We start from the raw sequence: 55,503 nt of genomic DNA on the forward strand, positions 1-55,503 counted from the left end.
TGCGCAGCGCTCACTAGCTTTTGGGCCTGCTTCGCAGCCCAGCGGGAGCAAGCTTGCACCGGTAATCCTGCGCTGACACTTTCCTGTGGCGAGGGAGCTTGCTCCCGCTTGAGTGCGCAGCGCTCACTAGCTTTTGGGCCTGCTTCGCAGCCCAGCGGGAGCAAGCTTGCACCGGTAATCCTGCGCTGACACTTTCCTGTGGCGAGGGAGCTTGCTCCCGCTTGAGTGCGCAGCGCTCACTAGCTTTTGGGCCTGCTTCGCAGCCCAGCGGGAGCAAGCTCCCTCGCCACAGTTTATTGCCTAAGCGGCTTACACCGCCGCTTTGCGCAACGTCGCCATAAACGCCGCCGCACCGATGAACAGCCCGGCAAACGTGCGGTTCATGCGCTTCTGTTGTTTCGGTGTGCGCAGCAGGCGCAGCACCTTCGACGCCAGCCCGGTGTAGCCGGCCATGACGATCAGATCGACGCAAATCATCGTCACGCCAATCACCAGATACTGAATCAGCAGCGGTTCATGCGGGTTGATGAATTGCGGCAGCACCGCGAGCATGAATATCAGAGCCTTGGGGTTGCTGATGTTCACCAGGAAACCACGGAATACCAGCGCCAGCGGCTTGCCGATCGGTCGCACCGCTGCGTCATCGCTCATGTCCATGGGCAACGCGCGCCATTGCTTGATCGCCAGATAAACGAGATAGGCCACGCCGAACCATTTGATCGCATAAAACGCCGTGGCCGAGGCGGTGAGGATCGCACCGACACCGGCGCCGACAATCGCAATCTGCACGGCGAGGCCGACTTGCAGACCCAGGGCGTTCCAGTAACCGCGCCAGAAGCCGTATTGCAATCCGCTGGACATCGACGCAATGGCGCCGGCGCCCGGGGACAGACTGATCACCCAGCAGGCGGCAAAAAACGCCAGCCATGTTTGAAGCTCCATCGCACACCTCGACTGATGCTTGTGGCAAATGCCTAAGCTAATGCGGCTTCGCGTGGATGACTACCGATTTCTTGCTGAAGGTTGCAGGTGCGGCTAATGGCCCCTTCGCAAGCAGGCTCGCTCCCACAGGAAAACGCATTTCAAATGTGGGAGCGAGCCTGCTCCGGGCGGCGTTCCGACGAAGGCGTCGGAACTGACGCCACGAAATTACTTCTCGAAGCCACTCGACGGAAACACATCCGTCCCGCGCCAGCGCCGCACCGAACGCTGGAAGAACAAGCTGTTCGGCACCTGCACCATCGCGCTACCCGTGCCCAGCTCTTCCGCCTCGATCAACGTGGTGTAGAGCAGATTGATCGCCACCACTCGCCCTTTCACGCCCGGCTTGTCCGTGGTGTCCACCAGTTCGACCACGTCGCCCAGGCGAAACGGCCCGACGGTGAAGATCAGAACCGCACAGAGCAGGTTCGACAGCACGCTCCACATCGCGAAGAACGCCACCGCCGCCACCGCGACGAACCCCGACAAGGCAGTCCACAGCACCGTCGCCGACACCCCGAGACGTTCCAGCACGAAGATCAGCGCGCTGCCCATGATCAACCAGCGCAGCACGCCACGCAGCGGCATCAGCAGCTGCGGCGGGAACGAATAGCGCTGGCCCAGGCCGGTCAGGACTCTGGCGACGAAGCGCTGGGCGAGGTAGCCCGCCAGCAGGATCAACAAAATCTGCACACCGAGCCAGATCGGCTCGACCCACATCGCTGGCAGCGGCAGTTTGAAGGCTTCCATCAGGACAACGCCTCCAGCTCCGCCTGCATGCTTTCCAGCGTTTCCAGCGCTTGCATCCACGCCTCTTCCAGCTCGGCTTCACGAATCTTCAGCCTGGCCTGCTCGGCCAGCAGATCACGCAATTCGTTCTTGCGCGCCGGTTCGTAGATATCGCTGTCGCCAAGGCTGGCATCGACCTTGGCGAGTTTTTCGTGGAGCTTGCCCAGTTCGGCTTCAAGCTTGTCGGCCTCGCGTTTGTGCGGGGCCAGTTGTTGGCGCAACGCTGCTGCTGCCTGACGCTGAGCTTTCTTGTCGGTCTTGTCCGGGTTGACCGGTGTGTTGCTGACCGGCGCATTGCGCTGACGGTATTCCACCAGCCAGCGTGCGTAGTCTTCGAGATCGCCGTCGAATTCTTCGACCTTGCCATCGGCGACCAGATAGAAGTTATCGGTGGTGCTCTTGAGCAAATGCCGATCGTGGGACACCACCAGCACCGCGCCGCTGAATTCCTGCAACGCCATGGTCAGCGCCAGGCGCATTTCCAGGTCAAGGTGGTTGGTCGGTTCGTCGAGCAGCAGCAGATTCGGCCGTTCCCAGGCGATCAACGCGAGGGCCAGACGCGCCTTCTCGCCACCGGAAAAATTCAGCACCGGCTCATCGATGCGCGCGCCACGGAAGTCAAAGCCACCGAGGAAATCGCGCAGGGTCTGCTCACGCTCGCCCGGCGCCAGACGCTGCAAGTGCAGCAACGGGCTGGCCTTGGAATCGAGCGAGTCGAGTTGATGCTGGGCGAAATAGCCGACCACGGTGTTCTCGCCACGGGTCAGGCGCCCGGCCAGCGGTTCCAGCTCGCCGGCGAGGTTCTTGATCAGCGTCGACTTACCCGCACCGTTCGGCCCGAGCAGGCCAATCCGTGCACCCGGGGTCAGTTGCAGCTTGACCTTCTCCAGGATGGTTTTGTCGCCGTAGCCCAGGCGCGCATCGGACAAATCGATCAGCGGACTGGAGATTTTCGTCGACTCGCGGAAGACGAAATCGAACGGCGAATCGACGTGGGCCGCCGACAGCTCTTCCATGCGCTCAAGTGCCTTGATCCGGCTCTGCGCCTGACGGGCCTTGGTCGCCTGAGCCTTGAAGCGGGCGATGTAACTTTCCATGTGCGCACGTTGCGCCTGCTGCTTCTCGTAGGCCTGTTGCTGCTGGGCCAGACGCTCGGCACGGGCGCGTTCGAACGCGGTGTAGCCGCCACGGTAGAGCGTCAGTTTGCGTTGATCGACATGCGCCACGTGGTCGACGACTTCGTCGAGGAAGTCGCGGTCGTGGGAAATCAGCAGCAAGGTGCCCGGATAGTTTTTCAGCCAGTCTTCGAGCCAGATGATCGCATCGAGGTCGAGGTGGTTGGTCGGTTCGTCGAGCAGCAACAGGTCCGAGGGGCACATCAAGGCTTGCGCCAGGTTCAGACGCATCCGCCAGCCACCGGAGAAATCGCCGACCTGACGATCCATCTGCTCGTTGGTGAACCCAAGCCCGGCGAGCAGCTTGCGCGCTCGCGCGTCGGCGGTGTAGCCGTCGGCGCTGTCGAGTTCGGCGTGCAGACGGGCCAGTGCGGTGCCGTCGTGGGCCTGCTCGGCGACAGCGAGGTCGCGTTGCACCTCGCGCAGTCGCAGGTCGCCATCGAGCACATAGTCGACTGCCAGGCGCTCGAGGGTGTCGACCTCTTGGCGCATGTGCGCGATGCGCCAGTCGGCCGGCAGCAGGCAGTCGCCCGAGTCCGGATGCAACTCGCCGCGCAGCAAGGCGAACAGGCTGGATTTGCCGGCACCGTTGGCGCCGATGAGGCCGGCTTTGTGGCCGGCGTGCAGGGTCAGCTCGGCGTCTTCTAGCAGACGTTGCGGGCCACGCTGTAAAGTCAGGTTCTGAAGTCGGATCATAATGGCGGCGGAGTCTACCAGCTTCGCTCACAACTGGCGCGAGTAGCACGATGTCCTCTGACCTGTGGAGCTTTGCCCTTAATGTCTACGCCCGACCGGGCGTCGAAAATGCCTGCCTGCAACTGCAAACGGCGGGGGCCAACGTCTGCCTGCTGTTGTGCGGCTTGTGGCTGGAACACCGTGGGGTCGCTTGCGATGAACAACGCGTGCGCCAGCTTCAGGCGCTGACCGAGCCCTGGGATCGCGACGTCGTGCAGCCACTGCGTGCAGTGCGCCTGCAATGGAAAGCCGCAGCCTTGGAAGATGCGCTGTTGCAAGGCATGCGCGAGCAAATCAAATCACTCGAACTTGAGGCAGAACGCGCGTTGCTGTCGCGGCTTGAGGGGATAGCGCAGGGGTGGGCGCGAAACGCCAGTGGTTCACTGACCTGGCTTGAAGGCCTGGCCGGCGCTGCCGCCAGCCCGAACCGCGACGCGCAGCACTTGCAGCGCGTCGCGGCGACCGGCACTTAGGAAGCGCTGGACGGGGTGCTGCTGACGCTCGACACAGCGGCTGGCGTTGGCGCCGGGGCAGTGGTCGAGTTGGCGGCGGGGGCCGGTGCGGCGGTCGAAGCCGACGGCGCCGCAGTGGCTGGCTTCGCGGCTGGAGCCGGTTTGGCGGCTGCTGGCTTGGCAACCGCCGGCTTTTTCACGGCAGGCTTCGCGGCGGGTTTGGCTGCTGGCTTGGCGGCAGGTTTTGCCGCAACAGGCTTGGCGGCAGTCGCTGGTTTAGCCGCGGCGGCCGGTTTCGCGGCGGGCTTGGTTGCCGGTTTCGCGGCTGCTTTCACGGCGGGTTTTGCGGCTGGCTTGGCAGCGGGTTTTGCCGCTGCTTTTGCGGCCGGTTTGGCGGCAGCAGGTTTCGCAGCGGGCTTGGCCGCAGCGGTTTTCGCAGCAGGTTTTGCGGCGGGTTTGGCGACCGCTTTGGCGGCGGGTTTGGCGGCTGCGGCTTTCGCCGGGGCTGCTTTGGTAGCAGCGGGTTTAGCCGCTGGCTTGGCCGCGACAGTTTTGCTGGCCGGCTTGGCGGCAGCGGGTTTTGCAGCGCTTGTAGCAGCCGGTTTTTTCGCCGCCGGTTTGGCCACGGTTTTAGCCGTCGGTTTTGCCGCCACTTTCACCGGTGCCTTGGCAGCAGGCTTGGCCGCAGCCGTCTTCGCTACAGGTTTGGCAGCAGCCGGTTTGGCCACGGCTTTCTTCGCCGGTGCCGCCGCCGGTTTGGCCGAACGGGCGGACAATACTTTGCCCACGGCTTCTTGCACGCGGCCAACACCTTGGGCCAGTTTCAGGCTTTCCTGGGCATCGCGCTTGAGTTGCAGAATGTAGCTGCGCGTGTCGGACTGACGATCCTTCAGGGCATCGAGCAGCTCTTCCAGTTCCTGCACGGCGGCCTTGGCTTTGTTCTGTGCCTTGGCTTTACCGGCGGTGGCTGCATCCTGCAATTTGGTGCGCGACTTGTGCAGTTTTTCTTGCGCCTTGCCGCGTTGCTTTTCCAGTTTGGCGAGCAGTTTTTCAGCATCAGCCAAGGCTTGGGAGCAAGCGTTTTCCAAATGCTCGAGCAGGCTGCCCGAGAGTTGTTGGAGTAAGTGCAACGGAGTATTTACAGGCTTCTTGGTGGCCGACATGGTTTACCTCCTGGCTGACGTGGGTGCGGCTCATACTAGACCTCTGCTGATACCGCCGCTAGGGCATCTTGACAGTATCGAAACCGTTGCGTTGCACCGAAGCGAAAATGTCATGCGCGAAAACAAAAGCAGTTCACCGTTGCAGCCGTTCGCGCTGGCATAATCCAGCGCATCTCAGGACGGAGAGTGCCGATGTCGCGCTACTTTTTTTTAACCCTCTGCCTGGTTTTTTCGGCGGCCCACGCCACTGAAAAAACCACGGCCAACGATGCTCACGACCTGGCTTACAGCCTCGGGGCCAGCCTCGGTGAGCGCCTGCGCCAAGAGGTGCCGCAGCTGCAGATCCAGGCGCTGATCGAAGGCCTGCAACAGGCTTATCAGGGTAAGCCACTGGCATTGAGTGAAGCGCGCATCGAACAGATTCTGGCCGAACATGAATCGCAAAATGCCGAACAGTCATCGCGCTCTTCAAGCGATGCGGCGATGGCAAACGAGCAACGTTTTCTCAGCGCGGAAAAAGCCAGACCCGGCGTGAAGGAACTGGCCGATGGCATCCTGCTGACTGAGCTCGCTCCGGGCACCGGCGCCAAGGCCGGCCCCGACGGAAAAGTGCAGGTGCTGTATATCGGCAGGCTGCCGGACGGCACTGTCTTCGATCAGAACACTCAGCCACAGTGGTTCAATCTAGACAGTGTGATCGCCGGCTGGCGCACCGCATTGCAGAACATGCCGGTGGGCGCCAAATGGCGACTGGTGATTCCTTCGGATCAGGCGTATGGCGCCGACGGTGCCGGCGACTTGATCGCGCCGTTCACGCCTTTGGTGTTCGAAGTGGAATTGCGCGGCGCGACCCATTGAGCAGGCAATAAAAAACGGTGCGCCTGGGGCGCACCGTTTTTTTGATCAGGGTTCGGATCAGGCCTGAACCGCCGCTTCTTCCTTGTGCGCGTTATGCAGCACTTCAATCAGGCAGTCTTCGAGCTCGAAGCGCTCGTGCAGCAGTCCGCCCAGCTCCTTGAACTTCTCGGCAACGCATTTGCCTTCTTCGCACAGATCGTTGAAGGCGAGCAGCTTCTCGGTAATCACATCGATACGTGGATAAATCGTATCGGCGAGTTCCAGGCCGCGCTTGTCATTGAACGCCTTGGCTTCGCCGGTGAGCTGTTCGTAGATTTCGAAGTGGCCGGCCGAGACGTAATCGACCAGCACACCGCAGAATTCCAGCAAAGGCTTGCGGCTCTCCGACAGTGCCTCAGGCTTGTCACCGAGCAGGTCATAGACCCTGATCAGTTCTTCACGCTCCTGTAACCAGCGGTCGATCAGCAGATGAACTCCACCCCAACGTTCCTGAGCATTCTGACAACTTTCGAGCATGGCGATCTCTCTTCCCTTGTGGGTCATGCTGCTCTACACCCGCGTCCCGCTTCTGATTTTGGCTTGTGGGGATGGTCGGGCAGAGCGTCATCGAGCAACATAATTCCAATGACACGTGCCGGCCAGATTATGCCCGCACGCCTATGGCTTCAAGGTACGCAGGAGATAAAGTTCATACAAGTGTTTAATCCCTCAGCAGCACCGGGTGCGACGCTTCGCCGCTGAACGGGCGTTGTAGAGCATTCCAGGCCAGCCGCAACAATTGGTACACCGCGAGTATCGAGACCGCGACAAAGAACAACAGGCTCCACTCCGGAATGCTCAGGTCAAACAATGTCCAGGAAATTTCCGCGCAGTCGGCACCGCCATTAAACATCCGTTGCAAGGCGCACACCCACGGCAGGGCACTGAACAGCGGCTCGGCGGCGGGTGTGCATTTGACCATCTGCAACAGCGGATCACTCTGAATCAACACTTGCCGCCAGGCTGCCGTGGTCCCGCCAAGGCTGGCGCCCAGCGCACACAGCCAGTAGAGCCCAAGACCGGCACGCCGGGGGCCGTGCACCGCCGCCACACCACAGCAAATGCACAGCAGCGTAAGGAACAGGCGCTGCACCAGGCACAGGCTGCACGGCGTCAGACCGACCGTGTATTCAAGGTAATAAGAAGCTCCCAGAGCAAAGGCTCCTGCAATGAAAGCCATGAAGAACAAGGAGCGTGAGCAGGCCAACGACATGGCTTTTCCGTAACAGTAGAGACAGAGGGTTACGGTAGAGGAAAGCGTGTCAGCCTTTCAAGGCGAGGCCCTGCCGACAGTTCACCAGAGGTGTAGGGAAAACCCGACAGGTTCAAGAGGAATATGGGTAACGCGCCGTAGGACTTTTTACCGAGCGCGCGACGAAGTTAAAAAGAATGTACGAGGGAGCCGCCTCCCTCGTCACTTCAGATGCGCGCGGAAACCGGCAGTGGCGCGGCCAGCAGGCGCTCATCCAGCAGGCCCAGACCTTCCTGGAACAACTGATTGCTGCGTTCGGTATCGCCCAGCTGCGCCAGCAAGCGCGCCAGCTCCGCACAGGTCTCGGGATTGCGCTGCAACTGCAGGCTGCTCTCCAGATAGTCTCTCGCCTTGCCCCACAGACTGGCTTGCAGACACAGGCGTCCCAGGGTCAGCAGCAGGCTCGGATCGGCCGGGTGTTCCTTGAGCCAGCCTTCGGCGGTTTGCAGTTGGCGTACCGGGTCGCTGCCACGGACCAAGCCGTAGAGACGCGCCAAATGGCTGTCGTACTTGCGTTTGAGGGCCGTACGCAGCACTTCTTGCGCCTCGACCTGAGCACCCAGCTGACGCAATTGTTCGGCATAGGCCAACACCAGCGGCGGCTCTTGACGCTGCGCCGCGGTGAGCTGCTCCCAGGCGCGTTTCAGCGATTGCAGACCCACCGTGCCATCGTCTTCACGCTGCGCCGCCAACGACAGGTTTTCACCCCAGGCGCGACGCTCCAGCTCGGCCAGTTCAGCCGGTGGCAGCACTTTGTCCTTGCGCAGTTCCGGCAGCAAGCGAATCACCGCCGACCACTCACCCCGCTGCTGATACAGCCGCTGCAACTGGCGCAAGGTCTGTGCGCTGCGCGGGTGCCGCTCATGCATGGCTTGCAGCGTCACCAGTGCGCCATCGGTATCGCCGCGATCGGTCTGCAATTGTGCATGGCTCAAGGCAATCGCCAGTTCAGCCTGAGGCTGACGCTCCAGTGCGCGTTCGAGCAGGCGGTCGCATTCTTCGTAATGACCTTGCTCGTTGGCCGCACGGGCCGCACCCAGATAAAACAACAGCGGCTGCCGCTCGGCTTCCGCTGCGCGGGTCAGATGCCGCTGCGCACTGGCCCAGCGCCCTTCCGCCAGATCCAGTTGACCGTGCTCGATTGCCACCTGCACGCGACGACTGCGGTTGCGCCGCGACCATGGATTGACCACGCCAGTGGAAGTCATGATCAGCTCGACCAGCGCCTTGATCCCCCAGAACAGCAGCCACAGCACCGCGACCACTGCCAGTGTCGCCCACAGGCTCGACTCATAGCGGAAACTCTTATAGGCAACCAGCACATATCCGGAGTGTTCAGCAATCGCCAGGCCCAGCGCCGCCGTCGCCGCGATCACCAGAAACACGATCACATACAGGCGTTTCATGGCGTCGCCTCCTGCGCGGCATTGCCGGCAGGTCTGGCAAACGGTTTCACCGATTCTTCAGCGTTGACGTTGCGCCGCTGCAGATACGCCTGCACCGCGCTCAGGGTGCCAGCCAGATCGGGGGTGACGACCGTGACCGGCTCCTTGCTCAACTCGCCGACCTGCTCAAGCATCACTTTGCTTTGCGGATTGTCCGGATTGAAGTTGCCCTTGAGCACATCACGCGCCTCGGCCAGCGCCTGGGTGTAGACCGCCGCCTGACCGTTGAGCGCCGCCCACTGCGCCTGCTCCAGCGCCAGGCTCAGGGCCAGGCGGACCTGGCTCAGGCTCTGCCCGGCCAGCAGCGGCCGTACATTCTTGTCCGCGTTGAAGTCGATACGGAGGTAGCGCGAAACCTGATCCCACCACTGCGCCCAGCGACTGGCGCCATCACCGTCAGCGGTCAAGCCCAGCAGCGACTCACCGCGGTCCTTGTACTCCGGAGCCAGTTCGGTGAGGTCGATAACCTGATCGCGCAGCGCACCGAGGCGCAGGAATAATCCGGTCCGGTCCGGCTGCTCAGTGCTGCGCAACGCGACAAGGGTTTTCGCCACTTGCTCACGAGCGGCGAAGGCGCCCGGATCGTTCTGTTCGCGGAGAATTTCGTCGGCGCCCTGCACCAGCGCCTGAGCGCTGCTGATGTCCTGCAACGCCGACAGACGCAGACTGGCGAGGCGCAACAGGTGCTCGGCCTCGGCCAGACGCCAGTCCTTGCGACTGGCCCCCAGGACCGTTTCCAGACGCTGATTGAGGCGCTGCTGATCACCTTGCAGTTGCGTCACCAGACGTTGGCGCTCGGCAAGCTCGTCGGCGCCGGGCAACTGCGCGAGGCGCTCGGTCAGGCGCTGCTCGTTGAGCTTCAGACTCTGCGCCTGATCGTTCAAGGCCTGCACCTGAGCGGACTGCTGTTGGGTATTGGTTTGCAGGTGGCGTACCTGCCAGACACCCCAGCCGCCGATCGCCACGCCAGCGGCGCCGAGCAGCACGGCGACTATGGCCAGTCCATTGCCCCGGCGCGGGTCTTTGGCCGGCGCTGGCGTTTCAACCTGGGCATCGGTCACAGGTTGCACATCATCTTTAGGCAAGGCTGTTTCGCTCACGTATCCATCCTTTGCATCAGAAAACGGGCGCGGGATGTTCCCGCAACGCCGTCAGCAAAGCCGCGGCACTGGCGCCACGACAATCCACAACTGTCTGGGCCCCGGCGGCACATGCCAGCTCGGCCACCCTGGGGCTTGGTACAAACAACGGCAACCGCGCAATCGTCGGCCAGACCTCGCCGGCCATTTCGCGCAGGTGCTCGAAACCCTGTCCACTGCTGACCACCAGCCCGTTCAAGCGTTCCGCTTCGATCCGCCGTGGCAGCTCGTTCGGGGCGTAGGCTGGCAGGTCGCGCCGGTACAACTCCAGATACTCGACACTAGCACCAAGCGCGCGCAGGCGCTCGGCGAGCAGTTCACGCCCGCCCTCGCCGCGCAGGATCAATACCTGCGCACCGGGCTGGCTGATCGCCTCGCGCAGACGCGGCAGTTGCAGCAAGGCTTCGCTGTCGTCGCCGTCCGCCGAGAAGCTCACATCGAGACCGTGCTCGCGAAGAATTTCTGCGGTCGCCGCGCCGACACTGAACCATGGCCTCGCCAATGACGACATGCCTGCGGACTTAAGCAAATCCACTGCGATCCGCGCCGCCGGCTTGCTGACCACAATCACCGCGTCGCAAGCCGGCAGCCGCGCAATCGCCTGACGCATTGTGGCAGAGACCGGCAACGGAGCAATTTCCAAAAGCGGCAGGCAACTGCTGAAAATCCCCTCTGCGGCCAACGTCGCAGCCAGCGCCGCACAGTCGTCCGCAGGGCGCGTCAGCAGCAGGCGCCAGCCCGTCACTCGTGACCTGCCTCGCCGTAAACCGCTTTGAGGATGTCGTCGGCACCCTGGCTGAGCAAGGCTTCGGCAACCTTCACGCCCAACGCTTGGGCATCGACCCGCGGCGCCCTGGCTTCGGCGCTGAGCAGCTTGCCGCCGCTGGGCTCGCCGACCAGACCACGCAACCACAATTGCTCGCCCTCAAGCACGGCGTAGCAGGCGATCGGCACTTGGCAGCCGCCATTCAAATGTTTGTTGAGGGCACGCTCGGCGGTGACGCGCGAGGCGGTATCGGCGTGATGCAGCGGTGCAAGCAAGGCGTGGATGTCTGTATCGGCGCTGCGGCACTCGATGCCGACCGCGCCCTGACCACCGGCCGGCAAGCTGTCATCGACACTGATTGCCGAGGTGATGCGGTCTTCGAACCCCAGACGAATCAGCCCCGCCGCGGCAAGAATGATCGCGTCGTATTCGCCAGCATCGAGTTTGGCCAGGCGGGTGTTGACGTTGCCGCGCAGAAAGCGGATTTGCAGGTCCGGACGGCGCGTCAGCAATTGCGCCTGACGACGCAAACTGGAAGTGCCGACGATGGCGCCGGCCGGCAACGCGTCGAGGCTTTCGTAAGTATTGGAAACGAAGGCATCGCGCGGGTCTTCTCGCTCGCAGATGCAAAAAAGGCCGAGGCCTTCAGGGAAGTCCATCGGCACATCTTTCATCGAGTGCACGGCAATATCCGCTTCATTTTCCAGCAGCGCGGTTTCCAGCTCCTTGACGAACAGCCCCTTGCCACCAATCTTCGACAGCGGTGAGTCGAGCAGCTTGTCGCCGCGACTGACCATGGGCACCAGTGTCACCAGCAAACCCGGATGGGCTGCCTCAAGACGGGCTTTGACGTATTCGGCCTGCCAGAGGGCCAGCGCACTTTTACGGGTGGCGATGCGGATTTCGCGAGAGGACATGGATCAATCCGTACTGAATAGATACGGCGGATAATAACAGCTCAGCCAAATCCACTTTGACTTGAATCAGAAATGGCGTGGCCTCCCTGGCCTGAAATGCCTGATGAACAGTCGCAAGCGCCCCCCGCAATGACCAGGGTTTACAGGCCCTGCATCATTTTGCGCACACCGGCCACATGCCGACGGCTGACGATCAGCGCATCGCCATTGAGGCCTTTGAGGAACAACTGGAAATGACCCAGCGGTGTGCGTTGCAGGCGCTCGATACGGTCGCGGGCGACCAGCGCATTACGATGGATACGCACGAAGCGTTCGCCAAACTCGTCCTCGAGCGCCTTGAGCGGTTCGTCCAGCAGCACTTCACCGGCTTCGTGGCGCAAGGTCACGTATTTGTGGTCGGCGATGAAGTAGACCACCTGATCCAGCGGGATCAGTTCAATACCTTTGCGGGTGCGGGCGCTGATATGGCTGCGCGGACCGTTGCCACTTTCGGCAGCGGGCCGGGTCAGGGCGGAGAGTTGCGCCCGGTTGGGACGGTCGGCCCGTTTCAGGGCGTCCTGCAAGTGTTCGGTTCGCACGGGTTTCACCACATAGCCCACGGCGCTGGCCTGCAGGGCTTCCACGGCAAATTCATCGGGACTGGTGCAAAACACCACGGCGGGCGGCGTTTCTCGTTCGCACAGTCGGGCAGCCACCTGCAGGCCATCGAGGCCCGGCATGCGGATATCGAGCAAGACGATATCCGGCTTGTGGCTGTCAATCAGCGCTAACGCCTCCTCGCCATTCGTGGCGCCGGGCTCCAGGACTGTATAACCCTCAAGTTCGCTCACCATTCGGCTGAGGCGCTCGCGAGCCAGGGGTTCGTCATCAACGATCAGGACATTCATATTGCGCTGGATTCCTGCGTGAGTCTCGCACAAGGATAGCGTAGACAGGTGAAGTGACGTCCGTCACCGCGATCCACGCTAAGACTAGCCCGAGCGCCAAAAAGTGCCGTACGTCGGCCAGCAATATTTGCCAGTGTCCGGGTCGTACTGCTCAGAGCCCGCTGTTTCCTGCGTTTCTCACGGGGTTGACGCAAGGACAACTCACCCGCCCCCTCTTTTTATAGCCAGTGGCCAGACCTTCACATGATCCGCATTCGCACCGACCCTTCTGTCCACTGTAGACGTTCGTCGGAACGATATTGCTCAATCGAAAAATATCCTTTCGTAAATTCTTCGCAGGCAAGGCCGGACATGCCTGACACATCGCGAAAAAACCTGTCGACCGGTGTCAGCGACAGGATTGGCAACCCTGTTATTATCCGCGCCAGCGTTTCACGCCTTCTTTCTTCAAGCCGATACGAGCGAATTCATGAGCACTGACAAGACCAATCAGTCCTGGGGCGGCCGCTTCAGTGAACCCGTCGACGCCTTCGTCGCCCGCTTCACCGCCTCCGTCACTTTCGACCAGCGCCTGTATCGCCACGACATCATGGGTTCGATCGCCCACGCCTCCATGCTGGCCAAGGTCGGCGTGCTGACCGATGCCGAGCGCGACAGCATCATCGATGGCCTGAACACGATTCAGGGCGAAATCGAGGCGGGCCAGTTCGACTGGCGTGTCGATCTCGAAGACGTGCACATGAACATCGAAGCGCGCCTGACCGATCGCATCGGCGTCACCGGCAAAAAGCTGCACACCGGGCGCAGCCGCAACGACCAGGTCGCTACCGATATCCGTCTGTGGCTGCGTGACGAAATCGACCTGATCCTCGCGGAAATTACCCGCCTGCAAAAAGGCCTGCTGGAACAGGCCGAGCGTGAAGCGGCGAGCATCATGCCGGGCTTCACTCACCTGCAGACCGCGCAACCGGTGACCTTCGGCCACCACATGCTGGCCTGGTTCGAAATGCTCAGCCGCGATTACGAGCGCCTGGTCGACTGCCGCAAGCGCACCAACCGCATGCCGCTGGGCAGCGCTGCGCTGGCCGGCACCACCTACCCGATCGATCGCGAATACACCGCGCAATTGCTGGGGTTCGACGCCGTTGGCGGCAACTCGCTGGATAACGTCTCCGATCGCGATTTCGCCATTGAATTCTGTTCGGCCGCGAGCATCGCCATGATGCACCTGTCGCGCTTCTCCGAAGAACTGGTGCTGTGGACCAGCGCGCAGTTCCAGTTCATCGACCTGCCCGACCGCTTCTGCACCGGCAGCTCGATCATGCCGCAGAAGAAAAACCCTGACGTGCCCGAGCTGGTGCGCGGCAAGACCGGCCGGGTGTTCGGTGCACTGATGGGCCTGCTGACCCTGATGAAAGGCCAGCCGCTGGCCTACAACAAGGACAATCAGGAAGACAAGGAACCGCTGTTCGACGCCGCCGATACCCTGCGTGACTCGTTGCGCGCCTTTGCCGACATGATCCCGGCGATCAAGCCTAAACACGCGATCATGCGTGAAGCGGCCCTGCGCGGTTTCTCCACCGCGACCGATCTGGCGGACTACCTGGTACGCCGTGGCCTACCGTTCCGCGACTGCCACGAGATCGTAGGTCATGCGGTGAAATACGGCGTCGACACCGGCAAGGACCTGGCGGAGATGAGCCTGGAAGAACTGCGTCAGTTCAGCGATCAGATCGAGCAGGACGTGTTTGCCGTGTTGACCCTGGAAGGCTCGGTGAATGCCCGCGACCATATCGGCGGGACTGCGCCGGCGCAGGTCAAAGCTGCTGTGGCGCGCGGTCAGGCGTTGATCGCCAGCCGCTAAAAGCATCGCGAGCAGGCTCACTCCTACAGGGGAACGCATTCCAATTGTAGGAGTGAGCCTGCTCGCGATAGCTTTTTTCAGTCCACCGCAAATCTCACTTCTTGGCAGCAACCATCGCCAAAAACGCCGGCATCGCCGCATCCTTGTCCGCGGCAATCTTCTGCACATGCGCGTTCTGCTCAAGCCGTTCCAGCAGTGCCTTCGCCCCTGGCATCTCGGCGAGCAAATCAATCCCGAACAGCTTCTGCCCGACCGCACACGCCAGCGGCACGCTGTAGAGGAAATACAAGTCGGCAATGCTCAGGCTATCGCCCGCCACGTACGGGGCAAACTTGCCGTGACGGCCCAGCGCAGCAAAGCCCAGCAGCAACTCGGTTCTGGTCTTTTCCTTGATTGCCTCTGGCAGGGTCATGCCGAAGAATGCCTCGCCGTAACAGGCACGGCCCGGCAGTTCGATGTACAGCTCGATCTCCTTGGCGATCGCCAGCACTTGGGCACGAGCGAACGGATCGCTCGGCAACAATGGCGTGCCTCGCTGGGTCTGTTCCAGGTATTCAAGGATGATCGCCGTCTCGTTGATGAAGCCGGCATCGACGCCCAGCACCGGGACCTTGCCGCGCGGGCTGATGGCCAGTGATTCCAGGGTTTGCGTCGGGTAGAAGGTCACCTCTTCGAAGGGCAGGCCTTTTTCCAGCAGCGCCAGTTTGACCATGTTGTAGTAATTGCTGACAGCGAATCCGTAGAGTTTGAACATCACAGAGCCTCCAGGCCGTGCGGGGTGGGCAGTGCCTGTTTATAGATCGCGACGGCGTTTCCCGCCAGCAGCATCACGCCACTGAATGCAGGTAAACTGGCGCCCTTACCTAAAGGAGCCTGCCATGAGCGAGCCGACAGATATCGTCAATGATGATGACGAAGAAGCATTCACCGAGGCGACCCTGATCGAAGCCATCGAGAACCAGATCGAGAGCGGCAACCCGCCAGCGGCCAAAGCGACTTTTAACAAACTGACGCTGGTGGGCACGGAGCGCGACGAGATCCTTGAACTGATGGCGCATGTGTTGGCTTACGAGATTGACGCGATGCTGGATGAAGACCGTCCGTTCGACACTCAATGGTACGAAGCGGCGCTGCGGGCGCTGCCTGAGCTGCCTGAGCTGCCACCGGAAAAGCAGTAACGCCCCCGATCCTGTAGGAGTGAGCCTGCTCGCGATTACGTTCTTTCAATCACATCACCGTCGACTGGAAGAATGCAATCGCGAGCAGGCTCACTCCTACAAGGTTTGTTACGCATCCCTCCAGCCATCTCCTGCCGCCGGACTACACTGGAATCCGCCTCAAGACAAAATCCCTGAGCTGAGCACTGGACATGCCGCACCAGCGGGTTCACCTTAGGGGCGCTGTCGTCCAATTCCTAGAAAGTCTGGAGTCCTTATGTCGCTTACCCCTGAGTTGGTTGCCGAACTGGAAGTCCTTGCACTCTTTCCCCTGGACAGTTCCCAGGAAGGTCTGAAAATTCATCAGACCGCTGCCCCCAAACACATCGCCGCTGCCCAGCGCCTGTTTGATAAAGACCTCACCGATCAGCCCGATGGCGGCTATCTGACCAGCCTCGGTCGCGATGCCGCGCAAAACGTGCAGACCGTGCTGACGATTCTGAAAGAGCAAGAAACCGCCTGATCCCCCTGACTTTGCCCACGGGAACTCCTGCCACGGGATTTCCGCGGGCCCGCTTGGTCTGTGCGGGAAAAATCTGACAGCAAAAACCAAATTCAGCTTAAACGTCCCGCTGTGCTAAGGCTAAACTGCCTTCCATTCCGAGACCCTCTACGTCCGAGCCTGCGAGCCGGTTTGAGCTGACATGACGCGCACCCACGAAATCCGCCCCGACCTGGACGAGGGAATCGACCGCAAGGTACTCAGCCAGCTGCGCGCGCGTTTTCTCAAACTCAATGAAGGTCGCCTGGGCCGCGCGCTTGAAGGCTTGTCGACGCGCCAGCAAAGCGTGCTGACGCTGCTGCCGCTGTTCTTCCACGTCAATCATCCGCTGCTGCCGGGCTATGTCTCGGGCAGTACGCCGGCCGGCCTGTCGAATTACGAGCCGGACGCCGACACGCTGGCCGAAGCCCAACGCCTGACCCGTTCATTCGCCTACAAACCACGCCATGGCAGTAATCCGCCGCGGCCGATTCACGGCCTGTTCCTGATGGGCAGCCTCGGCACTCTTGCCCAGGCGGATCAGAGCGACATGGACGTGTGGGTGTGCCATGCGCCGGACCTGAGCGACAGCGAACTCGCCGAGCTGAGCAAGAAATGCCAGTTGCTCGAAAGCTGGGCCGCGAGCCAGGGCGCCGAAGCTCACTTCTTCCTGATCGATCCGGCGCGCTTCGTCAAAGGCGAACGCGACACCCAGCTCAGTTCGGAAAACTGCGGCAGCACTCAGCACTATCTGCTGCTGGACGAGTTTTATCGCACGGCAATCTGGCTCGCCGGGCGCACACCGATCTGGTGGCTGGTGCCGGTTTATGAAGAAACCACCTACGACGCCTACACCCATACCCTACTGTCCAAACGCTTTATTCGCGCCGACGAAACCCTCGACCTCGGGCCGATGGCGACTATTCCGCCGGGCGAGTTCATCGGTGCCGGCTTGTGGCAGTTGTTCAAGGGCATCGAGTCGCCTTACAAGTCGGTGCTCAAACTGCTGCTGACCGAGGTCTACGCCAGCGAGCATCCGCACGTGCAATGCCTGAGCCTGCGCTTCAAAAAAGCCGTGTTTGCCAATCAGCTCGATCTCGATGAGCTGGACCCGTACATGGTGGTGTACCGGCGTATCGAGGAATACCTCACCACGCGCAACGAACCGGAACGCTTGGAGCTGGTGCGCCGCGCGCTGTATCTGAAGGTCAACCGCAAGCTCACCGGCAATAGCCGCAGCCAGGGTTGGCAACGCGCGTTGCTCGAGCGTTTAGCCAGCGAATGGCATTGGGATCAGCGGCAACTGGCGCTGCTCGACAGTCGCAGCCAGTGGAAAGTCCGCCAGGTCAGTGCCGAGCGCCGTGCGCTGGTCAACGAACTCAACTACAGCTATCGCTTTTTGACCCAGTTCGCGCGCAGCGAGCAAACCGTCAGCCTGATCAACAAGCGCGACCTCAACGTCCTCGGCCGTCGCCTCTATGCGGCCTTCGAGCGCAAGGCCGACAAGGTCGAGTTCATCAACCCGGGCATTGCCCCGGACCTTGCCGAAGACACCCTGACCCTGGTGCAGTCGCGCAACAAAAAGGAACCGGGGCAAACCCAGTGGGGCCTGTACAACGGCAGCCTCACCGCGCTGGAGTGGGAACACTTCGCGCCGATCAAGCGCAGCCGCGAGTTGCTCGAACTGCTGACCTGGTGTCACCGCAACGGCGTCATCGACAGCAGCACGCGCCTGGCCCTGCACCCCGGCACCAGTGACCTGAGCGAATTCGAACTGTTCAACCTGCTGGGCAGCCTGCAACAGTGCATCGCCCTGCCCTTGCCGACTGTTGCCGAAGAGGCACTGCTGCGGGCGGCCGTGCCCAGCGAGGTGCTGATGCTGATCAATGTTGGCGTAGACCCGCTCAAGCATCACCGCGACCTGAACATTTTGATGACCACCGAGCGCACCGACTCGCTGAGCTATGCCGGCGTGCGCGAGAATCTTGTACTGACGCTGGATCAGGTCACGCTCAACAGCTGGAACGAAGTGCTGGTCAATCGTTTTGACGGCCCGCACGCCTTGCTCGACTGTCTGCGCGACTACCTCAACAACTTGCCGCGCGGGTCGTTGCAACCGTCACTGAAGGTGCGTTGTTTTTGCCACAACCGCGCGCAGTTCATTGCGCGCCGCGTCGAAGAAATCGTCGACACCGCGCAACATCTGCTGCTCAGCGATCTCAATCACCGCTACCTGATCCAGGTACAGCAGCACTATCACGTGCTGGAACTGGTGCCCGGCCAGGTCAACCATGTCGCCCTCGCCACCCTGCCGGCGCTACTCGATTATCTGGGCGAAGAACAGCCGCGCTACAGCCCGCTGCACCTGGACCCGATGGCGCTGGAAGATCAAGACATTGCGCTGATCCTGCCGATGGGCCAGCCCGAATGCATCCAGGTGTTCTACCGAACAACCGAGCAGCAGGCCGAGCTGTACGTGCTGGATGAGTTCAATGCGCTGTGGCAACAGCGACTGCCTTACCACGACGAGCAGAGTCTGCTGGTGCCACTGCAGCGCTTCCTGCAATCGATACAGTTCCGCCGCGAAGCCGTGCTGCCGATGGAGGCCGGCCCGGAGGCGAGGCTGGAGACTTTGTATTACCAGTTATTGCCATCCGGCCCGGGCCGGGCACGGCGGGTCGAAGCGCGACCGGTGCCGCAGACACCGGTGAACAAGCCGTTCTATGACGTGCAGGCAATCATCGGTAAAGCCGCACCGGGAAACGTGCAGGTCACCTTGTATTGCAATCAGCGGGAATTCAGCGAGCTGGAGCATGGCGACCAGCTGTTCAGCGTGGTCGCCCGCGAGATCGTCGAACAGCGCCGTGAAGCCGAACGGTATCGCTGCTACATCACCGATCTCGACCTGTCGGGCCTCCTCGGCGACGGGCAAAGTTCGAGCAATCTGTATCTGCGCTACAAGGCAGACCTGGAGCGCTCGTTGAATGAAGCGCTCGAACAGGTGTGAGGCAGGGGTTTACTCGGGAAAGGCGCCGCCGTTGACCGGTTGCGATTCCACTTCCAGCAAGGTCAGTTTCAACGACTTGCCGCCCGGAGCCGGCCAGTCGATGTGCTGACCGACCTTCAGGCCCAGCAACGCGCTGCCGACCGGCGCCAGAATCGAAATCTTGCCTTCGTCGGCGTTGGCGTCTTTTGGATAAACCAGCGTCAGGTGGTAATCCTTGCCACTGCCTTCTTCACGGCAATGCACGCGAGAATTCATGGTCACGACATCAGCGGGCACTTCATCGTGGCCGACCACGGTATCGGCGCGGTCCAGCTCGGTTTGCAACGCAATCACGCCCGGCGCAGCCTGGTCTTTCTCGCTCAGGCTGTCGATCAGGCGCTCCAGACGTTGCACGTCCAGACGGGTGAGGGTGATGGAAGGTGCGGTCATGATCCGGGCAGACTCCTTTCTTCTGCACAAAAAAAGCAAAACCCCGCCAAAAAAGACGGGGTTTTCACCGTGCCTCGGTGGTTTGAGGCGTCTGCGGACACTATCACAGCTCAAAAAATATACAAGCCACGCACCTTGAGATGCCGTGACCGGCTATGGCGAGGGAGCTGGCTCCCGCTCGGCTGCGCAGCAGTCGCAAGAGTTTGGGGCCGCTTCGCGACCCAGCGGGAGCAAGCTCCCTCGCCACAAGTTCGTATCAGGCTCGAGTGCGGCGCTCTGCGGCTTGCGCGCATATCACGCGCCGGCGCTGGTCGTCAGCCGAGCGCCATTCACGAATGTCTTCGACATGACGGAAACAGCCCTGGCAAACCTTCTGCTCATCCAGCCGGCATACACCGCTGCACGGCGACGGCACCGCCGGGCTGACGTTGCTGTAGAGCGGCTTGGGTGGCCGAACAGGAGCGGCGTCAGTCAGCAACTCACAGGCCCTCGAAATCGAATTCGACACCGGCCTGCTGTTTGACGATGCGCTCAAGCATCTCGCCCAATTGCTCCTCGCTCTTGTCGCACATCCAGCGCTCGCTTTCTTCGTCGTAGTCGAAGTGAAAACCACCGGACACCGCCGCCAGCCACAGCTGCCGCAGCGGCTCCTGGCGACTGAAGATCAACTGGCTGCCGTTTTCGAATTTGACGGTCAGCACACCGGCCGAGCTTTCCAGATCAATGTCCAGATCGCTTTCATCAAAGATGTCTTCCAGTTTTTCCTGGGTTTCATCGACCAGATCGTGGAAACGGGCTTCGGACAAACTCATTGCGGCAACCTCAAAAAATGTCTGATCAGGCTCAAGCAGCCGAAAGATACGGACGCTGCCGGCCGATTGCAAAGGATTACGACCGGGTGCCTGCCCCACTCCAAACACAACCCCTGTAGGAGTGAGCCTGCTCGCGATTGCATTCGTCCAGTCGACGGTGATGTGATTGAAAGAACCTAATCGCGAGCAGGCTCACTCCTACAGGGGTTTGCGCGAGCCCCGCCGGACGGGAGGGCCATCACATAGGCAAGCTGCCGGGTGGCCGGTATACTCCGGCGCAATTAACGCATTTTCAAGGATTTCGCCATGAAGCGCCTGATCTCGTCCCTTGCTGCGCTCGTCGCGGTTGCCTGCCTTGTATCGGCCTGCGGTCAAAAAGGCCCGCTGTACCTGCCCGACGACAGTCAAGACCCGGCTGAACAAGCCCAGTCTTCGCAGAAACAACCGTCCAAAGCACACAAGCACGACGTTTATTAAGGGATCGCCATGGACGCTTTTAACTACCGTGGCGGCGAGCTGTTTGCGGAAGGCGTGGCACTGTCCGCCATCGCCGACCGCTTCGGCACGCCCACCTACGTCTACTCGCGCGCGCACATCGAAGCGCAGTACCTGGCCTATGCCGATGCGCTGGCCGGCATGCCACACCTGGTGTGCTTCGCGGTCAAAGCCAACTCCAACCTCGGCGTATTGAATGTCCTGGCCCGTCTCGGCGCCGGTTTCGACATTGTTTCCCGTGGCGAGCTGGAACGTGTTCTGGCCGCTGGCGGCAGTGCCGACAAGATCGTCTTCTCCGGTGTCGGCAAGACCCGTGACGATATGCGCCGTGCGCTGGAAGTCGGCGTGCACTGCTTCAACGTCGAATCCACCGACGAGCTCGAGCGCCTGCAAGTGGTCGCCGCCGAGCTGGGCGTTCGCGCCCCGGTTTCGCTGCGCGTGAACCCGGACGTCGATGCCGGCACCCACCCGTACATTTCCACCGGACTCAAAGAGAACAAGTTCGGCATCGCCATCGCTGACGCCGAAGACGTGTACGTACGGGCCGCGCATCTGCCGAACCTGGAAGTCGTCGGAGTCGACTGCCACATCGGTTCGCAACTGACCACGCTGCCGCCGTTCATTGATGCACTGGATCGCTTGCTCGACCTCGTCGATCGCCTCGGCGACTGCGGCATCCACCTGCGCCACATCGATCTCGGTGGTGGCCTGGGCGTGCGTTATCGCGATGAAGAGCCGCCATTGGCCGCCGACTACATCAAAGCCGTGCGCGAGCGCCTGAACGGTCGCGATCTGGCGCTGGTGTTCGAACCGGGCCGCTTCATTGTCGCCAACGGCGGCGTGCTGCTGACACAGGTCGAGTACCTCAAGCACACCGAACACAAGGATTTCGCCATCGTCGACGCGGCGATGAATGATCTGATCCGCCCGGCGCTGTATCAGGCCTGGATGGACGTCACGGCGGTCAAACCGCGCGACAGCGCTGCGCGCCACTACGACATCGTCGGCCCGATCTGCGAAACCGGCGACTTCCTTGCCAAGGACCGCGAACTGGCGCTGGAAGAAGGCGACTTGCTGGCGGTGCATTCGGCTGGTGCGTACGGTTTCGTCATGAGCTCCAACTACAACACTCGCGGCCGTGCCGCCGAAGTGCTGGTGGATGGTGATCAGGTTTTTGAAGTGCGTCGCCGCGAAACCGTGGCCGAGCTGTTTGCCGGCGAAAGCCTGCTGCCGGAGTAACCCATGCTGCTGCGTTTTACCAAAATGCACGGCCTGGGCAACGATTTCATGGTCCTCGACCTGGTCAGCCAGCACGCGCACATTCAGCCCAAGCACGCCAAACAATGGGGCGACCGGCACACCGGTATCGGTTTCGACCAGTTGCTGATTGTCGAGGCACCGAGCAACCCGGACGTGGATTTCCGCTATCGGATCTTCAACTCCGACGGCTCCGAAGTGGAACAGTGCGGCAACGGCGCGCGCTGCTTTGCCCGTTTCGTGCTCGACAAACGCCTGACCGCCAAACGTCAGATGCGCGTCGAGACCAAGGGCGGCATCATCGAACTGGACGTGCGTAACGACGGCCAGATCGGTGTGAACATGGGCGCGCCGCGTCTGGTGCCGGCGGATATCCCGTTCGAAGCGCCAGCCCAGGCCAGCAGCTATCAGCTGGAAGTCGATGGCACCACGGTCGAACTGGCCGCCGTGTCGATGGGCAATCCCCATGCGGTCATTCGCGTGGACGACATCAACAGTGCACCGGTGCATGAACTGGGGCCGAAGATCGAACACCATCCGCGCTTCTCGGCGCGGGTCAATGTCGGTTTTCTTCAGGTCATCGATCGGCACCGTGCGCAATTGCGCGTCTGGGAACGCGGCGCCGGGGAAACCCAGGCCTGCGGCACCGGCGCCTGTGCCGCCGCGGTTGCCGCCATCACTCAGGGGTGGATGGATTCGCCGCTGTTGATCGACCTGCCTGGCGGGCGTCTGTCCATCGAGTGGGCAGGCCCGGGCCAACCGGTGTTGATGACCGGTCCGGCAGTGCGTGTATACGAAGGACAAGTGCGTCTTTGAGCGAGCGAAAATCATGACCGACAAGCCTCAGGTACCCGCCCGACAGACCGACGAATCAGCGTCCGAGAGCCTGGAAGCGGCAGCGGTTGCCGCCTACCTGGAGGCTCATCCGGACTTTTTCATCGAGCACGAAGAACTGCTGCCGTCGCTGCGTATTCCGCACCGGCGCGGCGACACGGTGTCGCTGGTCGAACGACAGATGACCCTGCTGCGCGACCGTAACATAGAGATGCGCCATCGCCTTTCGCACCTGATGGACGTGGCCCGTGACAATGATCGCCTGTTCGAAAAGACCCGCCGCCTGATTCTCGCGCTGATGGATGCGTCGAGCCTGGAGGACGTGGTGATCAGTGTCGAGGACAGCCTGCGCCAGGATTTCCAGGTGCCTTTTGTCAGCCTGATCCTGCTCGGCGACAACCCGGCTCCGGTCGGCCGTTGGGTGACCCACGCCGACGCGCAAACCGCCATCGGCGGCCTGCTCGCCGAAGGCAAAAGCGTCAGCGGCAGCCTGCGCGAGCATGAGCTGGATTTCCTCTTTGGCGAAGAACAGCGCCAGCAGATCGGCTCGACGGCGGTCGTTGCCGTCAGCCATCAGGGCATCCACGGCATTCTGGCCATCGCCAGCCGTGATCCGCAGCACTACAAGAGCTCGGTCGGCACCCTGTTCCTCAGCTACATCGCCGAGGTCATGGGCCGCGTGCTGCCACGGGTCAACAGCTCCCTGCGCTCGGTGCGCTGAGCATGGAACGGCAACTGGACGCTTACTGCGAACACCTGCGCAGTGAGCGCCAGGTGTCGCCGCACACGCTGTCGGCGTATCGCCGCGACCTCGACAAGGTTCTCGGCTGGTGCATCAAGCAGAACATCGGCAGTTGGGCTGCGCTGGACATCCAGCGTCTGCGCAGCTTGATCGCTCGGCTGCACGCACAAGGCCAGTCCTCGCGCAGCCTCGCCCGCCTGCTCTCAGCGGTGCGCGGGCTTTATCACTATCTGAACCGCGAAGGCCTTTGCGACCATGATCCGGCCACGGGTCTGGCGCCGCCGAAAGGCGAACGTCGCCTGCCGAAAACACTCGACACCGACCGCGCGCTGCAACTGCTCGAAGGTGCGGTGGAGGATGATTTTCTTGCCCGGCGCGATCAGGCGATTCTGGAGTTGTTCTATTCTTCGGGGCTACGCCTGTCCGAGCTGACCGGACTCAATCTGGATCAACTGGACCTGGCCGACGGCATGGTCCAGGTACTCGGCAAAGGCAGCAAAACCAGGCTGTTGCCCGTTGGCAAAAAAGCCCGGGAAGCGCTTGAGCACTGGCTGCCGTTGCGCGCGCTGACCAACCCGGCCGACGACGCCGTGTTCGTCAGCCAGCAAGGCCGGCGCCTGGGCCCACGGGCGATTCAGGTGCGGGTCAAACTCGCCGGCGAGCGGGAACTGGGGCAGAACCTGCACCCACACATGCTCAGGCACTCCTTTGCCAGCCATTTGCTCGAGTCTTCCCAAGACCTGCGCGCGGTGCAGGAGTTGCTCGGCCACTCCGACATCAAGACCACGCAGATTTACACCCACCTCGATTTCCAACATCTGGCGGCGGTCTACGACAGCGCCCATCCAAGGGCCAAACGCATGAAAGGCGACGATTCATGAGCATTCAGTTGATCACCTTCGACCTCGACGACACCCTGTGGGACACCGCGCCGGTGATCGCCAGCGCCGAAACCGTGCTGCGCGAATGGCTGAGCGACCAGGCGCCGAATCTGGGCGCGGTGCCGGTGGAACATCTGTGGGCGATTCGCGAGCGCGTGCTGGCGGGCGAGCCGGGCCTGAAGCACCGCATCAGTGCGCTGCGCCGGCGCGTGCTGTTTCATGCACTGGAAGACGCCGGGTATGAGCGCGACGAGGCGTCAGCCCTGGCGGACAAGGGTTTTGACGTGTTTTTGCATGCACGGCATCAGATCGAAGTGTTCCCCGAGGTCGAGCCGCTGCTGGAGGGTCTCGCCAATCACTACGCCCTCGGCGTTGTCACCAACGGCAATGCCGATGTGCGCCGGCTGGGGCTGGCGGATTATTTCAAATTTACCTTGTGCGCCGAAGACATCGGCATCGCCAAGCCGGATGCGCGGCTGTTTCACGAGGCCTTGCAGCGTGGCGGCGTAAGCGCCGAGGCGGCGGTGCATGTCGGCGATCATCCCGGCGATGACATCGCCGGCGCGCAGCAGGCAGGCTTGCGTGCGGTGTGGTTCAACCCGGCGGGCAAGGTCTGGGAGGCAGAGCGCTTGCCGGATGCGGAGATTCGCAGTTTGATGGAATTGCCAGCCGTCCTCTCGCGCTGGAATGCCACCTCGAATTAACACACGCCCCCTGTGGGAGTGAGCCTGCTCGCGATAGCGGTGTGTCATTCAATTCGATGTATCTGACAAACCGCTATCGCGAGCAGGCTCACTCCTACAGGGAGATTGCGCTGGCTTTGCGGGCATGAAAAAGCCCGCAGCGACGGCGGGCTTTTTCAGCAAGCGAGCGACACGCCTCAGATAGGGCGGCTGCCGTACTTGTTGTCCGGCTTCTTGGGCGGATCGGCGACCACATTGGCCTCCACTTCCTGCACCTTGCCGCCGCGCGCAAGGAATTCTTCCATGGCCCGGGCCAGGGCGTCACGTTCCTTGTTCTTGGCCTCGATACTCGGCAAATCGTCGACCGATACCGCAGCCTTGGCTTTGCCTTTGGCAGCCGGGGCCGGCGTATCTTCACCGCTATCGTCTTCGGCAACGTCTTCCGCTGCCGCTTCCAGGCCTTCCTCGGCCTCGTCTTCGTCGCCTACTTCGAGGTCGTCGTTTTCCAGATCATCGTCGCTCATGTTCTACCTCATGACTTGCCAAAAGCAGATTAGTTATAGACCAGCTTTGGCGACTGTCGTAAGCCGCCGTTAAAAAATCTTCCGCCGCTGCTGATCAGCGGCTTATGCCCCTTCACCGTGCAAGGTGGCGAGGACTTTACGGGCACCGCCATGATCTCGGTGCTCGCCCAGATAAACGCCTTGCCAGGTGCCCAGTGCCAGGCGACCCGCCGAAACCGGCAGGCTGATCTGGCAGCCCAGCACGCTGGCCTTGAAGTGCGCCGGGAGGTCGTCCAGGCCTTCGTCGTTGTGCTCATAGCCGTCTGTTCCTTGTGGGATCAGACGATTGAAAAATCGTTCGAAGTCGCGACGAACTGCCGGATCGGCGTTCTCGTTGATGGTCAACGACGCGGAGGTGTGCTGCAGCCACAAATGCAACAGACCGACCCGACAGGTCTTGAGTTCAGGCAAGCCGGCAAGCAACTCGTCCGTTATCAGATGAAAGCCCCGGGGCCTTGCCCGCAGGGTTATCAGAGTCTGTTGCCACATACAGTTCTCCGCTCGTTCGGGGCGCATTCTAGCGCGCTCTGAAAAAAAACAAAGGCCCTAATATTCCTGCAACCGTGTAAGCCATTGCCCGCAGAAAAACCCTTGCTGTAAAGACGACAAAAGCCGTAAGAAAAATCCTTTCAGCCGCCCTCTGACTGACAAATCGCAGGCAAAAAAATGCCCGGCAAGCCGGGCAATTTTTTCCTGCGCGAGCTTACAGGTTGTAGCCGCGCTCGTTGTGTTGTGCCAGATCGAGGCCGACCGACTCTTCTTCTTCGGTTACGCGCAGACCCATGACAGCGTCCAGCACCTTGAGGATGACGAAGGTGACGATCGCGGTGTAGATCACCGTGAAGCCAACGCCTTTGATCTGAATCCAGACCTGCGCGCCGATGTCAGTCACGGTGCCGAAGCCGCCCAGCGCCGGTGCAGCAAACACACCGGTGAGGATCGCGCCGAGGATACCGCCAATGCCGTGCACGCCGAAGGCATCCAGGGAATCGTCATAACCGAGTTTGCGCTTCAGGGTGGTGGCGCAGAAGAAGCACACCACGCCTGCAGCCAGACCAATCACCAGTGCGCCCATCGGGCCCACGGTACCGGCGGCCGGCGTAATCGCGACCAGACCGGCAACCACACCCGAGGCAATGCCCAGTGCGCTTGGTTTGCCGTGGGTGACCCACTCGGCGAACATCCAGCCCAGTGCCGCAGCGGCAGTTGCAATTTGAGTCACCAGCATCGCCATGCCCGCAGTGCCGTTAGCGGCTGCAGCGGAACCGGCGTTGAAACCAAACCAGCCCACCCACAGCATGGCCGCGCCCATCAGGGTGTAACCAAGATTGTGCGGCGCCATTGGCGTGGTCGGGAAACCCTTGCGCTTGCCCAACACCAGGCACGCTACCAGACCGGCGATACCGGCGTTGATGTGCACCACGGTGCCGCCCGCAAAGTCGAGCACGCCCCAGTCCCACATCAGGCCGCCGTTACCGGACCAGACCATGTGCGCAATCGGCGCATAAACCAGGGTGAACCAGATGGCCATGAAGATCAGCATCGCGGAAAATTTCATCCGCTCGGCGAACGCACCGACGATCAGCGCCGGGGTGATGATCGCAAAGGTCATCTGGAAGGTGATGAACACCGCCTCGGGGAACAGCGCCGCCGGGCCGGTAATGCTCGAAGGCGTGACACCGGCGAGGAACGCCTTGCCCATGCCACCGAAGAACGAGTTGAAGTTGACGACGCCCTGCTCCATGCCGGTGGTGTCGAACGCAATGCTGTAGCCATAAATGACCCAGAGGATGCTGATCAGACCGGTAATGGCGAAGCACTGCATCATCACGGAAAGAATGTTTTTCGAGCGAACCATACCGCCGTAAAACAGCGCCAGGCCCGGAATGGTCATGAACAGCACGAGGGCTGTCGAGGTCAGCATCCAGGCCGTGTCGCCGGAATTGAGGACTGGCGCGGCCACTTCGTCTGCCGCCATGGCAAGGCCGGGCATTACGATGGACAACAGGGCGCCTAGCCCTGCGAATTTACGCAGAGTCATATTGTTTTCTCCTGGGGCGTTGGGTTTGTGGCGGCGCTTAGATCGCGTCGGTATCGGTTTCGCCGGTACGGATACGAATCGCCTGTTCCAGATTGACCACGAAGATCTTGCCGTCACCGATCTTGCCGGTGTTGGCAGCCTTGGTTATCGCCTCGATAACCCGATCCAGATCCTTGTCGTCGATGGCCACGTCGATTTTCACCTTGGGCAGAAAATCGACCACATATTCCGCGCCGCGATACAGCTCGGTGTGACCCTTCTGCCGGCCGAAGCCTTTGACTTCAGTAACGGTAATGCCCTGCACGCCGATTTCGGACAGCGACTCGCGCACGTCGTCCAGCTTGAACGGCTTGATGATGGCAGTGACTAGCTTCATGAAACTCTCTCCCGATTTGGTGGACTTGCCCCAGGAAAACAAACCCGTCTCAAGTCTAAGCGCAGTGCCTGGCTTTGTAACGCATCGTTGACGCCAGCTAACCGCATCAGACGAAACTCCCCGCTTCGTCTGCCGCACTGCATTCGTCACAGCGACTGCATCAGTGCATGGGTCGAAGGTGACTAAGCAGAAACCTTGCCATCTCAACAAAATCCTGTGATTTCAATCTCTTGACGGCACTTATAAACATTCCCCTGCGGGAGGCGCTGCGGATACGCACAACAACGGTGCGCAACCATCCGTCCCTCTGCGCGAAAAGCGTGCATCCCTGCGACAGGAATGACTATAGACACTGCGTGATACACTGCCGGCCATTGTTTTCAGGACATTCACCATGCTCGCACCCAAAGACTTTCTCGACGCCCTGAGCGGCACCGCCTCCCGTCTCTTCAGCGGCGACACCCCGCTGCCGAAAGCCGAAATCGAAAGCCAGTTCAAAATGCTGCTGCAAAGTGCCTTCAGCAAACTCGATCTGGTCAGCCGGGAAGAGTTTGATAGTCAGATGGTGGTGCTGGCGCGTACGCGTGCACGGCTTGAGAGTCTTGAAGCGAAGGTGGCGGAGATGGAAGCGAAGCTGAATCCGCCGGCTAAATAACGGCCCAGTTCCCGGATATTGAGTTTGGTTAGTAAAAAAGGCGTCGAATAGACGCCCTCAAAGTGCTTCCCCCGGGCCGGTCTTCAGCTCGGTGTACTGCCCGGATACGGAATCATGCGCAATGTGCCAACCGCTCTACCTGATCACGGATTGCAGCTCCTCTTTCAATTTCAGCTTTTCGCAGATCGTACGTCGATTGCAGGTTCAGCCAAAATTCAGGAGTGGTGTCCAGACAGATAGAAAGTCTTAAAGCCATGTCAGCGCTGATGCCTCGGCGCTGTAGGACGATATCGTTCACGGTCGGAGTAGACACATTCAATGCTCGCGCCAACGCAGCGGCTGTCAGGTTCAGAGGTTCCAGATACTCCTCTTTGAGGATCTCGCCGGGATGGACCGGACGCATACCATTCTTGGTCATACTCACCTCAGTGATAATCGACGATTTCAACATCCTCGGGCCCATTCAGCCCCCAGACGAAGCAAATTCGCCATTGGGCGTTGATACGAATGCTGCATTGCCCCTTCCGATCGCCTCCCAAGGTCTCGAGCCGATTTCCGGGAGGAGATCGGAGATCAGCCAACGCAGCTGCTGCATCAAGCATCGTCAGCTTACGTTCCGCGACACTCAATATGGCTGACCAGAAACGGGTTTTACCGCTTCGGAACAGGTATTCGGTTTCAGAACATCTGAAGCTAACGATCATAATTTAAAGCTTAACGTTATGCATTAACCTTGAGTGTATTCGTGAAGATCATCGATGCAAACAGGTGATCCTGCGATTTCGGTGTTCTTTCAGGGCTTTCAGAAATGGACTACGCGTGGTGGCTGATCCTTACTGAACCCGTCGCTATTTCCTTCACAAACTCTCCCTATTTCTGCTTGCGATGCCTTGCCGATTTCCTGGCATTTCTTGCAGCAACATCCTGCGAAGTTTTTGCTCGCCACCCGCCCCACTAAAACGACTATGCCCTACTACCCTTCAAAAACCCGCAGGAAGCGGCCCCCGATTCAGCTCAAGGAACGACCATGTCCCTCTCCATCGTCCACAGTCGCGCCCAGATAGGCGTGGAAGCCCCCGCTGTTACCGTCGAAGTCCATCTGGCCAACGGTCTGCCGTCGCTGACCATGGTCGGCCTGCCCGAGGCGGCGGTGAAGGAGAGCAAGGATCGGGTGCGCAGCGCGATCATCAATTCCGGGCTGCAGTTTCCGGCGCGGCGGATCACCTTGAATCTGGCGCCGGCGGATCTGCCCAAGGATGGCGGGCGCTTTGATCTGGCGATTGCCTTGGGGATTTTGTCGGCGAGTGTGCAGGTGCCGTGTCTGACGCTGGATGATGTGGAATGTCTTGGCGAACTGGCGTTGTCCGGTGCGGTGCGGCCGGTGCGTGGTGTGCTGCCGGCGGCACTGGCGGCGCGCAAGGCCGGTCGGGCGCTGGTGGTGCCGCGCGCGAACGCCGAGGAAGCGTGCTTGGCATCAGGACTGAAAGTGTATGCAGTGGATCACCTGCTGGAAGCGGTGGCGCACTTCAACGGGCATACGCCGGTGGAGCCTTACGTTTCCGACGGATTGATGCATGCCGCCAAACCTTATCCCGACCTCAATGAGGTGCAGGGGCAAACAGCCGCCAAGCGCGCATTGCTGATTGCGGCGGCGGGCGCGCATAACTTGCTGTTCAGCGGCCCCCCCGGCACAGGCAAGACGTTGCTGGCCAGCCGCCTGCCCGGATTGCTGCCGCCGCTTTCCGAATGCGAAGCCCTGGAGGTCGCCGCGATTCAGTCAGTCGCGAGTGGCGTACCGTTAACTCACTGGCCACAGCGCCCCTTCCGTCAACCGCACCACTCCGCTTCCGGGCCGGCACTGGTCGGTGGCAGTTCGAAACCGCAACCCGGCGAAATCACCCTGGCGCATCATGGTGTGCTGTTTCTCGACGAATTACCCGAGTTTGATCGCAAGGTTCTGGAGGTACTGCGCGAGCCGCTGGAGTCCGGGCATATCGTGATTGCCCGGGCCAAGGATCGCGTGCGTTTCCCCGCGCGGTTCCAATTGGTGGCGGCAATGAATCCGTGTCCCTGTGGATATCTTGGCGAACCCAGCGGCAAGTGTTCGTGCACACCGGACATGGTTCAGCGCTATCGCAATAAACTGTCGGGGCCGCTGCTGGACCGAATCGATTTGCACCTGACCGTGGCGCGGGAGGCAACCGCATTGAATCCGGCAGCGAAGCCCGGCGAGGATAGCGCCAGCGCTGCGGCGTTGGTAGCCGAAGCGCGAGAGCGCCAGCACAAACGTCAGGGCTGCGCCAACGCCTTTCTCGATTTGCCGGGATTGAAGCGCCATTGCCGGTTATCCACAGCCGACGAAAAATGGCTGGAATCGGCCTGCGAGCGACTGATCCTGTCGCTGCGCTCGGCCCATCGTCTGCTCAAGGTCGCGCGCACGCTGGCGGATCTTGAGCAGGTCGACGCGATCACCCGCGAGCACCTGGCCGAGGCACTGCAATACCGACCGGCGACACCTTAATGCTCGGTCAGGTCAACCAATGGCGCTTGCCGCACTTCGGTTTCCCGCCCGGCCTGAATCTCGCTCACGCGCTTCAAGGCGTTATCCACAGCACCTTTGTCTGCGAGCAGGCTGTAGCTGATCTGGAACTGTTTATGCTCCTTTGGTGCAATGGTCGGCACCAGATTCAGCGGGCGCTGATAGCGGCGGTTGTAGGAAAAACTGGTGCCCGGTTCCAGCCCCGTCACGTAGCCCTGCCCTTGTGTGTCGGTATTCTTCCACAGGGAGAACACCGGCAACTGCTGGGTATTGAAGCCAACAGAAACACCGAGGCTGCCCGCCTTGTTATGCAGAACAGTCAGGGTTTCGCCTTTGGCGTCGGCATAGGGCACGACGTTGTAGACCGTTTCGTCGTAGTCCTTGGTCGGTGCGCGATAAGTCTGCCAGTCAGCCAAATCGCCCTTGGCCTTGTCATTGAACGGCGATACCTGCTTCACCGGCGCGGCAAACTTTGCACCCTGCTCGAGAAACGGCGTGCTGAAGTTGCTGTGATACAGCGCCTGGTATTCCTTCGGATAGTCGCCGTTGTTGGTCAGGGTGTCGTTGAGGGTGAAGCTTGCGCTGCCCGGCTCGGTGGCCAGTTCCGTCGCCACTTTGAAGTCGACTTTCTTGAACGCCTGCTCTTTCAGCTCGCCACGCAAGGTAATGGCATATGGCGGTTTTTCATCGATGTGCAAAGTGACAGTGCTGGCCGGAATGTTGGCGGCGCGACCGTGCAGTGTCAGCAGTTCACCGTTGTCCATGCCGGGATGGCCTACCCATTCGTAACCGCAACGGGTGACCAGTTCGTTGAAGCCTTCGAGCCAGCCCAGGCCACCGCGTCCGTTGAGTTCGATGAAGGCCGGATTGACCACCTCTTGCACCGGCGAGTCCCAGCCCATGCGCACATTGCCCACCGAGGCTTGCAGCACATTCATGCCCCGGGTCGGCACCACGGACAATTTCATCGCGCCGTTATCGATGTCGACAACACTGACACCTTCCTGACGACCGCCGTGCAGGGTGCGCAAGGTCACGGAAAACGGTTTGGTGGTTTTCACACCAAGCTGTTCACTGGTGATCGTCCAGTTTTTCGCGGGCGTATTGGCATCGAGCAAGACGTAGTCCCAGGCCATGGCATGGGAAGCAGCGGAGAATGCGCCGAGGGCGACAAAGAGTTTGAGCGGGGTCATGGCAGCAGCCTTTATTGGAGTTGTGCCATTTTTATAGCGCTGCGGAAACGTTTCAGCAAGTGTAAAGAAGCTGTGGGTTAAGAGCATTCGCGAGCAGGCTCGCTCCCACCGGGTTTTCGGATCTTCACAACATTTGTGAATCACACCGAAAACTGTGGGAGCGAGCCTGCTCGCGATAGCTATTTCAAAGACGCATCAACGGAAGCGATCAACCTCGGAACGCAGATCCGCCGCCAGCTTCTCCAGCTCTTTAGCCGTCACCGCCAGGTTCGACACAACCTCACGCTGCTCACTGTTGGCCAGCGCAATGCTCTGCAAGTTGCTGCTCAGCAACGTCGCGGTGCTGCTTTGTTCCTGCGTCGCAGTGGTGATTGCAGCAAACTGCTGCCCCGCCGAACGGCTCTGCTCGTCGATCCGCGCCAGTGCCGAGGCGACATTGGCGTTGCGCGACAGGCCTTCCTGCATCAGCACGTTGCCCTGTTCCATGGTGCTGATCGCATTGCCGGTTTCCTGCTGGATGCTGTGGATCATGCTGGAAATCTCGTCGGTCGCCTGACGGGTGCGCGAGGCCAGACTGCGCACTTCGTCAGCCACCACGGCAAAGCCGCGACCTTGCTCGCCGGCGCGCGCCGCTTCGATCGCCGCGTTCAGGGCCAACAGGTTGGTCTGTTCTGCAATCGAGGTGATCACGCCGACAATGCCACCGATTTCCTGCGAGCGCTGGCCGAGGGTGTTGATCACCGTGGCGGTGCTGTTCAGGGCGCCGGCGATTTGCTCCAGCGAGGACGACGCTTCTTCCATCGAGCTGCGCCCGATCTGCGTCTGTTGTGCGTTTTCCTGAGCCAGACGCTGGGTTGCGCCCATGTTGTCGGCGATGTTCAGCGAAGTCGCGCTGAATTCTTCCACCGCGCCGGCCATGCTGGTGATTTCGCCCGACTGTTGCTCCATGCCTTCATAGGCCCCCCCGGACAAACCGGACAAGGCCTGCGCACGGCTGTTGACCTCTTCGGAGGCGCGGCGGATGTGCTCGACCATGGTCGACAGCGCCTGGCTCATCTGGTTGAACGCGCGGGACAGTTGACCGATCTCATCGTGGCTCGACACGTTCAGACGCACGCTCAGATCACCCGCGCCCAAGGCTTCAGCCTGACGCACCAGGTCGCCCAGCGGTGCCAGTTTGCTGCGCAGCAGCCAGACCACGGAGCCAACGGCCAGCAACATCGCCAGCAGGCTGCCGATAGCCAGTTGCGTACCGACGCTCCAGGTCACCGCGCGGATTTCGGCTTTCGGCATGCTCGCCACTACCGACCACGGTCCGCCCTCGAACGGCACCGCGACGCTGTAGAAGTCTTCGCCTTTATCGTTCCAGAACTCACCCTTGCCCGGGGTTTTCACCAGGTTGTTGATGGTCGGGACGGCTTGATCCAGTGCTTCGACGCCGGCAATCGGCACCAGCCATTTGTTCTGCTCGTCGAGCAAGGCCAGCGAGCCGGTCTTGCCGATGCGGAAGCGCTTGAGATTGGCAAACTGGGCGTTCTGCGCATCGGTGTAATCGAAGCCGACGTACAGCACGGCGATGATCTTGCCGCCCGCATCGCGAACCGGGGTGTACTGCGACATGTAATAGCGTTCGAACAGCAGGGAACGCCCGACAAAGCTCTGGCCCGCCATCAGCTTCGCGTAAGCCGGGTTGGCGTGGTCGAGTACGGTGCCGATGGCGCGGGTGCCGTCCTGTTTGGTGACGTTGGTGCTGACACGAATGAATTCTTCGCCGCTGCGCACGAACACCGTGGCCACGCCGGCCGTCATCTGCTTGAACTCGTCAACTTCCCTGAAGTTGTTGTTCAGCACTTCGCTGCCCAGACGCAGTCCCGGCGTCTGTACGCCGGCCACGGTGACCGGCTCTTCCGGGTGAACACTCAGGCCGCTACCGAAGCGTTTCTCGAACAAGCCGCTCAGGCGTAAGGTGCTTTCGCGCAGCGTGCCGTGGAACGTGCTCAGCTGGTCGGCCAGCAGCCGCGCCTCGCTGGCCAGATGTTCTTCACGGGTGGCGAGGTTGGCCGAATCCAGCGAACGCAGAGCGAACACCGTACTGCCACTGATGACAATCGCCAGTATTACAGCGAGCGCGAGGCCCAGCTGCGAGGCGATCCGAGCGCGAGGTTGAGACATGGACAGCTCCTGGCCGAGCTGCGGGATCCTCCTTGATCTCGACTCGGATTATTTTCTAATAGTGGGGGTGAACCGTAAAAACCGGCACGACGGTTCCACTTGCTCATAGTCGGCGGTAAATCCGAATACTTGAGCGCCTGACAGGGATATGGCACAAGGCCGGCATTGTGCCGGCTCGAACGTTTCAGCTCAAGCGTGTCACCGCCGGCAGTTCCATGGCGCGGACCTCGCTTTGCAGGAAGTCGCTGAGACGGCGCAAACGTTCACCTCCCGGTCGGGTTTTTGGCCACACCAGGTAGTAATTCAATCCGCTGGCGACGGCGGTTGGCCACGGCAGGCTGAGACGTCCCTGGGCGACATCTTCGGCCACCATCAACAGATCGCCCATCGATACACCGTAACCGCGCGCCGCCGCGATCATCCCCAGCTCGAGGGTATCGAACACCTGTCCGCCCTTGAGCGACACCTGATCGGCCAGCCCCATGTGCTCAAGCCAACTGCGCCAGTCACGGCGGTCCGGGGTCGGGTGCAGCAACTCGGTGGATGCCAGCCGCGCGACGTCCCACGGCTGGTCATTGAGCAGGTTCGGCGCGCCAACCGGGATCAGTTCTTCGGCAAACAACAGGCTGGCCTCCCAGTCCGGCGGGAAATGCCCGTCACTGAGCAGCACCGCACAATCGAACGGCTCATCGTTGAAGTCCACCGAATCCACGTCCATCCACGCGCTGGTCAGTTGCACTTCGTTGCCTGGCTGCAAATGCCGAAAACGGCTGAGCCGTGCCAGCAGCCAGCGCATGGTCAGGGTCGATGGCGCTTTCATGCGCAGAATGTCGTCTTCGGCACGCAAGGTATTGCAGGCCCGCTCCAGGGCTGTGAAGCCCTCGCGGATGCCAGGCAATAGCAGACGAGCCGCCTCGGTCAATTGCAGATGACGGCCGCTGCGATGGAACAGCCGACAAGCAAAATGCTCTTCGAGCGTACGAATGTGCCGGCTCACCGCGCTCTGGGTGATCGAAAGCTCTTCGGCCGCGCGGGTGAACGAGCTGTGCCGGGCGGCCGCTTCGAATGCGCGCAGGGCATACAACGGAGGAAGTCGACGAGACATGCACAAGCTCCTGGGGCGGGATGCAGCCAACTTAGCAGAAAGTGCTCAGGATGAGTTTTAATCATGCCACCCATCCTTTTTATCCCTTTGTGCAAATGCCTCCACGCGCCGAGAATCGACGGTCTCCTGTTCCCTCTGCAAATTGAGTGGTGATGACTATGCAACATCATGTGCGTACCGAACTCTGGGCTATCCTGCGGCTGGCAGGGCCGCTGATCGCTTCACAGTTGGCGCACATGCTGATGGTGCTGACCGACACGCTGATGATGGCCAGGCTCAGCCCCGAGGCGCTGGCCGGTGGCGGCCTCGGCGCTGCGACCTACTCGTTTGTGTCGATTTTCTGCATCGGCGTCATTGCAGCGGTCGGCACGCTGGTGGCAATTCGTCAGGGTGCCGGCGACATTCTTGGCGCAGCACGCCTGACTCAGGCCGGATTGTGGCTCGCCTGGCTGATGGCGCTGGGCGCAGGGCTGTTGCTGTGGAATCTGAAACCGGTGCTGTTGCTGTTCGGCCAGACCGAAACCAACGTCAACGCCGCCGGGCAATTCCTGATCGCCCTACCCTTCGCCCTGCCGGGCTACCTGAGCTTCATGGCCCTGCGTGGTTTTACCAGCGCGATTGGCCGGGCCACGCCGGTCATGGTCATCAGCCTCGCTGGCACCGTGGCCAACTTTCTGCTCAATTACGCGTTGATCACCGGCCTGTTCGGCCTGCCGCAGCTCGGCTTGATGGGCATCGGTCTGGTCACGGCGATTGTCGCCAACTGCATGGCGCTGGCGCTGGCCTGGCACATTCGCCGACATCCGGCGTATGACGCCTATCCATTGCGCGCCGGCCTGTCGCGGCCCAACCGGCAATATCTCAAGGAGCTGTGGCGCCTCGGTCTGCCCATCGGCGGCACCTACGCGGTGGAAGTCGGGCTGTTCGCCTTTGCGGCGCTGTGCATGGGCACCATGGGCAGTACACAAATGGGTGCGCATCAGATCGCTCTGCAGATCGTTTCGGTGGCATTCATGGTGCCGGCCGGGATGTCTTACGCTATTACCATGCGCGTCGGCCAGCACTATGGCGCCGGACAACTGATCGATGCGCGCATGTCCGGCCGTGTTGGCATCGCCTTCGGCGCAGTAGTGATGCTCGGCTTTGCCTTGGTGTTCTGGCTGTGGCCGAATCAGTTGGTTGGCCTGTTCCTTGACCATAACGACCCGGCGTTTGCCGAGGTGATCCGCCTGGCGGTGAGCCTCCTGGCAGTGGCGGCGTGGTTCGAATTGTTTGACGGCACGCAGACGATTGCCATGGGCTGCATTCGTGGTCTGAAAGATGCCAAGACCACTTTTCTGGTCGGGCTCGGTTGCTACTGGCTGATCGGCGCGCCCGCGGCGTGGTGGATGGCCTTCCACCTCGATTGGGGGCCAACCGGCGTCTGGTGGGGATTGGCGCTGGGGCTGGCCTGTGCGGCGGTGAGCCTGACGCTGGCGTTTGAATGGAAGATGAAGCGAATGATTCGGCGCGAGCCGCAGGCTCAAGGTTTCAACATCCCTCAGGCCGAATGAGATCCCCTGTGGGAGTGAGCCTGCTCGCGATAGCGGTGTATCAGTCAATGCAAATGTTGACCGTTGGAAAGCTATCGCGAGCAGGCTCACTCCTACAGGGGGTGGTGTTCAGCCGACGATCTCCAGAGCTGGCTGCTGGCTCGATCCCGACGTCAGGTATTCAACCAACTCCGCCAACGGCAACGGCCGGCTGATCAGGTATCCCTGCACCTGATCGCAGTCATAGCCGCGCAGCAGATCCAGTTGCTCCGGCGTCTCTACGCCTTCGGCCACCACTTCCAGTTGCAGGTTGTGCGCAAGGTTGATCATCGCGTGTACCAGCTTGCGGTTCTCTTCGCGCTGTTCCATGCCACCGACAAAACTCTTGTCGATCTTCAGCAAGGTGATCGGCAGGCTGTTGAGGTGCACGAACGAAGAAAACCCGGTGCCGAAATCGTCCAGCGAGAACCGCACGCCGAGGCGGCCGAGGGCGTCCATGGTCTGTTTGACCAGGTCGCTGCGCCGCATCACCGCGGTTTCGGTGAGTTCGAATTCCAGCCACTGCGCCTCGACACCGCGCTCGGCAATCAGTCGGCTGAGCGTCGGCAGCAACTGACTGTCCTGAAACTGCCGGAACGACAGGTTGATCGCCATGTGCAGCGCGGGCAGGCCGCGTTCGCGCAGATCCTGCATATCGCGCAGCGCCCGGGAAATCACCCAATACCCCAGCGGCACGATCAAACCGCTCTGTTCGGCCAACGGCACGAATTCGCTGGGTGGCAGCAAACCGCGCTCGCCGTGGCGCCAGCGCACCAAGGCTTCGAGGCCGACGATCTGACCGTCGGCAAGGTTCAGGCGTGGCTGGTAGTGCAGTTCCAGCTCATCACGGCGCAAGGCCCGGCGCAGCTCGCTTTCCAGATCGGCCATGCTTCGCGCGTTGCGGTTGATGCGTTCGTTGAAGATATGGAAGGTGCAGCCCTGCGTGCTTTTGGCCTGCTGCATGGCGATGTGCGCGTGCCACATCAGCGGATCGGCACCGCCCTGCGCACGGGCATGGGCGATGCCGAGGCTGGAGCCGATCAGCAGGCTTTCGCCATCGACCCAATACGGTTCGGACAGGGCTTCGGTGATGCGCTCGGCCATCCATTCGGCCCGCTGCGGCGCACGGCGGGTGTCAATCAGCAGGGCAAACTCGTCGCTGCCCAGGCGCGCCAGTTGATCACCGGCCTCCAGCTGGCTTTTCAGCCGGGCGACGACTTGCAGAATCAGCCGGTCGCCCGCCTGATGGCCGAGGGCATCGTTGGCGTGACGGAAGTTATCCAGGTCGAGATGCCCGAGGGCCAGACCGCGCCCGTCGCCTTCCGCGAGACGGGCGGCCAGCAAGGTCTGGAAGCCCTGGCGGTTGGCGATGCCGGTCAGCGGGTCCTGTTCGGCAAGACGCTGCAAGGTGTTTTCCAGCACGCCGCGCTCGCGCACATGGCGCAGACAACGGCGCAGCATGCCGGCATCGAGCGCGTCGAACGCCAGCCAGTCACTGACCCCGTCCGGCGCCGTGGCCGGTTCGTGATCCAGCAGCAATACCGTCGGCAGGCTGCAACGGCCCGGTGCCGGTTGCAACGCCGGGATGGTCAATAACACCGCATGGCGATTGTCTTCGAACAGACTGCTGACCGACTCCCAGCTCGGCGCGCTGATCAGCACCGCCGCACTCCCCAACGGAGCCAGACACTCGCGCAATAACGCTGTCCACGCTGGCTCTTCGGCCAGTAGCAGCAAACGCAAGGGTTCGACAGGCGTAGACAAGCTGACTCCCTAGACTCTGCAATGATGTGGGCGGCGGGCATTATGCCGTTGCGCTGGGCAATGACCAATGACAACGGTTATCACAACGTTATTTTGTGTCACGAACGAGAACATTAGCCGCAAAATCCTTGCGCATCCTGCGTGAAAGTAACAAAACCGGCAAATCTGAATCGCGTGGTACGTCACAAGTCGGACAGAGCAGCACAATTCGCTGAGCCTGTTAAAATGCCGGCCCATTTCGTCAACGACTCCCGAATCTTCGTATGTCCCGACTCAATCCCCGGCAGCAAGAAGCCGTGAACTATGTCGGCGGCCCTCTATTGGTGCTCGCCGGTGCTGGCTCCGGCAAGACCAGCGTGATCACGCGCAAAATCGCGCACCTGATCCAGAATTGCGGCATCCGCGCCCAGTACATCGTCGCCATGACCTTTACCAACAAGGCCGCGCGCGAGATGAAAGAACGGGTCGGCAGCCTGCTGCGTGCCGGCGAAGGGCGCGGCCTGACCGTCTGCACGTTCCACAACCTGGGCCTGAACATCATCCGCAAGGAACACGCGCGGCTGGGCTACAAACCCGGTTTCTCGATCTTCGACGAGACCGACGTCAAAGCCCTGATGACCGACATCATGCAGAAGGAATACGCAGGCGACGACGGCGTCGACGAGATCAAGAACATGATCGGCGCCTGGAAAAACGACCTGATCCTGCCGCCCCAGGCCCTGGAAAACGCGCGCAATCCCAAGGAACAGACCGCCGCCATCGTCTACACCCACTATCAGCGCACGCTCAAGGCGTTCAACGCGGTGGACTTCGACGACCTGATCCTGCTGCCGGTAAAACTCTTCGAGGAACACGCCGACATCCTCGAAAAGTGGCAGAACAAGGTGCGCTACCTGCTGGTCGACGAATACCAGGACACCAACGCCAGCCAGTACCTGCTGGTGAAAATGCTCATCGGCAAGCGCAACCAGTTCACCGTGGTCGGCGACGATGACCAGTCGATTTACGCCTGGCGCGGCGCGCGGCCGGAAAACCTGATGTTGCTCAAGGACGACTATCCGTCGTTGAAAGTGGTGATGCTCGAGCAGAATTACCGCTCCACCAGCCGCATCCTGCGCTGCGCCAACGTGCTGATCTCGAACAACCCGCACGAATTTGAAAAACAGCTGTGGAGCGAGATGGGCCACGGCGACGAGATCCGCGTGATCCGCTGCCGCAACGAGGACGCCGAAGCCGAGCGCGTGGCCATGGAAATTCTCAGCCTGCACTTGCGCACCGACCGTCCGTACAGCGATTTTGCGATCCTCTACCGCGGCAACTACCAGGCCAAGCTGATCGAATTGAAGCTGCAACACCACCAGGTGCCGTATCGCCTGAGCGGGGGCAACAGCTTCTTCGGCCGTCAGGAAGTAAAGGACCTGATGGCCTACTTCCGCCTGATCGTGAATCCGGATGACGACAACGCCTTTCTGCGGGTGATCAACGTACCCCGCCGGGAAATCGGCTCGACCACCTTGGAGAAACTCGGCAACTACGCCACCGAACGCAAGATCTCGATGTACGCCGCCACCGACGAAATCGGTCTGGGCGAACATCTCGACAGCCGCTTCACCGATCGCCTGTCGCGCTTCAAGCGCTTCATGGACAAAGTCCGCGAACAGTGCGCCGGCGAGGATCCGATCTCGGCCCTGCGCAGCATGGTCATGGACATCGACTACGAGAACTGGCTGCGCACCAACAGCTCCAGTGACAAGGCGGCGGACTATCGGATGGGCAACGTCTGGTTCCTGATCGAGGCGTTGAAAAACACCCTCGAAAAGGACGAAGAAGGCGAAATGACCATCGAGGACGCCATCGGCAAACTGGTCCTGCGCGACATGCTCGAGCGCCAGCAGGAAGAAGAGGACGGTGCCGAAGGTGTGCAGATGATGACCTTGCACGCCTCCAAGGGTCTGGAATTCCCCTACGTGTTCATCATGGGCATGGAAGAGGAAATCCTCCCGCACCGCTCCAGCATCGAAGCCGACACCATCGAAGAAGAACGTCGTCTGGCCTACGTGGGCATTACCCGCGCCCGCCAGACTTTGGCGTTCACCTTCGCCGCCAAGCGCAAGCAGTACGGCGAAATCATCGACTGCGCGCCGAGCCGCTTCCTCGATGAGCTGCCGCCGGACGATCTGGCCTGGGAAGGCAACGACGACACCCCGACCGAAGTCAAAGCCGTGCGTGGCAACAACGCATTGGCCGATATACGCGCGATGTTAAAGCGCTAGAATTGACCACTTTTTTTCAAAGCCTGGCGCGCACCACGCGCTGAACGAGGACAGCTTCATGGAAGCACTGCACAAAAAAATCCGCGAAGAAGGCATCGTGCTTTCCGATCAGGTCCTGAAAGTCGACGCCTTTCTGAACCACCAGATCGACCCGGCCCTGATGAAGCTGATCGGCGACGAATTCGCCACGCTGTTCAAGGACTCGGGCATCACCAAGATCGTCACCATCGAAGCTTCAGGCATCGCCCCGGCGATCATGACCGGTCTGAACCTCGGCGTGCCGGTGATTTTCGCCCGCAAGCAGCAGTCCCTGACCCTGACGGAAAATCTGCTGTCGGCGACGGTCTACTCGTTCACCAAGAAGACCGAAAGCACCGTGGCGATTTCCCCGCGTCACCTGACCAGCAGCGACCGCGTGCTGATCATCGACGACTTCCTGGCCAACGGTAAGGCCTCGCAAGCGCTGATCTCGATCATCAAACAGGCCGGCGCCACCGTTGCCGGCCTGGGCATCGTCATCGAGAAATCGTTCCAGGGCGGCCGCGCCGAGCTGGACTCGCAGGGCTACCGCGTCGAGTCGCTGGCCCGGGTGAAATCGCTGAAGGATGGCGTCGTCACCTTCATCGAATAACCCGCACTCCTACAGCTGGCTCTGGGGTGGTCAGTTATTGCGCGGTAGCTTTGAGGCCAGTGAGCAGCAAGCGCTGGAACAGTTCTTCTTTCAGGCCTTCCGGGTTTGTAAGCTGCATCCGCTCAAGATGTTCCGGAAACGCCGAGGCCTCCGGCGCATCCAGCGCAGCCTTGCCCAGCTCCAGAATCTCGGTCAGCTTGAACTTGCTCTTCAGCCAGTTCAACGCCCGCAGCAGATCCCGTTCAATCGCGGTGAAATCACACCCCAGCGGATATTCGGGAAACAGGTTCGGATGCCGCGCGGCGATGGCTTGCAGACGTTGCGGTGTATTGTCGGCGAAGCGCGGGTCGAGGCGGAAGTCCTTGGGCAGCTTGCCGACTTTCTGCGCCTGCTCGATCAGTCCCGGCTGGAAGCGTGAGTCGCTGATATTGAGCAGTGCTTCGATCACGGCCGCGTCAGACTTGCCGCGCAGGTCGGCGATGCCGTATTCGGTGACGACAATGTCACGCAGATGCCGTGGAATCGTGCAGTGGCCATATTCCCAGACGATGTTGGAACTGACGTCGCCGCCGGATTCGCGCCAGCTGCGCAGGATCAGCATGGACCGCGCGCCCTCCAGTGCATGGCCTTGGGCAACGAAGTTGTATTGTCCGCCGACGCCACTGAGTACGCGCCCGTCTTCGAGCTGATCGGCTACGCCGGCGCCGAGCAGGGTCATGGTGAACACGGTGTTGATGAAACGCGCATCGAGGCGCTGCAAGCGCTTGAGTTGCTCCTGGCCGTACAGCTCGTTGATGTAGCTGATGCGGGTCATGTTGAATTCGCGCAGCTTGCTCTGCGGTAACTCACGCAGCCGCTCGTAGAAACTGCGCGGGCCGAGAAAGAAGCCACCGTGCACGGAAATACCGTCAGGCTGTGCGGCTTCGTCGAGGGTGCCGCCGTTGGCCTGCTCTTGGGTCGGCACGTCGGGGTAGACCTTGCGCCGAATGATCCCGGCATCCGCCAATACCAGCAGGCCGTTGACGAACATCTCGCTGCAGCCATACAAGCCTTTGGCGAAGGGCGCGGTGCCGCCCTCGCGCTGGATCAACTGCGCCCATTGGCTGAGGTTTATGTCGTCGAGCAACGCCTGATACCCGGCGTTATCGGCCTGGCGGGCAAGCAACGCGGCCGTCAACGCATCGCCCATCGAGCCGATGCCAATCTGCAATGTGCCGCCGTCGCGCACCAGCGTACTGGCGTGCAGACCAATGAAATGATCCTGAAACCCCACCGGCATGTTCGGCGTGGAGAACAGCGTGCTGCTGTCCTTCGCATCGATCAGTAAATCGAAGGTGTCGATATCGACCTCGGCATCGCCGGGCATGTACGGCAGTTCGGTGTGCACCTGGCCGACCAGCACAATGGTCTCGCCTGCCTCACGGCGCTTGGCGATCATCGGCAACAGATCGAGGGTGATGTCGGGGTTGCAGCTCAGGCTCAGGCGATCCGGATGCTCGCTGCTGCTGGCGAGCAGCTGGGCCACCAGGTTCAGCCCGGCGGCGTTGATGTCACGCGCGGCGTGGCTGTAATTGCTGCTGACGTAATCCTGCTGCGCCGGCGCGCTGTTGAGCAGGCTGCCGGGCTGCATGAAGAACTGTTCGATGCGAATGTTGGCAGGCAGGCTGTCGCGGTGCAGATCGGCGAGGAAATCGAACTCGGGGTAATCACCGAACACGCGCTCGACGAAGGGCTCGATCAAGCGTTTCTGCAAGCCGTCGCCCGGATTAGGCCGACCGAGGCACAGCGCCGTGTAGATCGTCAGCTGCCGCTCGGGCAGCTCTTTGATCCGCCGGTACAGCGCGTTGACGAAGTGATTGGGTTTGCCCAGCCCCAGCGGCAGGCCCATGTGGATGTGCGCCGGCAACCGCGCCAGCACGTCGTCCACGGCCTGTTCGATCGAACACAACTGCACCATCTGAAGCCTCCCGCCCGTTCCGTTGATAGGGGTAGACCGAGATTGCCGCTACTTTGCTGCAAAGAACAGCCCGGTCGCAAAATAGCAGGTACAAAAAAACCGCCCGAAGACGGTTTTTTTTGTCGTGATAGCCGCTGATTACAAACCGGACATCTCTTTGATCGCGCCCTTGAGCTCATCATCGGAGCAATCGGCGCAGGTGCCTTTCGGTGGCATGGCGTTGACCCCGGTGATGGCTTTGGCGAGGATGCCGTCCAGGCCGCCCTGATGGTCGGCGCGCTCTTTCCAGGCGGCCTTGTCGCCGATTTTCGGCGCGCCCAGCAAGCCGGTACCGTGGCAAGCGTTGCAGTGCTTGGCGATCACGTCTTTAGGTGCCTTCGCACCACCGCCGCCGCCAGCCGTTGCGGCCACTTCCATGCCCTTGCATTCCTGCCCTTGAACACACACCTGGCCGACAGGCTCGAGGCGTTTGGCAATGTCGTCATTCGTCGCAGCTTGAGCGCTGACAGCCCAGAGGGCCAGTACGGTTGCTGGTGCAGCCAGCATTTTCATAATTAGGTTCACGCGTTCACCCTCAATGGTGGCTATTCACGCCTGCGGCCACGGTTCGCAGGCGGGCGCAAGTATAGCGGGTAGCCCGCCACACTGAAACAACCCCATGGTTAAAGGGGTCTTGTTGCGCATCGGTGAAACGGTTCGGGTACCTGTGCCGTAATGGCCTGGCGCCTCTTGCTTAGAAATTCGCCGGCGTGGCTGCGCTGATTAGTCGCGCCGGCAAGTCGAACGGATTCCGGAAACGATGCGGCTTGGTACTTTCAAAATAGTAGCTGTCGCCGGCTTCGAGGATAAAAGTTTCCAGACCCACGACCAGTTCCAGTCGGCCTTCCACCAGAATCCCGGTTTCCTCGCCTTCGTGGGTGAGCATTTCTTCGCCGGTGTCGGCGCCCGGTGGGTAGATTTCATTGAGGAAAGCGATGGCGCGGCTCGGGTGCGCGCGGCCAACCAGTTTCATGGTCACGGCACCGTCGGAGATGTCGATCAGCTCGTTGGCCTTGTAGACGATCTGGGTCGGTTTTTCTTGCAGGATCTCTTCGGAAAAGAATTCGACCATGGACATGGGAATGCCGCCCAGGACCTTCCTCAGCGAACTGATCGAAGGGCTGACGCTGTTCTTTTCGATCATCGAAATGGTGCTGTTGGTGACGCCCGCGCGTTTGGCGAGTTCACGCTGGGAAAGCCCTTTGAGCTTGCGGATCGATTGCAGTCGTTCACCGACGTCCAAGGCGGGAGCCTCCTGATGTTGTAAGAATATTGAGCGTTATCATGGCGACAGCGTTCAGTATTTACAACACTTGGCCCCCGCAGCGCCGTCAGCCCTCGGAATAGAGCCTTGGCACCCGGCGCAGGTTGCAGAAGATCTGGTAGGGGATGGTGTCGGCGCACTTCGCCACATCGCTGGCGAGGATGTTTTTGCCCCACAACTCAACGGTCGAACCGAGGCCCGCTTCCGGCACGTCGGTGAGGTCGATGCACAGCATGTCCATCGACACCCGCCCCAGCAGGCGGCTAAGTTTGCCGGCCACCAGCACTGGTGTGCCCGTTGGCGCCTGACGCGGATAGCCGTCGGCGTAACCCATGGCAACCACGCCGATGCGCATCGGCTTGTCGGTGATGAATCTGGCGCCATAGCCAATCGGTTCGCCGGCCGGCAGTTCGCGCACGCTGATGACTTTCGATTCCAGGGTCATCACCGGTTGCAGGCGTTCGGCGACAGCGTTGGCTTCTTCGAACGGTGTCGCGCCGTAGAGCATGATGCCCGGGCGCACCCAGTCGCTTTTGATCTCTGGCCAACCCAGCACGGCTGGCGAATTGCGCAGGCTGACCTCCGCGGCCAGGCCCTGACGCGCGGCCTCGAACACCGCCACCTGCTCGGCGCTGCTCTGCGCGTGCAGTTCATCGGCGCGGGCGAAATGACTCATCAGCACAATTTTCGCCACTTTGCCGCTGGCCAGCAGACGCTGATACGCCGCCGGGTAATCTTTCGGATGCAGGCCGACACGGTGCATGCCGGAGTCGAGCTTGAGCCACACGGTGAGCGGTTTACTCAGCACCGCCTGCTCGATCACTTCGAGCTGCCACAGCGAATGCACCACGCACCACAAGTCGTGCTCGACGATCAGCGCCAACTCGTCGGCCTCGAAGAAGCCTTCCAGCAGCAACACCGGCGATTGAATCCCGGCAGCGCGCAGCTCCAGCGCTTCTTCGATGCAGGCCACGGCAAAGCCATCCGCCTCGGCTTGCAGCGCCTGGGCGCAACGCACCGCGCCATGACCGTAGGCGTCCGCCTTGATCACCGCGAGCGCCTTGGCGCCGGTGACTTCGCGAGCAATTCGGTAGTTGTGGCGCAGGGCTTGAAGGTCGATCAGGGCACGGGCAGGACGCATGGCGGCAGACTTCTAGGCGTTCATGGGAAGAAAAACCGGCGCCGCCTGACGAGGTGAACCGCCAACAGCGCCGGGAGAGGGATCTTTTGAAACGTTACGGCAGCGCGGCGACGATGGAGATCTCCACCAGAATGCTCGGCTTGGCCATCTTCGCTTCGACGGTGGCGCGGGCCGGCGCGGCGCCTTTGGGCAGCCATTGGTCCCACACGGCGTTCATCCCGGCAAAGTGCGCCTCGATGTCGTTCAGGTAGATGGTCGCCGACAGCAAATGCTGTTTGTCCGTCCCGGCCAGATCGAGCAAACGTTCGATGTTGGCAAGCACGTCACGGGTCTGCTGCTCAATCCCGGCGTCGAAGTCGTCGCCGACCTGCCCGGCCAGATACACGGTGCCGTTGTGGCTGACGATCTGACTCATGCGCTCATTGGTGAGCTGGCGCTGGATTGACATGTTTTGCGGACTCCTGGGTCTTGTTGCCGTAACGGGAAATATCGAGGCCTTCGGCACTGATCTGTGGCTTTTTCTTCGCCATCAGGTCGGCCAGCAAACGGCCGGAACCGCATGCCATGGTCCAGCCGAGCGTGCCGTGACCGGTGTTGAGGAAGAGGTTCTTGAACGGCGTGGCGCCAACGATCGGCGTGCCGTCCGGCGTGGTCGGACGCAGACCGGTCCAGAAACTCGCTTCGGCCAGATTGCCGCCCTGAGGATAAAGGTCGTTGACGATCATCTCCAGGGTTTCGCGCCGTCGCGGGTTCAGCGACAGGTCAAAACCGGCGATCTCGGCCATGCCGCCGACGCGGATGCGGTTGTCGAAACGGGTGATCGCGACCTTGTAGGTCTCATCCAGAATGGTCGACGTCGGCGCCATGCCCGGGTGGGTGATCGGCACGGTCAGCGAGTAACCCTTGAGTGGATAGACCGGAGCCTTGATGCCCAGCGGCTTGAGCAGTTGTGGCGAGTAGCTGCCGAGCGCCAGCACGTAGCGGTCGGCGGTTTCCAGCTTGCCGTCGATCCAGACGCCGTTGATGCGATCACCAGCATAGTCGAGCTTCTGGATGTCTTGGCCGAAGCGGAATTCCACACCCAGTTTGCGCGCCATTTCGGCGAGACGCGTGGTGAAGATCTGGCAGTCGCCAGTCTGGTCATTCGGCAAGCGCAGGGCACCGGCGAGGATGTCGGTGACGCCGGCCAGCGCCGGCTCGACGCGGGCAATACCGGCGCGGTCGAGTACTTCAAAGGGCACCCCGGACTCTTTCAGCACAGCGATGTCTTTGGCGGCGTTGTCCAGTTGCGCCTGAGTGCGGAACAACTGAGTCGTGCCGAGGCTGCGGCCTTCGTAGGCAATACCGGTTTCGGCGCGCAGTTCGTCGAGGCAGTCGCGGCTGTACTCGGACAGACGCACCATGCGTTCCTTGTTCACCGCGTAACGGCTGGCGGTGCAGTTGCGCAGCATTTGCGCCATCCACAGGTATTGGTCGATGTCGGCAGTGGCCTTGATCGCGAGCGGCGCATGGCGTTGCAGCAGCCACTTGATGGCCTTGAGCGGCACACCCGGCGCAGCCCACGGCGAGGCGTAGCCCGGCGACACTTGGCCGGCGTTGGCGAAACTGGTCTCCATGGCCGCGGCTGGCTGCCGGTCGACCACCACCACTTCAAACCCGGCACGCGCCAGATAGTAAGCACTGGCGGTACCGATGACGCCGCTACCCAAGACCATGACGCGCATTTTCAATCCCTCATCGCGGCTTTCCGCCGAGCTGTGTTGTTAGAGCAATGATGAGCGCAGTGTAAAAAAGAAATGCCAGTGCTTTTCACTGTATAAGCGCCTATATTTGGCGACAATTCTCGGCAAAAACCCTTTTCACGGAGGCGCATCCCCTATGCGTACCAACACTCAGACCAAACGTGAGCTGGACAAGATCGACCGCAACATCTTGCGGATCCTGCAGGCGGACGGGCGAATCTCCTTCACCGAGTTGGGGGAGAAGGTCGGCCTCTCGACCACGCCGTGCACCGAACGAGTTCGGCGCCTGGAGCGCGAGGGGATCATCATGGGCTACAACGCCCGGCTCAATCCGCAACACTTGAAGGGTAGCCTGCTGGTGTTCGTCGAGATCAGCCTCGACTACAAATCCGGCGACACTTTCGAAGAGTTCCGACGCGCGGTGCTGAAACTGCCGCATGTGCTGGAATGCCATTTGGTGTCAGGGGATTTCGACTATCTGGTGAAGGCGCGGATTTCCGAGATGGCTTCTTACCGCAAACTGCTCGGCGACATTCTTTTGAAACTGCCGCATGTGCGCGAATCCAAGAGCTATATCGTGATGGAAGAGGTGAAAGAGAGCCTGTGCCTGCCGATTCCGGATTGAGATTTTCGGTGCCCGACCCGGCACCATCGCTGGCAAGCCAGCTCCCACAGTGATTGTGGGTGTTCACAAAACTTCTGCTCGGCGCCGAACCTGTGGGAGCTGGCTTGCCAGCGATGGCGTCGACTGGGTTCCAAGTGAACGTGTTAAACCAACACCTGCCGATTCGCCGCCATGTATTCGAAAATCTGCTTCTCCACCTGTGGATGAATCAACTCCACCGGCCGCCGCTCGTTCGGGCATGGCAAGGTCTTGGTCGTGCCGAACAACCGGCAGATCAACGGCCGCTCTTCATAGACCGTGCAGCCGTTCGGCCCCAAATGCACACAGTTGAGTTCTTCCATCGCGGCATCCTGCTCGGCGCGGGTCTTGCGCGGCAGGCGGGCCATTTCTTCCGGCGAGGTGGTCACCGGGCCGCAGCAGTCGTGGCAGCCGGGGACGCACTCGAACGAGGGAATCTGCTGACGCAGGGCGCGGATTTTCTGGCTGTTGCAGCTCATCGAAACGGTGACCGAATGGGAACAGGCGACAATTGTGCCGCAAAAGCCGCGATGCAGACACCGCAGGCCAGCCGGGTTGCCGTCTTTCGGGCGAGCGGCTTATGCTCCGTCAAATTTTCTCGACACTCAGCCGTTGGATGATGCCCATGACCGCCCGCGCCCAGACCACCGCGAGCCAACCCCACGTTGCCTCTTACTACGCCGCCAGCAGCCTGCCGCAGCCTGACCATCCGGTATTGCAAGGTGAGGTAGTGGCCGATGTCTGCGTGGTCGGCGGCGGCTTTTCCGGGCTGAACACGGCACTGGAACTGGCCGAGCGTGGTTTGAATGTGGTCCTGCTGGAAGCGCACAAGATCGGTTGGGGCGCCAGCGGGCGCAACGGCGGGCAACTGATTCGCGGGGTCGGCCATGGTCTCGATCAGTTCGCCAATGTCATCGGTGCCGAGGGCGTGCGCACGATGAAACTCATGGGCCTTGAGGCCGTGGAAATCGTCCGCCAGCGCATCGAGCGTTTCCAGGTTGCCTGTGACCTGACCTGGGGCTATTGCGACCTCGCCAACAAACCCTCCGACCTCGAAGGTTTTGCCGAAGACGCCGAGGAACTGCGCAGCCTCGGCTATCGCCATGAAACCCGTTTGTTGCAAGCCGATGAGATGCACACCGTGGTCGGTTCCACGCGCTACGCTGGCGGCTTGATCGACATGGGCTCGGGACATCTGCATCCACTGAATCTGGCCTTGGGCGAAGCGGCAGCGGCGCAGCAGTTCGGGGTAAAACTCTTCGAACATTCGGCGGTGACGCGCATCGATTACGGCCCGCAAGTGAAGGTACATACAGCGCAAGGCTCGGTGCGGGCGAAGACGCTGGTGCTGGGCTGCAACGCTTACCTCAATGAGCTCAATCCGCAACTCAGTGGCAAAGTTCTGCCGGCCGGCAGCTACATCATCGCCACTGAACCGTTGAGTGATGATCTGGCGCACAGCCTGCTGCCGCAGAACATGGCCGTCTGCGACCAGCGGGTGGCGCTGGATTACTACCGGCTCTCGGCGGATCGGCGCTTGTTGTTTGGCGGCGCGTGTCACTACTCAGGGCGCGATCCGAAAGATATTGCCGGCTACATGCGGCCGAAAATGCTTGAGGTTTTTCCGCAGCTCGCTGGGGTGAAGATCGATTACCAGTGGGGCGGCATGATCGGCATCGGCGCCAACCGTTTGCCGCAGATTGGCCGGCTCGCCGACCAGCCGAACGTGTATTACGCCCAGGCCTATTCCGGGCACGGGGTGAATGCCACGCACCTGGCGGGCAAGTTGCTGGCCGAAGCGATCAGCGGGCAACACAGTGGTGGCTTTGATCTGTTTGCCAAGGTGCCGCACATCACCTTCCCCGGCGGCAAGCATTTGCGCTCGCCATTGTTGGCGTTGGGGATGCTGTGGCACCGTCTTAAAGAGCTGGTCTGACAAAGTTGCGGTGGCTTTAAGGGCCCTATCGCGAGCAGGCTCACTCCTACAGTTGAAAACGCATCTTCCCTGTAGGAGTGAGCCTGCTCGCGATGAGGCCTGCATTAACGATACAGATCTCAGATCCGCCAGAACGGCTTCAGCCCTTCCTCCCGCGCCTGCTCCCGGGTCAGCCCGACATCCTTGAGCTGCTCCGGCGTCAGCGTCAACAAGGCCTTGCGCGTGTGCCGACGATGCCAGAACAGACCCCAGAGGCTCAGGCCGGACGGCGCGCTGCGCATCAGATTGCGCGCATCGTTGCGCTGCCCTGCCGCCAGTTCCTGACTGTGTAACGTCAGCCGCACATCGCTCAAGCCGTTCATTTTCGTAGCTCCTGTTTACTTGGGTAGCAAGAGATTCCATGATGCGCGGGCGAGCAAAACCATTACAGACGCAAACAAACTGTATTAACTCCATACAGATTTGCCGATTTGCAGACTGAATGATCGATTTTTGCCGCATCTGTACTGGTTTTCAGCCAACCTGCACCGAGGCAGTGATGACTCTGTATGTGAATCTCGCCGAATTGCTCGGCACCCGCATCGAACAAGGCTTCTATCGCCCAGGCGACCGCTTGCCGTCGGTGCGAGCCTTGAGCGTCGAACATGGCGTCAGCCTCAGCACGGTGCAGCAGGCCTATCGCATGCTCGAAGACAGCGGCCTGGCCACGCCAAAACCCAAGTCGGGCTACTTTGTGCCGGTCGGTCGCGAACTGCCGGAACTACCGGCCATTGGCCGCCCGGCGCAACGGCCGGTGGAGATTTCGCAGTGGGATCAGGTACTGGAGTTGATCCGCGCGGTCCCGCGCAAGGACGTCGTGCAGTTGGGTCGCGGCATGCCCGATGTCGGTTCGCCGACCATGAAGCCGCTTTTGCGCGGTCTGGCACGGATCAGTCGCCGGCAGGACATGCCCGGTCTGTATTACGACAACATCCACGGCAATCTCGAACTGCGTGAACAGATCGCGCGCCTGATGCTCGATTCTGGTTGCCAGTTGAGCGCCAGCGAGCTGGTCATCACCACCGGTTGTCACGAAGCGCTGTCCACCGGCATCCACGCGATCTGCGAGCCGGGGGACATCGTCGCGGTGGATTCGCCGAGTTTTCACGGCGCCATGCAGACGCTGAAGGGGCTGGGCATGAAAGCCCTGGAAATCCCCACCGATCCCCTCACCGGCATCAGCCTCGAAGCGCTGGAACTGGCGCTCGAGCAGTGGCCGATCAAAGTCATTCAGCTCACGCCGAACTGCAACAACCCGCTCGGCTACATCATGCCCGAGTCGCGCAAACGCGCCCTGCTCAACCTGGCGCAGCGCTTCGACGTGGCGATCATCGAAGACGATGTGTACGGCGAACTGGCCTACACCTACCCGCGGCCACGCACGATCAAATCGTTCGACGAAGACGGCCGGGTGCTGTTGTGCAGTTCGTTTTCCAAAACCCTGGCGCCGGGGCTGCGCATCGGTTGGGTCGCGCCGGGGCGATACCTCGAACGCGTGCTGCACATGAAATACATCAGCACCGGATCGACCGCGCCGCAACCGCAGATCGCCATCGCCGAATTTATCAAGGCCGGGCATTTCGAGCCGCACTTGCGGCGCATGCGCATGCAGTACCAGCGCAATCGTGACGCGATGATCGACTGGGTCACCCGCTACTTCCCCGCCGGCACCCGCGCCAGCCGTCCGCAGGGCAGCTTTATGCTGTGGGTGGAACTGCCGGAAGGCTTCGACACCCTGAAACTCAATCGCGCGCTGCACGACCAGGGCGTACAGATTGCTGTCGGCAGCATCTTTTCCGCTTCGGGCAAGTACCGTAATTGCCTGCGCATGAACTACGCGGCGAAACCGACAGCGCAGATAGAAGAGGCCGTGCGCAAGGTGGGCGCAGCGGCGATCAAGCTGCTTGCCGAGAACCCCGCCTTCTGACGCCGGAACGCCTCAGCGCAGGACAAACTTCAGTTCGCTGTCGAACCGGGTCAGGTCGCTGACCCGCGTGTTGGCTGACGCAACGCCGGCCTCAAACTCCAGCTCGATTTCCATGCGCTGGCCTTCAACGCCTGCGTCCGCAATCGCTGGGACCAAGCGGACGCCCGGACGCCAGACGCGCGCATCGGGTTCTTCCCCCTGTCCTTCGCTAAGCCATTGCACCGCTTTGCCATCGAGCCGCACCGCCAGCACCCGCACCTGAAGCGTTCCGGCGCCGAAGCGGTAATGCCCGGCGTCGGCTGCCGCACCCACCAGCTCCAGACGCATCAAGCGGCTCCGCTCGCACTGGACATGAGCCTGGGCCCGCCGCAGACCAAAACTCAACGGGTCACTGTGCACTGATTGCGCCAGCAATTGCCCGCGCGTCGTCGAGCCAAAATCGATGGCCGCCGGGCCGAGCCTGACCGTGCATTCGGCGTGCGCCGGCGCTGGAAAAACGAACATCAGCAAGCTCAACGACAACCCGCTCAACGCAACGGCTTTCAATCCTCGCATGGTGCTTTTCCCTTTTCAGACAGTGCGGCAGATGGCTGTGGCGGATTCATAGAGCGTGTCGAGGTCACGCGCCTCGTCCATGGCGAACTCAAGGTTGCACCGTTGGCCGTCCGCCAACAGCACGTGCAATTGCAGGTCCGGCTGCACGTCCGACAGAAAAATCCGCCCGGCCTCCAGCACGCTGGTGACGTATTGCCCCTGCTCGTCGAACACGCCGACACCCTTTTGTATCAGTACGTTGTCTGCCGTGCGCGCTTGTAGAAGCACACGTCGCGCGGTGACGATGTCGAAGGCCAGATGTGCCACCGCGTTACGTCCGGTCTCGATTTCCTGATAAGCGTTGTGTACGTCGACATTACGCCCAAGGCTCGCGGTATCGAGTTCAACCCGCCCTTTGCTGTAGGCCGGCAGACTGGCCGCGACGGCGTGGCCGGCGTAGTCCGTCCACACCGGGCCGCGCGGGGTGTTGAGCTTGATCCCGGCGCTGTCGCCCGCCTTGAGCAAGGCGAAGGTATCGCGCAACGAATAGGGCGACAGCGTCACGCCTTGCGCATGTAGCAGCACCCCACCACGCAGGCCCACGTCATAGCTCTGGTCGCCCGCCCCGCTGTGTGCGTAGCCGATGTCCAGTTGACTGTAACGTGGCAACAGATTGACCCGGGCGTTGTAGCCGACCCGGCCGTGATCCGGTCGCTCGGCGCCGACGCTATAGGCCAGGTTATCGCTCAATTGCTCATTGAATCGCAAACCGCTGCGCGTGCCGCTGAGCTGATCATTGCGAACGTAGCCGCGCATGGCCTGGCGAGCACCCAGGGGCAGGCTGACGCTCAGATAGACCGCCATCCCCCGCGCATCGTCCTCGGAGTCCGCGACATCGCGCTCTACCGTCAAGGACACGCTGGTCCGGCGCAGTAGCTGCGACCAGGCCACCGCCACTCTGGAGGTGGTCGAGCCATCGAACATGGCCATTCGTGAGTAGCTCCCAGACAACCCGCCCAGCGCATGGCTGCTGACACTCAGGCTCGCCGTCAGCTGATCGCGTACCCGTTGCAAGGGCTGATCCTGGCGCGGATCCCAGGTGGTGTCCGACAACGTGCGGAAATCCCGGGTCTGGCGGGTCATTGCCAAACTGGCTGACAGCGTTTCGCCGAGCAGACCATTGGCCGTCCAGCGCATCTGCGTCCCAGCCAGCGCCTGATCTTGCACCCGGGAGACCACTTGCCGCCCGCCCAGCACCAGACGATCGCCGACGGCTGTTTGCACGGCCCAGCCCACGGCCTCATACCCCGTACCGAACATGGCTCCACCCGTGGCCTGCCAACGTGGACCCAAGCGCCAATCCTTACTCGCGGCGACAAATGACGGCGCATCACGCTCGTCCCCCGAATAACGCCGCACTTGCCCGGCGGCCAAGCCATAACCCGCCGTCCGCCCCGGCAGCGCACCGCGCAGTTGCGTTGCCGGCACAATAAAACGCCGCTGCTGGCCGCTCTCCTCGTGCACCGTGACTTCCAGATCCGCGTTCTGACTGAGCAACGGCAGCCCCACCAGGGTAAACGGCCCGCTGGGCACCACGGTGGTGTAGATAAGCGCGCCGCTCTGGGTGACTTCGATCCGGGCCGAGGAATAGGCAATGCCCTCGACTCTGGCACCGGCGCTGTCCTCGTCCAGCTCCATCAACGCCAGCTCCGGCTGCAATTGCAGGCCGTTGAAAGACTCTGCGGAAAACAGCGGCGAGAGCATGTTCAGTTGCCCTAATTGCAGGTTTGCCTGGTAACGTTCAAAGGTGTGCGAAGCATAGGCATTCAAGTGCTCGACGCGCCCCTCGCCGCCGGACTCGCTATACCCTTGGCGGCTTCGAAACGCCCAATCTGCGGTGTTCAGGCCCAACTCGGCATTGAGGCTACGGTACTGCGAGGATTGCCCGGCATAGCGGCTACCGAGCATCAATGCATCGTAATTGATGAGACCCGCCGTACCGCCATTGGCAAAACTGCGCCGCGTCGGGCTATCAGGCAACAGGGCATCGGTGGGCACCAGCAGTTCGACGTGGCCACGGGCGGGATCGGCCTGCACA

Annotated in this window: 55 protein-coding genes (1 of these 55 only partly in view); 20 read left to right on the plus strand and 35 right to left on the minus strand. The window is 61.3% G+C overall.

The window, feature by feature from the left end; genetic code table 11:
* Window positions 1-309: 309 nt before the first annotated feature.
* From rhtB to HU743_RS15220, 3 genes are all read right to left on the minus strand, one after another.
* Window positions 310-942 (minus strand): homoserine/homoserine lactone efflux protein, encoded by a 633-nt coding sequence (rhtB, locus tag HU743_RS15210; RefSeq protein ID WP_186623331.1) that lies wholly within the window; start codon window positions 940-942, stop codon window positions 310-312.
* 207 nt (window positions 943-1,149) lie between these two features.
* Window positions 1,150-1,731, minus strand: coding sequence for a mechanosensitive ion channel family protein (locus HU743_RS15215; RefSeq protein ID WP_186549640.1), 582 nt, complete (start codon window positions 1,729-1,731; stop codon window positions 1,150-1,152).
* Window positions 1,731-3,641, minus strand: coding sequence for an ATP-binding cassette domain-containing protein (locus HU743_RS15220; protein ID WP_186649496.1), 1,911 nt, complete (start codon window positions 3,639-3,641; stop codon window positions 1,731-1,733). Before HU743_RS15220 ends, HU743_RS15215 begins: the two co-directional genes overlap by 1 nt.
* 50 nt (window positions 3,642-3,691) lie before the next feature.
* On the opposite strand from HU743_RS15220, the gene HU743_RS15225 reads away from it, so the two are divergent.
* Window positions 3,692-4,153: a TIGR02444 family protein gene (locus HU743_RS15225; RefSeq protein ID WP_186649498.1), complete on the plus strand. Its 462-nt coding sequence runs from the start codon at window positions 3,692-3,694 to the stop codon at window positions 4,151-4,153.
* Here the strand turns inward: HU743_RS15225 and HU743_RS15230 are convergent.
* On the minus strand, window positions 4,150-5,295 hold the full coding sequence (locus tag HU743_RS15230; protein ID WP_186649501.1) for an AlgP family protein: 1,146 nt from the start codon (window positions 5,293-5,295) through the stop codon (window positions 4,150-4,152). The genes HU743_RS15225 and HU743_RS15230 overlap by 4 nt on opposite strands.
* A gap of 192 nt (window positions 5,296-5,487) precedes the next feature.
* On the opposite strand from HU743_RS15230, the gene HU743_RS15235 reads away from it, so the two are divergent.
* The gene (locus HU743_RS15235) at window positions 5,488-6,153 is read left to right on the plus strand and encodes an FKBP-type peptidyl-prolyl cis-trans isomerase (protein ID WP_186549648.1); all 666 of its coding nucleotides are present in this window, start codon (window positions 5,488-5,490) and stop codon (window positions 6,151-6,153) included.
* 57 nt (window positions 6,154-6,210) lie between these two features.
* Here HU743_RS15235 and rsd read toward each other — a convergent pair whose 3' ends face one another.
* The 7 genes from rsd to HU743_RS15270 all read right to left on the minus strand — a co-directional run bounded on the left by rsd (window position 6,211) and on the right by HU743_RS15270 (window position 12,598).
* Window positions 6,211-6,669, minus strand: a complete 459-nt coding sequence (rsd, locus tag HU743_RS15240) for a sigma D regulator (protein ID WP_186549650.1) — start codon at window positions 6,667-6,669, stop codon at window positions 6,211-6,213.
* Window positions 6,670-6,853: 184 nt separating this feature from the next.
* Entirely contained in the window at window positions 6,854-7,405 is a 552-nt protein-coding gene (locus HU743_RS15245; protein ID WP_186549652.1) for a disulfide bond formation protein B, read from the minus strand.
* Between the two features lie 206 nt (window positions 7,406-7,611).
* Entirely contained in the window at window positions 7,612-8,850 is a 1,239-nt protein-coding gene (locus tag HU743_RS15250) for a heme biosynthesis protein HemY (RefSeq protein ID WP_186549654.1), read from the minus strand.
* Window positions 8,847-9,989: a uroporphyrinogen-III C-methyltransferase gene (locus tag HU743_RS15255; RefSeq protein WP_186649503.1), complete on the minus strand. Its 1,143-nt coding sequence runs from the start codon at window positions 9,987-9,989 to the stop codon at window positions 8,847-8,849. Before HU743_RS15255 ends, HU743_RS15250 begins: the two co-directional genes overlap by 4 nt.
* 16 nt (window positions 9,990-10,005) lie before the next feature.
* Window positions 10,006-10,773 (minus strand): uroporphyrinogen-III synthase, encoded by a 768-nt coding sequence (locus tag HU743_RS15260; protein ID WP_186649505.1) that lies wholly within the window; start codon window positions 10,771-10,773, stop codon window positions 10,006-10,008.
* Entirely contained in the window at window positions 10,770-11,711 is a 942-nt protein-coding gene (gene hemC, locus HU743_RS15265) for a hydroxymethylbilane synthase (protein ID WP_186549660.1), read from the minus strand. The genes HU743_RS15260 and hemC overlap by 4 nt, the downstream gene beginning before the upstream one ends.
* A gap of 140 nt (window positions 11,712-11,851) precedes the next feature.
* Entirely contained in the window at window positions 11,852-12,598 is a 747-nt protein-coding gene (locus HU743_RS15270) for a LytTR family DNA-binding domain-containing protein (protein WP_186549662.1), read from the minus strand.
* Window positions 12,599-13,067: 469 nt separating this feature from the next.
* Here HU743_RS15270 and argH point away from each other — a divergent pair, with 469 nt between their 5' ends.
* Window positions 13,068-14,462: an argininosuccinate lyase gene (gene argH, locus HU743_RS15275; protein ID WP_186649508.1), complete on the plus strand. Its 1,395-nt coding sequence runs from the start codon at window positions 13,068-13,070 to the stop codon at window positions 14,460-14,462.
* Window positions 14,463-14,556: 94 nt separating this feature from the next.
* Here the strand turns inward: argH and HU743_RS15280 are convergent, their stop codons facing one another.
* Complete coding sequence (locus HU743_RS15280) at window positions 14,557-15,216, minus strand: glutathione S-transferase (protein ID WP_186649511.1); 660 nt, start codon at window positions 15,214-15,216, stop codon at window positions 14,557-14,559.
* A 124-nt stretch (window positions 15,217-15,340) separates the two neighbouring features.
* Here HU743_RS15280 and HU743_RS15285 point away from each other — a divergent pair, with 124 nt between their 5' ends.
* The 3 genes from HU743_RS15285 to HU743_RS15295 all read left to right on the plus strand — a co-directional run bounded on the left by HU743_RS15285 (window position 15,341) and on the right by HU743_RS15295 (window position 19,167).
* The gene (locus HU743_RS15285) at window positions 15,341-15,640 is read left to right on the plus strand and encodes a hypothetical protein (protein WP_186649513.1); all 300 of its coding nucleotides are present in this window, start codon (window positions 15,341-15,343) and stop codon (window positions 15,638-15,640) included.
* Window positions 15,641-15,896: 256 nt separating this feature from the next.
* A complete protein-coding gene (locus HU743_RS15290; RefSeq protein WP_186549670.1) occupies window positions 15,897-16,142 on the plus strand; it encodes a TIGR02647 family protein in 246 nt (81 codons plus the stop codon).
* Window positions 16,143-16,323: 181 nt separating this feature from the next.
* Window positions 16,324-19,167, plus strand: coding sequence for a class I adenylate cyclase (locus tag HU743_RS15295; protein ID WP_186649515.1), 2,844 nt, complete (start codon window positions 16,324-16,326; stop codon window positions 19,165-19,167).
* A 9-nt stretch (window positions 19,168-19,176) separates the two neighbouring features.
* Here HU743_RS15295 and rnk read toward each other — a convergent pair whose 3' ends face one another.
* From rnk to cyaY, 3 genes are all read right to left on the minus strand, one after another.
* Complete coding sequence (rnk, locus tag HU743_RS15300) at window positions 19,177-19,596, minus strand: nucleoside diphosphate kinase regulator (RefSeq protein WP_039757397.1); 420 nt, start codon at window positions 19,594-19,596, stop codon at window positions 19,177-19,179.
* A gap of 256 nt (window positions 19,597-19,852) precedes the next feature.
* Window positions 19,853-20,071 carry a DUF1289 domain-containing protein gene (locus tag HU743_RS15305; RefSeq protein ID WP_186630860.1) on the minus strand — a complete coding sequence of 73 codons (219 nt, stop codon included), beginning with the start codon at window positions 20,069-20,071 and terminating at the stop codon, window positions 19,853-19,855.
* A 4-nt stretch (window positions 20,072-20,075) separates the two neighbouring features.
* Window positions 20,076-20,408: an iron donor protein CyaY gene (cyaY, locus tag HU743_RS15310; RefSeq protein WP_047596732.1), complete on the minus strand. Its 333-nt coding sequence runs from the start codon at window positions 20,406-20,408 to the stop codon at window positions 20,076-20,078.
* Between the two features lie 306 nt (window positions 20,409-20,714).
* Here cyaY and HU743_RS15315 point away from each other — a divergent pair, with 306 nt between their 5' ends.
* Genes HU743_RS15315 through HU743_RS15340 form a run of 6 tightly spaced genes read left to right on the plus strand, consistent with a single transcriptional unit; the run spans window position 20,715 to window position 25,321 of the window.
* Window positions 20,715-20,885, plus strand: a complete 171-nt coding sequence (locus HU743_RS15315; protein ID WP_186549676.1) for a lipoprotein — start codon at window positions 20,715-20,717, stop codon at window positions 20,883-20,885.
* A gap of 9 nt (window positions 20,886-20,894) precedes the next feature.
* Window positions 20,895-22,142: a diaminopimelate decarboxylase gene (gene lysA / locus HU743_RS15320; RefSeq protein WP_186549678.1), complete on the plus strand. Its 1,248-nt coding sequence runs from the start codon at window positions 20,895-20,897 to the stop codon at window positions 22,140-22,142.
* A 3-nt stretch (window positions 22,143-22,145) separates the two neighbouring features.
* Window positions 22,146-22,976 carry a diaminopimelate epimerase gene (gene dapF / locus HU743_RS15325; protein ID WP_186649518.1) on the plus strand — a complete coding sequence of 277 codons (831 nt, stop codon included), beginning with the start codon at window positions 22,146-22,148 and terminating at the stop codon, window positions 22,974-22,976.
* Between the two features lie 13 nt (window positions 22,977-22,989).
* The gene (locus HU743_RS15330) at window positions 22,990-23,715 is read left to right on the plus strand and encodes a DUF484 family protein (RefSeq protein ID WP_186649520.1); all 726 of its coding nucleotides are present in this window, start codon (window positions 22,990-22,992) and stop codon (window positions 23,713-23,715) included.
* 2 nt (window positions 23,716-23,717) lie between these two features.
* Window positions 23,718-24,617, plus strand: coding sequence for a tyrosine recombinase XerC (gene xerC, locus HU743_RS15335; RefSeq protein ID WP_186619235.1), 900 nt, complete (start codon window positions 23,718-23,720; stop codon window positions 24,615-24,617).
* Window positions 24,614-25,321, plus strand: coding sequence for an HAD-IA family hydrolase (locus tag HU743_RS15340; RefSeq protein WP_186649522.1), 708 nt, complete (start codon window positions 24,614-24,616; stop codon window positions 25,319-25,321). Before xerC ends, HU743_RS15340 begins: the two co-directional genes overlap by 4 nt.
* A gap of 176 nt (window positions 25,322-25,497) precedes the next feature.
* Here HU743_RS15340 and sutA read toward each other — a convergent pair whose 3' ends face one another.
* From sutA to glnK, 4 genes are all read right to left on the minus strand, one after another.
* Window positions 25,498-25,824 carry a transcriptional regulator SutA gene (gene sutA / locus HU743_RS15345; RefSeq protein WP_186549688.1) on the minus strand — a complete coding sequence of 109 codons (327 nt, stop codon included), beginning with the start codon at window positions 25,822-25,824 and terminating at the stop codon, window positions 25,498-25,500.
* 102 nt (window positions 25,825-25,926) lie between these two features.
* Window positions 25,927-26,352 (minus strand): secondary thiamine-phosphate synthase enzyme YjbQ, encoded by a 426-nt coding sequence (locus HU743_RS15350; RefSeq protein ID WP_186549690.1) that lies wholly within the window; start codon window positions 26,350-26,352, stop codon window positions 25,927-25,929.
* Window positions 26,353-26,566: 214 nt separating this feature from the next.
* On the minus strand, window positions 26,567-27,904 hold the full coding sequence (locus tag HU743_RS15355; protein ID WP_186549692.1) for an ammonium transporter: 1,338 nt from the start codon (window positions 27,902-27,904) through the stop codon (window positions 26,567-26,569).
* 37 nt (window positions 27,905-27,941) lie between these two features.
* Complete coding sequence (glnK, locus tag HU743_RS15360) at window positions 27,942-28,280, minus strand: P-II family nitrogen regulator (RefSeq protein ID WP_002555808.1); 339 nt, start codon at window positions 28,278-28,280, stop codon at window positions 27,942-27,944.
* Window positions 28,281-28,674: 394 nt separating this feature from the next.
* Between glnK and HU743_RS15365 the strand changes: the two genes are divergently transcribed.
* Complete coding sequence (locus tag HU743_RS15365; RefSeq protein WP_186649524.1) at window positions 28,675-28,935, plus strand: accessory factor UbiK family protein; 261 nt, start codon at window positions 28,675-28,677, stop codon at window positions 28,933-28,935.
* 112 nt (window positions 28,936-29,047) lie between these two features.
* Here HU743_RS15365 and HU743_RS15370 read toward each other — a convergent pair whose 3' ends face one another.
* Window positions 29,048-29,353 (minus strand): HigA family addiction module antitoxin, encoded by a 306-nt coding sequence (locus HU743_RS15370; protein WP_186549696.1) that lies wholly within the window; start codon window positions 29,351-29,353, stop codon window positions 29,048-29,050.
* A gap of 7 nt (window positions 29,354-29,360) precedes the next feature.
* Complete coding sequence (locus tag HU743_RS15375; protein WP_186619238.1) at window positions 29,361-29,639, minus strand: type II toxin-antitoxin system RelE/ParE family toxin; 279 nt, start codon at window positions 29,637-29,639, stop codon at window positions 29,361-29,363.
* Window positions 29,640-29,962: 323 nt separating this feature from the next.
* On the opposite strand from HU743_RS15375, the gene HU743_RS15380 reads away from it, so the two are divergent.
* Window positions 29,963-31,456 (plus strand): YifB family Mg chelatase-like AAA ATPase, encoded by a 1,494-nt coding sequence (locus HU743_RS15380; RefSeq protein ID WP_186630682.1) that lies wholly within the window; start codon window positions 29,963-29,965, stop codon window positions 31,454-31,456.
* Here HU743_RS15380 and HU743_RS15385 read toward each other — a convergent pair.
* The 3 genes from HU743_RS15385 to HU743_RS15395 all read right to left on the minus strand — a co-directional run bounded on the left by HU743_RS15385 (window position 31,453) and on the right by HU743_RS15395 (window position 35,944).
* A complete protein-coding gene (locus HU743_RS15385; RefSeq protein ID WP_186619240.1) occupies window positions 31,453-32,667 on the minus strand; it encodes an aldose 1-epimerase family protein in 1,215 nt (404 codons plus the stop codon). The genes HU743_RS15380 and HU743_RS15385 overlap by 4 nt on opposite strands.
* Window positions 32,668-32,862: 195 nt before the next feature.
* A complete protein-coding gene (locus tag HU743_RS15390; RefSeq protein ID WP_186649526.1) occupies window positions 32,863-34,839 on the minus strand; it encodes a methyl-accepting chemotaxis protein in 1,977 nt (658 codons plus the stop codon).
* Between the two features lie 184 nt (window positions 34,840-35,023).
* Window positions 35,024-35,944: a LysR substrate-binding domain-containing protein gene (locus HU743_RS15395; protein ID WP_186549704.1), complete on the minus strand. Its 921-nt coding sequence runs from the start codon at window positions 35,942-35,944 to the stop codon at window positions 35,024-35,026.
* A gap of 158 nt (window positions 35,945-36,102) precedes the next feature.
* On the opposite strand from HU743_RS15395, the gene HU743_RS15400 reads away from it, so the two are divergent.
* Window positions 36,103-37,497, plus strand: a complete 1,395-nt coding sequence (locus HU743_RS15400) for a NorM family multidrug efflux MATE transporter (RefSeq protein ID WP_186649630.1) — start codon at window positions 36,103-36,105, stop codon at window positions 37,495-37,497.
* A gap of 108 nt (window positions 37,498-37,605) precedes the next feature.
* Here HU743_RS15400 and HU743_RS15405 read toward each other — a convergent pair whose 3' ends face one another.
* Entirely contained in the window at window positions 37,606-39,279 is a 1,674-nt protein-coding gene (locus HU743_RS15405) for a bifunctional diguanylate cyclase/phosphodiesterase (protein WP_186549706.1), read from the minus strand.
* A gap of 263 nt (window positions 39,280-39,542) precedes the next feature.
* Here HU743_RS15405 and rep point away from each other — a divergent pair, with 263 nt between their 5' ends.
* Both rep and HU743_RS15415 read left to right on the plus strand, forming a co-directional pair.
* Window positions 39,543-41,552: a DNA helicase Rep gene (rep, locus tag HU743_RS15410; protein ID WP_186549708.1), complete on the plus strand. Its 2,010-nt coding sequence runs from the start codon at window positions 39,543-39,545 to the stop codon at window positions 41,550-41,552.
* A gap of 58 nt (window positions 41,553-41,610) precedes the next feature.
* Window positions 41,611-42,183: a xanthine phosphoribosyltransferase gene (locus HU743_RS15415; RefSeq protein WP_186549710.1), complete on the plus strand. Its 573-nt coding sequence runs from the start codon at window positions 41,611-41,613 to the stop codon at window positions 42,181-42,183.
* 34 nt (window positions 42,184-42,217) lie between these two features.
* On the opposite strand, the gene HU743_RS15420 is transcribed toward HU743_RS15415, so the two are convergent.
* The 6 genes from HU743_RS15420 to dadA form a co-directional block, all read right to left on the minus strand.
* Entirely contained in the window at window positions 42,218-44,140 is a 1,923-nt protein-coding gene (locus tag HU743_RS15420; RefSeq protein WP_186649529.1) for an acetyl-CoA hydrolase/transferase family protein, read from the minus strand.
* Window positions 44,141-44,278: 138 nt separating this feature from the next.
* Window positions 44,279-44,692 carry a c-type cytochrome gene (locus HU743_RS15425; RefSeq protein WP_346656524.1) on the minus strand — a complete coding sequence of 138 codons (414 nt, stop codon included), beginning with the start codon at window positions 44,690-44,692 and terminating at the stop codon, window positions 44,279-44,281.
* 181 nt (window positions 44,693-44,873) lie between these two features.
* Window positions 44,874-45,422 carry a cupin domain-containing protein gene (locus tag HU743_RS15430; RefSeq protein ID WP_166221791.1) on the minus strand — a complete coding sequence of 183 codons (549 nt, stop codon included), beginning with the start codon at window positions 45,420-45,422 and terminating at the stop codon, window positions 44,874-44,876.
* 88 nt (window positions 45,423-45,510) lie between these two features.
* Window positions 45,511-46,584 (minus strand): alanine racemase, encoded by a 1,074-nt coding sequence (alr, locus tag HU743_RS15435; protein WP_186649531.1) that lies wholly within the window; start codon window positions 46,582-46,584, stop codon window positions 45,511-45,513.
* A gap of 94 nt (window positions 46,585-46,678) precedes the next feature.
* On the minus strand, window positions 46,679-47,032 hold the full coding sequence (locus tag HU743_RS15440; RefSeq protein WP_016772564.1) for a RidA family protein: 354 nt from the start codon (window positions 47,030-47,032) through the stop codon (window positions 46,679-46,681).
* Complete coding sequence (gene dadA / locus HU743_RS15445) at window positions 47,004-48,308, minus strand: D-amino acid dehydrogenase (protein ID WP_186649533.1); 1,305 nt, start codon at window positions 48,306-48,308, stop codon at window positions 47,004-47,006. Before dadA ends, HU743_RS15440 begins: the two co-directional genes overlap by 29 nt.
* 154 nt (window positions 48,309-48,462) lie before the next feature.
* Here dadA and HU743_RS15450 point away from each other — a divergent pair, with 154 nt between their 5' ends.
* A complete protein-coding gene (locus HU743_RS15450) occupies window positions 48,463-48,951 on the plus strand; it encodes an Lrp/AsnC ligand binding domain-containing protein (RefSeq protein WP_010465173.1) in 489 nt (162 codons plus the stop codon).
* Window positions 48,952-49,094: 143 nt separating this feature from the next.
* On the opposite strand, the gene HU743_RS15455 is transcribed toward HU743_RS15450, so the two are convergent.
* A complete protein-coding gene (locus HU743_RS15455) occupies window positions 49,095-49,448 on the minus strand; it encodes a YkgJ family cysteine cluster protein (protein ID WP_186649535.1) in 354 nt (117 codons plus the stop codon).
* Window positions 49,449-49,594: 146 nt separating this feature from the next.
* On the opposite strand from HU743_RS15455, the gene HU743_RS15460 reads away from it, so the two are divergent.
* Window positions 49,595-50,905 (plus strand): FAD-binding oxidoreductase, encoded by a 1,311-nt coding sequence (locus HU743_RS15460; protein ID WP_186649537.1) that lies wholly within the window; start codon window positions 49,595-49,597, stop codon window positions 50,903-50,905.
* Window positions 50,906-51,024: 119 nt separating this feature from the next.
* Here the strand turns inward: HU743_RS15460 and HU743_RS15465 are convergent, their stop codons facing one another.
* Window positions 51,025-51,267, minus strand: a complete 243-nt coding sequence (locus HU743_RS15465) for a DUF1127 domain-containing protein (protein ID WP_186619248.1) — start codon at window positions 51,265-51,267, stop codon at window positions 51,025-51,027.
* A gap of 176 nt (window positions 51,268-51,443) precedes the next feature.
* On the opposite strand from HU743_RS15465, the gene HU743_RS15470 reads away from it, so the two are divergent.
* Window positions 51,444-52,871, plus strand: coding sequence for a PLP-dependent aminotransferase family protein (locus HU743_RS15470; RefSeq protein WP_186649539.1), 1,428 nt, complete (start codon window positions 51,444-51,446; stop codon window positions 52,869-52,871).
* 12 nt (window positions 52,872-52,883) lie between these two features.
* On the opposite strand, the gene HU743_RS15475 is transcribed toward HU743_RS15470, so the two are convergent.
* Window positions 52,884-53,426, minus strand: a complete 543-nt coding sequence (locus tag HU743_RS15475) for a hypothetical protein (protein ID WP_186649541.1) — start codon at window positions 53,424-53,426, stop codon at window positions 52,884-52,886.
* 15 nt (window positions 53,427-53,441) lie between these two features.
* A protein-coding gene (locus HU743_RS15480) for a fimbria/pilus outer membrane usher protein (protein WP_186649542.1) crosses the window boundary here: on the minus strand, window positions 53,442-55,503 show its 3' portion. It continues 359 nt past the right edge of the window; the window shows 2,062 of its 2,421 coding nt (coding positions 360-2,421); the start codon falls outside the window, past its right edge; the stop codon is at window positions 53,442-53,444.

The sequence above is a fragment of the Pseudomonas sp. SWRI99 genome (assembly GCF_014270125.1).
Lineage (GTDB): Bacteria > Pseudomonadota > Gammaproteobacteria > Pseudomonadales > Pseudomonadaceae > Aquipseudomonas > Aquipseudomonas hamedanensis.

What these genes read in the sequence shown, in the direction of transcription:
- rhtB (WP_186623331.1), bottom strand. Translation starts at nt 942, where the DNA reads ATGGAGCTTCAAACATGGCTGGCGTTTTTTGCCGCCTGCTGGGTGATC.
- HU743_RS15215 (WP_186549640.1), bottom strand. Translation starts at nt 1,731, where the DNA reads ATGGAAGCCTTCAAACTGCCGCTGCCAGCGATGTGGGTCGAGCCGATC.
- HU743_RS15220 (WP_186649496.1), bottom strand. Translation starts at nt 3,641, where the DNA reads ATGATCCGACTTCAGAACCTGACTTTACAGCGTGGCCCGCAACGTCTG.
- HU743_RS15225 (WP_186649498.1), top strand. Translation starts at nt 3,692, where the DNA reads ATGTCCTCTGACCTGTGGAGCTTTGCCCTTAATGTCTACGCCCGACCG.
- HU743_RS15230 (WP_186649501.1), bottom strand. Translation starts at nt 5,295, where the DNA reads ATGTCGGCCACCAAGAAGCCTGTAAATACTCCGTTGCACTTACTCCAA.
- HU743_RS15235 (WP_186549648.1), top strand. Translation starts at nt 5,488, where the DNA reads ATGTCGCGCTACTTTTTTTTAACCCTCTGCCTGGTTTTTTCGGCGGCC.
- rsd (WP_186549650.1), bottom strand. Translation starts at nt 6,669, where the DNA reads ATGCTCGAAAGTTGTCAGAATGCTCAGGAACGTTGGGGTGGAGTTCAT.
- HU743_RS15245 (WP_186549652.1), bottom strand. Translation starts at nt 7,405, where the DNA reads ATGTCGTTGGCCTGCTCACGCTCCTTGTTCTTCATGGCTTTCATTGCA.
- HU743_RS15250 (WP_186549654.1), bottom strand. Translation starts at nt 8,850, where the DNA reads ATGAAACGCCTGTATGTGATCGTGTTTCTGGTGATCGCGGCGACGGCG.
- hemC (WP_186549660.1), bottom strand. Translation starts at nt 11,711, where the DNA reads ATGTCCTCTCGCGAAATCCGCATCGCCACCCGTAAAAGTGCGCTGGCC.
- HU743_RS15270 (WP_186549662.1), bottom strand. Translation starts at nt 12,598, where the DNA reads ATGAATGTCCTGATCGTTGATGACGAACCCCTGGCTCGCGAGCGCCTC.
- argH (WP_186649508.1), top strand. Translation starts at nt 13,068, where the DNA reads ATGAGCACTGACAAGACCAATCAGTCCTGGGGCGGCCGCTTCAGTGAA.
- HU743_RS15280 (WP_186649511.1), bottom strand. Translation starts at nt 15,216, where the DNA reads ATGTTCAAACTCTACGGATTCGCTGTCAGCAATTACTACAACATGGTC.
- HU743_RS15285 (WP_186649513.1), top strand. Translation starts at nt 15,341, where the DNA reads ATGAGCGAGCCGACAGATATCGTCAATGATGATGACGAAGAAGCATTC.
- HU743_RS15290 (WP_186549670.1), top strand. Translation starts at nt 15,897, where the DNA reads ATGTCGCTTACCCCTGAGTTGGTTGCCGAACTGGAAGTCCTTGCACTC.
- HU743_RS15295 (WP_186649515.1), top strand. Translation starts at nt 16,324, where the DNA reads ATGACGCGCACCCACGAAATCCGCCCCGACCTGGACGAGGGAATCGAC.
- rnk (WP_039757397.1), bottom strand. Translation starts at nt 19,596, where the DNA reads ATGACCGCACCTTCCATCACCCTCACCCGTCTGGACGTGCAACGTCTG.
- cyaY (WP_047596732.1), bottom strand. Translation starts at nt 20,408, where the DNA reads ATGAGTTTGTCCGAAGCCCGTTTCCACGATCTGGTCGATGAAACCCAG.
- HU743_RS15315 (WP_186549676.1), top strand. Translation starts at nt 20,715, where the DNA reads ATGAAGCGCCTGATCTCGTCCCTTGCTGCGCTCGTCGCGGTTGCCTGC.
- lysA (WP_186549678.1), top strand. Translation starts at nt 20,895, where the DNA reads ATGGACGCTTTTAACTACCGTGGCGGCGAGCTGTTTGCGGAAGGCGTG.
- dapF (WP_186649518.1), top strand. Translation starts at nt 22,146, where the DNA reads ATGCTGCTGCGTTTTACCAAAATGCACGGCCTGGGCAACGATTTCATG.
- HU743_RS15330 (WP_186649520.1), top strand. Translation starts at nt 22,990, where the DNA reads ATGACCGACAAGCCTCAGGTACCCGCCCGACAGACCGACGAATCAGCG.
- xerC (WP_186619235.1), top strand. Translation starts at nt 23,718, where the DNA reads ATGGAACGGCAACTGGACGCTTACTGCGAACACCTGCGCAGTGAGCGC.
- HU743_RS15340 (WP_186649522.1), top strand. Translation starts at nt 24,614, where the DNA reads ATGAGCATTCAGTTGATCACCTTCGACCTCGACGACACCCTGTGGGAC.
- sutA (WP_186549688.1), bottom strand. Translation starts at nt 25,824, where the DNA reads ATGAGCGACGATGATCTGGAAAACGACGACCTCGAAGTAGGCGACGAA.
- HU743_RS15350 (WP_186549690.1), bottom strand. Translation starts at nt 26,352, where the DNA reads ATGTGGCAACAGACTCTGATAACCCTGCGGGCAAGGCCCCGGGGCTTT.
- HU743_RS15355 (WP_186549692.1), bottom strand. Translation starts at nt 27,904, where the DNA reads ATGACTCTGCGTAAATTCGCAGGGCTAGGCGCCCTGTTGTCCATCGTA.
- glnK (WP_002555808.1), bottom strand. Translation starts at nt 28,280, where the DNA reads ATGAAGCTAGTCACTGCCATCATCAAGCCGTTCAAGCTGGACGACGTG.
- HU743_RS15365 (WP_186649524.1), top strand. Translation starts at nt 28,675, where the DNA reads ATGCTCGCACCCAAAGACTTTCTCGACGCCCTGAGCGGCACCGCCTCC.
- HU743_RS15370 (WP_186549696.1), bottom strand. Translation starts at nt 29,353, where the DNA reads ATGACCAAGAATGGTATGCGTCCGGTCCATCCCGGCGAGATCCTCAAA.
- HU743_RS15375 (WP_186619238.1), bottom strand. Translation starts at nt 29,639, where the DNA reads ATGATCGTTAGCTTCAGATGTTCTGAAACCGAATACCTGTTCCGAAGC.
- HU743_RS15380 (WP_186630682.1), top strand. Translation starts at nt 29,963, where the DNA reads ATGTCCCTCTCCATCGTCCACAGTCGCGCCCAGATAGGCGTGGAAGCC.
- HU743_RS15385 (WP_186619240.1), bottom strand. Translation starts at nt 32,667, where the DNA reads ATGACCCCGCTCAAACTCTTTGTCGCCCTCGGCGCATTCTCCGCTGCT.
- HU743_RS15390 (WP_186649526.1), bottom strand. Translation starts at nt 34,839, where the DNA reads ATGTCTCAACCTCGCGCTCGGATCGCCTCGCAGCTGGGCCTCGCGCTC.
- HU743_RS15395 (WP_186549704.1), bottom strand. Translation starts at nt 35,944, where the DNA reads ATGTCTCGTCGACTTCCTCCGTTGTATGCCCTGCGCGCATTCGAAGCG.
- HU743_RS15400 (WP_186649630.1), top strand. Translation starts at nt 36,103, where the DNA reads ATGCAACATCATGTGCGTACCGAACTCTGGGCTATCCTGCGGCTGGCA.
- rep (WP_186549708.1), top strand. Translation starts at nt 39,543, where the DNA reads ATGTCCCGACTCAATCCCCGGCAGCAAGAAGCCGTGAACTATGTCGGC.
- HU743_RS15415 (WP_186549710.1), top strand. Translation starts at nt 41,611, where the DNA reads ATGGAAGCACTGCACAAAAAAATCCGCGAAGAAGGCATCGTGCTTTCC.
- HU743_RS15420 (WP_186649529.1), bottom strand. Translation starts at nt 44,140, where the DNA reads ATGGTGCAGTTGTGTTCGATCGAACAGGCCGTGGACGACGTGCTGGCG.
- HU743_RS15425 (WP_346656524.1), bottom strand. Translation starts at nt 44,692, where the DNA reads ATGAAAATGCTGGCTGCACCAGCAACCGTACTGGCCCTCTGGGCTGTC.
- alr (WP_186649531.1), bottom strand. Translation starts at nt 46,584, where the DNA reads ATGCGTCCTGCCCGTGCCCTGATCGACCTTCAAGCCCTGCGCCACAAC.
- HU743_RS15440 (WP_016772564.1), bottom strand. Translation starts at nt 47,032, where the DNA reads ATGTCAATCCAGCGCCAGCTCACCAATGAGCGCATGAGTCAGATCGTC.
- dadA (WP_186649533.1), bottom strand. Translation starts at nt 48,308, where the DNA reads ATGCGCGTCATGGTCTTGGGTAGCGGCGTCATCGGTACCGCCAGTGCT.
- HU743_RS15450 (WP_010465173.1), top strand. Translation starts at nt 48,463, where the DNA reads ATGCGTACCAACACTCAGACCAAACGTGAGCTGGACAAGATCGACCGC.
- HU743_RS15455 (WP_186649535.1), bottom strand. Translation starts at nt 49,448, where the DNA reads ATGAGCTGCAACAGCCAGAAAATCCGCGCCCTGCGTCAGCAGATTCCC.
- HU743_RS15460 (WP_186649537.1), top strand. Translation starts at nt 49,595, where the DNA reads ATGACCGCCCGCGCCCAGACCACCGCGAGCCAACCCCACGTTGCCTCT.
- HU743_RS15465 (WP_186619248.1), bottom strand. Translation starts at nt 51,267, where the DNA reads ATGAACGGCTTGAGCGATGTGCGGCTGACGTTACACAGTCAGGAACTG.
- HU743_RS15470 (WP_186649539.1), top strand. Translation starts at nt 51,444, where the DNA reads ATGACTCTGTATGTGAATCTCGCCGAATTGCTCGGCACCCGCATCGAA.
- HU743_RS15475 (WP_186649541.1), bottom strand. Translation starts at nt 53,426, where the DNA reads ATGCGAGGATTGAAAGCCGTTGCGTTGAGCGGGTTGTCGTTGAGCTTG.